The organism is Streptomyces sp. NPDC059037 (genome assembly GCF_042740015.1).
Classification (GTDB): Bacteria; Actinomycetota; Actinomycetes; order Streptomycetales; family Streptomycetaceae; genus Streptomyces.
The window spans coordinates 3,905-61,229 of sequence record NZ_JBHYIG010000001.1 but is presented as its reverse complement, the minus strand read 5'-3'; the positions used below and the strand labels follow the sequence as shown (position 1 = coordinate 61,229).

The 57,325-nt window shown below is 71.2% G+C and carries 51 protein-coding genes, 1 tRNA gene and 1 pseudogene (1 of these 53 only partly in view); 35 read left to right on the top strand and 18 right to left on the bottom strand.

The window, feature by feature from the left end; genetic code table 11:
* From ACFWY6_RS00295 to ACFWY6_RS00280, 4 genes are all read right to left on the bottom strand, one after another.
* On the bottom strand, positions 1-2,136 hold the 5' portion of the coding sequence (locus ACFWY6_RS00295; protein ID WP_384684308.1) for a right-handed parallel beta-helix repeat-containing protein. 279 nt of this gene lie to the left of the window's left edge; the window shows 2,136 of its 2,415 coding nt (coding positions 1-2,136); it begins with the start codon at positions 2,134-2,136; its stop codon lies beyond the left edge, outside the window.
* A 153-nt stretch (positions 2,137-2,289) separates the two neighbouring features.
* On the bottom strand, positions 2,290-2,895 hold the full coding sequence (locus ACFWY6_RS00290; RefSeq protein WP_384684305.1) for a hypothetical protein: 606 nt from the start codon (positions 2,893-2,895) through the stop codon (positions 2,290-2,292).
* A 142-nt stretch (positions 2,896-3,037) separates the two neighbouring features.
* Complete coding sequence (locus ACFWY6_RS00285; RefSeq protein ID WP_384684302.1) at positions 3,038-3,862, bottom strand: MOSC domain-containing protein; 825 nt, start codon at positions 3,860-3,862, stop codon at positions 3,038-3,040.
* A 46-nt stretch (positions 3,863-3,908) separates the two neighbouring features.
* On the bottom strand, positions 3,909-4,340 hold the full coding sequence (locus ACFWY6_RS00280; protein ID WP_384684299.1) for a DUF6643 family protein: 432 nt from the start codon (positions 4,338-4,340) through the stop codon (positions 3,909-3,911).
* Positions 4,341-4,633: 293 nt separating this feature from the next.
* Here ACFWY6_RS00280 and ACFWY6_RS00275 point away from each other — a divergent pair, with 293 nt between their 5' ends.
* On the top strand, positions 4,634-5,929 hold the full coding sequence (locus ACFWY6_RS00275; RefSeq protein WP_384684296.1) for a TerD family protein: 1,296 nt from the start codon (positions 4,634-4,636) through the stop codon (positions 5,927-5,929).
* 3 nt (positions 5,930-5,932) lie between these two features.
* Here the strand turns inward: ACFWY6_RS00275 and ACFWY6_RS00270 are convergent, their stop codons facing one another.
* Positions 5,933-7,108: a glycosyltransferase gene (locus tag ACFWY6_RS00270; RefSeq protein ID WP_384684293.1), complete on the bottom strand. Its 1,176-nt coding sequence runs from the start codon at positions 7,106-7,108 to the stop codon at positions 5,933-5,935.
* A gap of 58 nt (positions 7,109-7,166) precedes the next feature.
* Here ACFWY6_RS00270 and ACFWY6_RS00265 point away from each other — a divergent pair, with 58 nt between their 5' ends.
* Positions 7,167-7,952 (top strand): glutamate racemase, encoded by a 786-nt coding sequence (locus tag ACFWY6_RS00265; protein ID WP_384684290.1) that lies wholly within the window; start codon positions 7,167-7,169, stop codon positions 7,950-7,952.
* Positions 7,953-8,040: 88 nt separating this feature from the next.
* Entirely contained in the window at positions 8,041-8,595 is a 555-nt protein-coding gene (locus ACFWY6_RS00260; protein WP_384684288.1) for a hypothetical protein, read from the top strand.
* Here ACFWY6_RS00260 and ACFWY6_RS00255 read toward each other — a convergent pair.
* Entirely contained in the window at positions 8,552-9,619 is a 1,068-nt protein-coding gene (locus ACFWY6_RS00255) for an O-antigen ligase family protein (RefSeq protein ID WP_384684285.1), read from the bottom strand. The two genes, ACFWY6_RS00260 and ACFWY6_RS00255, sit on opposite strands and share 44 nt — an antisense overlap.
* Before the next feature lie 242 nt (positions 9,620-9,861).
* Here ACFWY6_RS00255 and lnt point away from each other — a divergent pair, with 242 nt between their 5' ends.
* Together lnt and ACFWY6_RS00245 are read left to right on the top strand one after the other, a co-directional pair.
* Positions 9,862-11,469 carry an apolipoprotein N-acyltransferase gene (gene lnt, locus ACFWY6_RS00250; protein ID WP_384684282.1) on the top strand — a complete coding sequence of 536 codons (1,608 nt, stop codon included), beginning with the start codon at positions 9,862-9,864 and terminating at the stop codon, positions 11,467-11,469.
* Between the two features lie 10 nt (positions 11,470-11,479).
* Entirely contained in the window at positions 11,480-11,953 is a 474-nt protein-coding gene (locus ACFWY6_RS00245; protein WP_266869501.1) for an NUDIX domain-containing protein, read from the top strand.
* Positions 11,954-12,005: 52 nt separating this feature from the next.
* On the opposite strand, the gene ACFWY6_RS00240 is transcribed toward ACFWY6_RS00245, so the two are convergent.
* Genes ACFWY6_RS00240 through ACFWY6_RS00230 form a run of 3 tightly spaced genes read right to left on the bottom strand, consistent with a single transcriptional unit; the run spans position 12,006 to position 16,643 of the window.
* On the bottom strand, positions 12,006-13,568 hold the full coding sequence (locus ACFWY6_RS00240) for a GMC family oxidoreductase (RefSeq protein ID WP_384684277.1): 1,563 nt from the start codon (positions 13,566-13,568) through the stop codon (positions 12,006-12,008).
* Between the two features lie 22 nt (positions 13,569-13,590).
* Positions 13,591-15,177, bottom strand: coding sequence for an APC family permease (locus ACFWY6_RS00235; RefSeq protein WP_384684275.1), 1,587 nt, complete (start codon positions 15,175-15,177; stop codon positions 13,591-13,593).
* Positions 15,174-16,643, bottom strand: a complete 1,470-nt coding sequence (locus ACFWY6_RS00230; RefSeq protein ID WP_384684272.1) for an aldehyde dehydrogenase family protein — start codon at positions 16,641-16,643, stop codon at positions 15,174-15,176. Before ACFWY6_RS00230 ends, ACFWY6_RS00235 begins: the two co-directional genes overlap by 4 nt.
* A 278-nt stretch (positions 16,644-16,921) precedes the next feature.
* On the opposite strand from ACFWY6_RS00230, the gene ACFWY6_RS00225 reads away from it, so the two are divergent.
* Both ACFWY6_RS00225 and ACFWY6_RS00220 read left to right on the top strand, forming a co-directional pair.
* Complete coding sequence (locus ACFWY6_RS00225) at positions 16,922-18,115, top strand: methyltransferase (RefSeq protein ID WP_384684269.1); 1,194 nt, start codon at positions 16,922-16,924, stop codon at positions 18,113-18,115.
* Entirely contained in the window at positions 18,112-18,765 is a 654-nt protein-coding gene (locus tag ACFWY6_RS00220; protein ID WP_384684266.1) for an alpha-ketoglutarate-dependent dioxygenase AlkB family protein, read from the top strand. Before ACFWY6_RS00225 ends, ACFWY6_RS00220 begins: the two co-directional genes overlap by 4 nt.
* 51 nt (positions 18,766-18,816) lie before the next feature.
* On the opposite strand, the pseudogene ACFWY6_RS00215 reads toward ACFWY6_RS00220, so the two are convergent.
* Positions 18,817-19,020: pseudogene (locus ACFWY6_RS00215) on the bottom strand (hypothetical protein); the annotation flags it as partial.
* Between the two features lie 229 nt (positions 19,021-19,249).
* Here ACFWY6_RS00215 and ACFWY6_RS00210 point away from each other — a divergent pair.
* Positions 19,250-20,572 (top strand): MFS transporter, encoded by a 1,323-nt coding sequence (locus tag ACFWY6_RS00210; RefSeq protein ID WP_384684262.1) that lies wholly within the window; start codon positions 19,250-19,252, stop codon positions 20,570-20,572.
* Between the two features lie 31 nt (positions 20,573-20,603).
* On the top strand, positions 20,604-21,659 hold the full coding sequence (locus tag ACFWY6_RS00205) for a family 43 glycosylhydrolase (RefSeq protein WP_384684259.1): 1,056 nt from the start codon (positions 20,604-20,606) through the stop codon (positions 21,657-21,659).
* Between the two features lie 6 nt (positions 21,660-21,665).
* Here ACFWY6_RS00205 and ACFWY6_RS00200 read toward each other — a convergent pair whose 3' ends face one another.
* From ACFWY6_RS00200 to ACFWY6_RS00190, 3 genes are all read right to left on the bottom strand, one after another.
* Positions 21,666-22,871, bottom strand: coding sequence for a pyridoxal phosphate-dependent aminotransferase (locus ACFWY6_RS00200; RefSeq protein WP_384684256.1), 1,206 nt, complete (start codon positions 22,869-22,871; stop codon positions 21,666-21,668).
* A 172-nt stretch (positions 22,872-23,043) separates the two neighbouring features.
* A complete protein-coding gene (locus tag ACFWY6_RS00195) occupies positions 23,044-23,541 on the bottom strand; it encodes a peptidylprolyl isomerase (RefSeq protein WP_384684254.1) in 498 nt (165 codons plus the stop codon).
* Between the two features lie 58 nt (positions 23,542-23,599).
* Positions 23,600-26,116: an alpha-L-arabinofuranosidase C-terminal domain-containing protein gene (locus ACFWY6_RS00190; protein WP_384684251.1), complete on the bottom strand. Its 2,517-nt coding sequence runs from the start codon at positions 26,114-26,116 to the stop codon at positions 23,600-23,602.
* A gap of 243 nt (positions 26,117-26,359) precedes the next feature.
* Between ACFWY6_RS00190 and ACFWY6_RS00185 the strand changes: the two genes are divergently transcribed.
* From ACFWY6_RS00185 to ACFWY6_RS00175, 3 genes are all read left to right on the top strand, one after another.
* Complete coding sequence (locus ACFWY6_RS00185) at positions 26,360-27,367, top strand: LacI family DNA-binding transcriptional regulator (protein WP_384684248.1); 1,008 nt, start codon at positions 26,360-26,362, stop codon at positions 27,365-27,367.
* Positions 27,368-27,459: 92 nt separating this feature from the next.
* Complete coding sequence (locus ACFWY6_RS00180; protein ID WP_384684245.1) at positions 27,460-27,993, top strand: SigE family RNA polymerase sigma factor; 534 nt, start codon at positions 27,460-27,462, stop codon at positions 27,991-27,993.
* A complete protein-coding gene (locus ACFWY6_RS00175) occupies positions 27,993-28,703 on the top strand; it encodes a hypothetical protein (protein WP_384684242.1) in 711 nt (236 codons plus the stop codon). Before ACFWY6_RS00180 ends, ACFWY6_RS00175 begins: the two co-directional genes overlap by 1 nt.
* Positions 28,704-28,743: 40 nt before the next feature.
* Here the strand turns inward: ACFWY6_RS00175 and ACFWY6_RS00170 are convergent, their stop codons facing one another.
* Positions 28,744-29,436, bottom strand: coding sequence for a TetR/AcrR family transcriptional regulator (locus ACFWY6_RS00170; protein ID WP_384684239.1), 693 nt, complete (start codon positions 29,434-29,436; stop codon positions 28,744-28,746).
* A 239-nt stretch (positions 29,437-29,675) separates the two neighbouring features.
* Here ACFWY6_RS00170 and ACFWY6_RS00165 point away from each other — a divergent pair, with 239 nt between their 5' ends.
* Genes ACFWY6_RS00165 through ACFWY6_RS00155 form a run of 3 tightly spaced genes read left to right on the top strand, consistent with a single transcriptional unit; the run spans position 29,676 to position 34,569 of the window.
* Positions 29,676-31,073 carry an MFS transporter gene (locus tag ACFWY6_RS00165; RefSeq protein ID WP_384684236.1) on the top strand — a complete coding sequence of 466 codons (1,398 nt, stop codon included), beginning with the start codon at positions 29,676-29,678 and terminating at the stop codon, positions 31,071-31,073.
* Complete coding sequence (locus ACFWY6_RS00160; RefSeq protein ID WP_384684234.1) at positions 31,070-32,857, top strand: ABC transporter ATP-binding protein; 1,788 nt, start codon at positions 31,070-31,072, stop codon at positions 32,855-32,857. The genes ACFWY6_RS00165 and ACFWY6_RS00160 overlap by 4 nt, the downstream gene beginning before the upstream one ends.
* Complete coding sequence (locus ACFWY6_RS00155) at positions 32,854-34,569, top strand: ABC transporter ATP-binding protein (protein ID WP_384684231.1); 1,716 nt, start codon at positions 32,854-32,856, stop codon at positions 34,567-34,569. The genes ACFWY6_RS00160 and ACFWY6_RS00155 overlap by 4 nt, the downstream gene beginning before the upstream one ends.
* A 13-nt stretch (positions 34,570-34,582) precedes the next feature.
* Here the strand turns inward: ACFWY6_RS00155 and ACFWY6_RS00150 are convergent, their stop codons facing one another.
* The 3 genes from ACFWY6_RS00150 to ACFWY6_RS00140 all read right to left on the bottom strand — a co-directional run bounded on the left by ACFWY6_RS00150 (position 34,583) and on the right by ACFWY6_RS00140 (position 37,670).
* The gene (locus ACFWY6_RS00150; protein WP_384684228.1) at positions 34,583-35,968 is read right to left on the bottom strand and encodes an ABC transporter substrate-binding protein; all 1,386 of its coding nucleotides are present in this window, start codon (positions 35,966-35,968) and stop codon (positions 34,583-34,585) included.
* A gap of 27 nt (positions 35,969-35,995) precedes the next feature.
* A complete protein-coding gene (locus ACFWY6_RS00145; RefSeq protein WP_384684225.1) occupies positions 35,996-37,612 on the bottom strand; it encodes a family 43 glycosylhydrolase in 1,617 nt (538 codons plus the stop codon).
* Positions 37,586-37,670 (bottom strand) — tRNA-Leu (locus ACFWY6_RS00140). The genes ACFWY6_RS00145 and ACFWY6_RS00140 overlap by 27 nt, the downstream gene beginning before the upstream one ends.
* Positions 37,671-37,810: 140 nt before the next feature.
* Between ACFWY6_RS00140 and ACFWY6_RS00135 the strand changes: the two genes are divergently transcribed.
* A complete protein-coding gene (locus ACFWY6_RS00135) occupies positions 37,811-39,145 on the top strand; it encodes a DUF2254 domain-containing protein (protein ID WP_384684222.1) in 1,335 nt (444 codons plus the stop codon).
* Between the two features lie 66 nt (positions 39,146-39,211).
* On the opposite strand, the gene ACFWY6_RS00130 is transcribed toward ACFWY6_RS00135, so the two are convergent.
* Positions 39,212-40,765 (bottom strand): aldehyde dehydrogenase family protein, encoded by a 1,554-nt coding sequence (locus ACFWY6_RS00130; protein WP_384684219.1) that lies wholly within the window; start codon positions 40,763-40,765, stop codon positions 39,212-39,214.
* A 345-nt stretch (positions 40,766-41,110) separates the two neighbouring features.
* Here ACFWY6_RS00130 and ACFWY6_RS00125 point away from each other — a divergent pair, with 345 nt between their 5' ends.
* The 19 genes from ACFWY6_RS00125 (at position 41,111) to ACFWY6_RS00035 (ending at position 57,185) form a co-directional block, all read left to right on the top strand.
* Positions 41,111-42,583: an SCO6880 family protein gene (locus ACFWY6_RS00125; RefSeq protein WP_384684216.1), complete on the top strand. Its 1,473-nt coding sequence runs from the start codon at positions 41,111-41,113 to the stop codon at positions 42,581-42,583.
* Between the two features lie 65 nt (positions 42,584-42,648).
* Positions 42,649-43,122, top strand: a complete 474-nt coding sequence (locus tag ACFWY6_RS00120) for a DUF6238 family protein (protein WP_384684213.1) — start codon at positions 42,649-42,651, stop codon at positions 43,120-43,122.
* A gap of 26 nt (positions 43,123-43,148) precedes the next feature.
* Complete coding sequence (locus ACFWY6_RS00115) at positions 43,149-43,691, top strand: hypothetical protein (RefSeq protein WP_384684210.1); 543 nt, start codon at positions 43,149-43,151, stop codon at positions 43,689-43,691.
* Between the two features lie 43 nt (positions 43,692-43,734).
* A complete protein-coding gene (locus ACFWY6_RS00110) occupies positions 43,735-45,249 on the top strand; it encodes an ATP-binding protein (RefSeq protein ID WP_384684208.1) in 1,515 nt (504 codons plus the stop codon).
* Positions 45,250-45,309: 60 nt separating this feature from the next.
* Entirely contained in the window at positions 45,310-45,771 is a 462-nt protein-coding gene (locus tag ACFWY6_RS00105; protein ID WP_384684205.1) for a hypothetical protein, read from the top strand.
* Between the two features lie 25 nt (positions 45,772-45,796).
* Complete coding sequence (locus tag ACFWY6_RS00100) at positions 45,797-46,576, top strand: hypothetical protein (RefSeq protein WP_384684202.1); 780 nt, start codon at positions 45,797-45,799, stop codon at positions 46,574-46,576.
* Positions 46,577-46,697: 121 nt separating this feature from the next.
* Entirely contained in the window at positions 46,698-47,069 is a 372-nt protein-coding gene (locus ACFWY6_RS00095) for a hypothetical protein (protein ID WP_384684200.1), read from the top strand.
* Positions 47,066-47,680: a hypothetical protein gene (locus tag ACFWY6_RS00090; protein WP_384684197.1), complete on the top strand. Its 615-nt coding sequence runs from the start codon at positions 47,066-47,068 to the stop codon at positions 47,678-47,680. Before ACFWY6_RS00095 ends, ACFWY6_RS00090 begins: the two co-directional genes overlap by 4 nt.
* A 213-nt stretch (positions 47,681-47,893) precedes the next feature.
* The gene (locus tag ACFWY6_RS00085) at positions 47,894-48,913 is read left to right on the top strand and encodes a hypothetical protein (RefSeq protein WP_384684194.1); all 1,020 of its coding nucleotides are present in this window, start codon (positions 47,894-47,896) and stop codon (positions 48,911-48,913) included.
* 35 nt (positions 48,914-48,948) lie between these two features.
* Positions 48,949-49,494: a hypothetical protein gene (locus ACFWY6_RS00080; protein WP_384684191.1), complete on the top strand. Its 546-nt coding sequence runs from the start codon at positions 48,949-48,951 to the stop codon at positions 49,492-49,494.
* Positions 49,495-49,663: 169 nt separating this feature from the next.
* Complete coding sequence (locus tag ACFWY6_RS00075) at positions 49,664-50,587, top strand: glycosyltransferase family 2 protein (RefSeq protein WP_384684188.1); 924 nt, start codon at positions 49,664-49,666, stop codon at positions 50,585-50,587.
* Positions 50,587-51,126, top strand: a complete 540-nt coding sequence (locus tag ACFWY6_RS00070) for a hypothetical protein (protein ID WP_384684186.1) — start codon at positions 50,587-50,589, stop codon at positions 51,124-51,126. The genes ACFWY6_RS00075 and ACFWY6_RS00070 overlap by 1 nt, the downstream gene beginning before the upstream one ends.
* A 13-nt stretch (positions 51,127-51,139) precedes the next feature.
* On the top strand, positions 51,140-52,309 hold the full coding sequence (locus ACFWY6_RS00065; protein ID WP_384684183.1) for a hypothetical protein: 1,170 nt from the start codon (positions 51,140-51,142) through the stop codon (positions 52,307-52,309).
* 242 nt (positions 52,310-52,551) lie between these two features.
* Positions 52,552-52,770 (top strand): hypothetical protein, encoded by a 219-nt coding sequence (locus ACFWY6_RS00060; RefSeq protein WP_384684180.1) that lies wholly within the window; start codon positions 52,552-52,554, stop codon positions 52,768-52,770.
* 2 nt (positions 52,771-52,772) lie between these two features.
* Positions 52,773-53,123, top strand: a complete 351-nt coding sequence (locus ACFWY6_RS00055; RefSeq protein WP_384684177.1) for a hypothetical protein — start codon at positions 52,773-52,775, stop codon at positions 53,121-53,123.
* Positions 53,124-53,144: 21 nt separating this feature from the next.
* Complete coding sequence (locus tag ACFWY6_RS00050; protein WP_384684174.1) at positions 53,145-54,158, top strand: hypothetical protein; 1,014 nt, start codon at positions 53,145-53,147, stop codon at positions 54,156-54,158.
* Between the two features lie 265 nt (positions 54,159-54,423).
* Positions 54,424-55,377, top strand: coding sequence for a hypothetical protein (locus ACFWY6_RS00045; RefSeq protein ID WP_384684171.1), 954 nt, complete (start codon positions 54,424-54,426; stop codon positions 55,375-55,377).
* Between the two features lie 39 nt (positions 55,378-55,416).
* Positions 55,417-56,658, top strand: coding sequence for an MFS transporter (locus ACFWY6_RS00040; protein ID WP_384684169.1), 1,242 nt, complete (start codon positions 55,417-55,419; stop codon positions 56,656-56,658).
* A 29-nt stretch (positions 56,659-56,687) separates the two neighbouring features.
* Positions 56,688-57,185: a hypothetical protein gene (locus tag ACFWY6_RS00035; RefSeq protein WP_384684166.1), complete on the top strand. Its 498-nt coding sequence runs from the start codon at positions 56,688-56,690 to the stop codon at positions 57,183-57,185.
* Positions 57,186-57,325: the final 140 nt, after the last annotated feature.

Below are 57,325 nucleotides of genomic sequence, written 5' to 3'. Positions count from 1 at the left end.
CCGTGAGAAGCGGGACGCCACACCGGGGTTGACGGAAAGAAAACGCTTCATCTCCGCCGTGTAGCCCGCGACGATCACCACCACCGCCTCCCGGTGGTCCTCCATCAGCTTCACCAGGGTGTCGATGGCCTCGCGGCCGAAGTCGCGCCCGGAGTCCTCGGGCGAGAGCGCGTACGCCTCGTCGATGAACAGCACGCCCCCGCGCGCCCGGTCGAAGGCCTCCTGGGTGCGGATCGCCGTCGACCCGATGTGCTCACCGACCAGGTCGACCCGCGACACCTCGACGAGATGCCCGCTCTGCAGGACGCCGAGCGAGGCCAGGATCTCGCCGTACAGCCGCGCCACCGTCGTCTTGCCGGTGCCGGGGGAGCCGGTGAAGACCAGGTGGCGGCGGACGGACGCGGCCTTGAGCCCCGCCTGCTGCCGGCGCCGCCCGACCTCGATCATGTCCGTGAGGGCGCGGACCTCGCGCTTGACGCTGTCGAGGCCCACCAGCGCGTCCAGTTCACCGAGCACGGCCTTGGAGGTGCGGGACGGCTGCTCGGGGACGGCGCTCTTCTCGGGCTCCTGCTCCGTGGTGTGCTGCCCGGGGATCGCACCGAGCAGGCCCACCGACTGCGTGGCCGTCTGGACGGCCGGCGCGGAATCCCGCGCGGCGGTCCGCGGGCCGCCGCTCTCGTCGCTGGTGCAGTCCTCGACGAGCGGCCCGTCCTCGGCGAACTCGAAGCCGCCGCGTCCGCACCGCTCCGTACGGCACTTCTTCAGTGTCGTACGGCAGCCGTCGATCACATGGAAGCCGTAGCCACCGCTGTCGGTGACCCGGCAGCCGTAGAGGCTGCCGCGGGCGCCCGCCGATACGTAGAAGCCAGCCTCGGCGGGCGAAGTGACCGTGCAGCGCTCGATGGTGGGGTCGGCGCCCTTGGTGACGATGACGCCCGTCTGGACGCCGTCGACGGTGCAGTTGGCCAGCGTGCCGCCGCTGCCGTGGTCGCGGAACCACGCGCCGGTGGCGGCCTCGCGGATGCGGCAGTCGTCCAGCTGCGCGGTGGCGCCGTCGCTCACCGACACGGCGGTGTTGCGTACTTGGGAGAGATCGCTGTCGACGACGTCGGCGCGCGAGCCGCGGTCCAGGACGAACAGCGCGTCCGGCACGTCGTGCACCCGGCAGGACTCCAGGACGGCGGTCGCGCCGTCGCTGACCCACACCGCCGGATAGTCGCCCGTACTGTCGTGGATCTCGCACTGGTTGGCGTCCACGCGCGTGCCCGGGTCCCACACCGAGAGGCCGTTGCGCCCGAACCGCCGCACCGTGGACCGCGTCAGGGTCAGCACCGAGCGGGAGCGCAGATCGATCGCGTTCTCGGGGATGTCGTGGATCCGGCAGTCGGCGAGCGTCAGGACGGCGTCCGTGTCGAGCGTGACGCCGTCCGACGTCGTGCGGTGCACATCGCAGTCCGTGAGGTGCGCCGTGGCCCGGCCGGTGATCTGCACACCGGCGCCCTTGACCTCGTACACCTCGCAGCCGATCGCCTCAAGTCCGGTGTGCTCGCCGGTCGCCGAGAGACCGGCGCCCGATGCGTGATGCACCCGGCAGCGCTCCAGACGGGGGTGCGCGCCGCCGCGCACGGCGATGCCCGACTGGCCGGCCGATACGACCTCGCACTCCTCGAAGACACCGCCTCCGCCGTCGAGTACGGCTATGCCGATGCCGCCGGGGTTGTCGACCGTGCAGCGGCGCACCGTCGGGCGCGCGCCGCCGCGCACCTCTATCCCGGAGGCCGAGCGCGTCACCACGCGTACGTCGACGAGTTCGGGCGCTCCGTCCTCGACCAGCAGCGCGGGCGCCGCCGAGTCCTGGCCCTCGATGTGCAGGTCCTGCACCACGGCGGACGAACGGATCGTGAGCGGCACGCCGTCGGAGGGTGCGATGCGGACGGATCCCGGGGAGTTCTCGGGGCCGCGGAGCGTCACTGCGCGCTGGACGACGAGGTTCTCGCGGTAGGTGCCGGGTGCGACGGTGAGGACGTCCCCGTCGGTCGCGGCCTCCAAGGCGGCGGCGAGCGATGCGTACTCGCCCGTGCGGCGCCGCCACCGCGACGTGCCGGTGTGCGTCACCTGGACCGTGCCCTGTGCCATGGAGTTGCTCTGCCCCCACCTCGTCGTACGCGGGACCTCACGACCTCGCGCAAGGAGCCGAAGAGTTCGGCCGGTCCACCGTAGCGCGCGCGGCGGGGGCGAGTTGACCCGATGGCCAGGCTCTCACCTGGTCATCGCCGGTCTCTCACCGGCTCAGGAGCCGGCGCCGGTGCGTCCCCAGTCCGGGCCCGCCTTGTCCCAGGCCTGGTCCCAGCGGTCGTAACGCCGCCGCACCATCCGCCAGACGACGATCCGCCGGGCGCCCTCGACGATGCCGGCGACCGCCGCGGCGGCACCGAATCCGGCCAACGCGGCGTGCGTGGCCGCGGTCGCGCCGTCCAACGGTCGGCCGACGACCTGGCCGTGCTCGTCCGTCCAGATCCGGAACCGGTCGCCGGGGTCCGGGGATTCGAGGGCGGCGACCACGGTGCCGGAGCGCGCGGTGCCGTCGGGAGCCGTCCAGTCGGCGAGCACGCGGCTGTGTCTGTCGCGGGCGGACGAGGTCTCGGGATCGGGGTCGACCGGGGGTCTGGAGACCTTCTCGACCACGGTGGCGGAGATCGCGTGCCGGGCCTCGCGCTGTTCCCGGACCGACTGCAGCAGGGCTTCGCGCGTGAGGCCGCCGACGACGGTGCCGGTCACCGGCGCGGCCACGGCGATGAGCAGGAGGGCGGCGAGGGCCACCCACGCCTCCACGAGGTCGGTCTTCCGGCGCAGCGGATTGCGCCGCCAGCGCCAGAGTCCGACGAGTGCTCGCACAGTCCTGCACCCCCTTCCGCGTCCGTCTTAACCGCGAACGGCACGGCCCACGCGTCGGTGGGGAGAAGAGAGAGCGAAATCACCCTTCTCATCGACGCTCAACGTCCGCGCCTCGCCTCCGAGTTCCCCTCACCGGGGACGTTCACCCAAGGACCGTGAAAGAGTCGCCGATCCGGACGGTACCGGTGGACTCGGGCACCAGATTCTGTCCGAATACCAACTGGTCGCCGAAGCGGCGGTGCTTGGCGAGGGTGCGCAGCGGCTCCTTGCCGCGCTCCGAGGTCCGCTGGTCGGTGGTGGTCACGACGCAGCGCCCGCACTTCTTGGCGACCCGGAAGGTGACATCGCCGATCGCGACGCGCGACCAGTCGTCCTCGGCCCAGGGTGCGGTCCCGTCCACGACCACATTCGGCCGGAAGCGGTTCATGGGAAGCGGCCCCTCGTCGGAGTGATCGCCCTGGGCGATCAGCGAGTTCAGGGCGTCGAGCGAGGAGAGCGTGGTCAGGAGCAGCGGATAGCCGTCGGCGAACGTGACGGTCTCGCCCTCCTTGGCGTACTCCGGATCGATGGGGCGCCGCGTCGCGGGGTCGTCGAGATGGACGAGCCGCACGTCCACGTCCAGATAGGCGCTGAACCAGGCGTGCGCCGCCGCGTCGGCGGGAACTCCCTCGACCTTGTCGCGCCAGATCTCCACCGTGACGGTCGCGCCGGCCGGCGGCACGGCCACCGTCAACGGCTCCTGGCCGGGCGCGGACATGCGTATGCCGCCGCCGGGCCGGAGCTCGGCGGCGGCCAACGCCAGGCGCGGATGCGGCCGTTGCGTGACGATCCGTCCGTCGCTGTCCACCAGGACCCACCGCCGGTCACCCGCGAGCCCCCAGGGCTCGACGACGGCCTCACGCGGAGCGTGTCCCCCGACCGCCTTGAGCGGGTAGAAGTGGATCGAGTGCAGCGCTGGATTCGGCATGCGGCCATCCTGCCAGCAGCCACTGACAGGGACGCATGCGGGCGATTCAGTAGCCGCGGTAGGGGCGGTTGTACGGATCCTCGTACGTCGCGGGCGCGGGGCGGGGCGCCGCCGGGCGCATCGCCTCGTAGCCCGTCCCGGCCGGGGGGCGCTGGTGTTGCTGGGGTCCCGGGTAGCCGCGCGGCGCCGAAGGCTGCTGCGGGATGTACGGGGCGGGGGCCTGCTGCAGCGGAGCGGGCTGCGGGGCCGACGCGTAGCCGTACGCGGGGTTGTGATGGGAAGGGGCGGCCGGCAGCGCGGGCAGCGGGGCGGCCGGAAGCGCGGGCAGGTAACTGCCCGTGTCGTACGCAGGGGAAACCCGGATCGGGGCGATCTGCGGAGTGCCCCGCTCGGCGACAAGCGAGTCGTAGATCGGAGTGTCCGGGAAGGACGGCGCGGAGTAGTAACCGCCGCCATAGGTGGAGCGGGGGGAGGTCATGAGACATAAGTTAAGCCCTTGATGTGCTGGTTGGGGAGACCGATAAGAGGGTTGTTTTACGTGTCGGTAGTGACTGGGCATCCCCAATGCGAGCGAACTTAGGAAAAATCGGTCGCGCAGCGCCGTAGGGATCGTGTAAAAGCCAAGCTCCGAACGGGTTACCGACGGTTGACGCCTGGTTGACGGAAGGGCCGCGGGAAGGGGTATCCGCGGCGGACATGGGCCTCTTCGAGGTCCGGGTAATAGGTTGGTCATGACCGAATCGGCGGCCCGGCCGGATGTGGCGACTTGCGATGGGGGCGGACATGACAATGCCAAAAGGATCGAATGTTCCGGTGCCGGCACCTGCCGTGCGGATCGAGTTGGGGTGGTCCTCGGGGCCGGGGGTGCCGGACGCCGACGCGTCGGCGCTGTTGCTGGCCTCTTCGGGAAAGGTCCGCTCGGACGACGACTTCATCTTTTACAACCAGGCGGTCCACTCCTCCGGGGCGGTGCGCCACGAGGGCAAGAAGACCGAGGGCGGCCGGGTGACCGACGCGCTCGCCGTCGACCTCGCGCGCGTGGAGCCCGCGATCGAGACCGTGGTGCTGGCCGCTTCGACGGACGGCGGAACGTTCGGGCAGGTCCCCGGACTCTTCATCCGCGTCGTCGACGCGGCGAACGGCGTCGAGATCGCGCGCTACGACAGCGAGGACGCGACCGTCGAGACGGCGTTCGTCCTCGGCGAGCTCTACCGCCGCCAGGGCGCGTGGAAGTTCCGTGCCGTCGGACAGGGTTACGGCAGCGGCCTCGAGGGCCTGGCCACGGACTACGGCATCTCGGTGGACGAGCCCCAGCAGGCGGCCCCGCCCGTCGCCGCCCCGGCCCCTGTGCGGCCTCCGGCTCCCGCCGCCCCGGTCCAGGCCCCGCCGCCGCCCGCCCAGGCGCCCGCCGCGCCCGCTGCCCAGCCCGTACGCCTGTCGAAGGTCACGCTCACCAAGGACGCGCCGTCCGTCTCGCTGAAGAAGCAGGGCGGCACATCCGGCGCGATGCGCGTGAACCTCAACTGGGAGGTGCGCAAGCAGTTCAAGGGCTGGGGCGCCAAGCTCGGCCGGGCCGTGGCGATGCACGCCGACCTCGACCTGGACCTGTGCGCCCTGTACGAACTGGCCGACGGCCGCAAGGGAGTCGTCCAGGCGCTCGGCAACGCCTTCGGTGCCCTTGACCAGCCCCCGTACCTGCTGCTCGACGGCGACGACCGCACCGGAGCGGTCGCCACCGGTGAGAATCTCACCGTCAACCTCGACCACATCAACGACTTCAAGCGCATCGTCATCTTCGTGACGATCTACGAAGGCGCGCGCAGCTTCGCCGACCTGAACGCCACCGTGACGCTGCAGCCGCAGCACGGCGCCTCCATCGACTTCTCGCTCGACGAGTGCACGGTGCCCTCCACGGTGTGCGCGCTCGCGCTGATCACGAACAACAACGGCGACCTCTTCGTGAAGCGCGAGGCCCGCTACCTGGTCCCCGAGCGCGGCGTGAGCCCCCAGCGCACCATCGACTACGCCTACGGGTGGGGCATGAACTGGACGCCCGGCAGGAAGTGACCCTCAGCGCTGCTCGGGAGTGGGATCGGGGCGGGCGTACGTCCGCCCCTTCCACGCCGCACCGCGCCCCCTGTAGTGCTGCACCGCCGAGTCGACCGTCATCAGGAGGTAGAGGAAGGCGGTGAACGGCAGCAGGGGAGCGAGCCACGGCGGCTGCCGGTAGTAGCGCAGCATCGGGAGGTACGTGGCCGTCATCAGGAGCCACGCGAGCCCGCCGGACACGGCCGTGGCCGCGTTCCCGGCCGCCAGGCCTGCCAACAGCGCGACGGGCGGCACCAGATAGACCAGGGCGAGCCCCAGGACCGTGCCGAGCAGCACCAGCGGGTTGTGCCGCAACTGGGCGTAGGCGCTGCGCGAGACCATCCGCCACAGGTCCCCGAGCCGGGGATAGGGCCGCACGCTGTCGACGCGCTCCGCGAGCCCCAGCCAGATGTGGCCGCCCGTGCGCTTCACCGCCCGCGCCAGCGACACGTCGTCGATCACCGCGTGCCGGATGGAGTCGGGAATCCCCGCGCGCTCGGCGGCCGCCGTGCTCAACAGGACGCACCCGCCCGCCGCGGCGGCCGTGCGCGAGCCCTTCCGCGCGATCCAGCGGAACGGGTACAGCTGCGCGAAGAAGTACACGAAGGCCGGGACGACGAGCCGCTCCCACACGCTCACGACCCGCAGCCGCGCCATCTGCGACACGAGGTCGAAGCCGCCCGTCTCCGCCGCCGCCACCAACTGCCGCAGGCTGTCCGGCTCATGGGCGATGTCCGCGTCGGTGAGCAGCAGATAACGGGGTGCACGCGCGCGTGCCAGGGCGATTCCATGACGTACGGCCCAGAGCTTGCCCGTCCAGCCGGGCGGCGGCTCACCGGGCGAGCCGACGGTCAGCGGCAGGCCGCCGTGCCGGTCCGCGAGCGCACGGGCGAGCTCGCCGGTGCCGTCCGAACTCCCGTCGTCGACAAGGAAGACCTCGGCCCGCCCTGGATAATCCTGGGCCAGGAGCGAGGGCAGGCTCTCGGGCAGCACCTCGGCCTCGTCGCGTGCGGGGACGACGACGCAGACCGACGGCCAGGCGTCCGGGTCGCGACGTGGCGGCAGCCGAAGGTCCGTACGCCAGAAGAAGCCCTGCCCCAACAGCAGCCACAGCCAAGCGGCAAGCGATCCGGCGGCGGTCCACACAACGGCGCTCATTCGCCGCAGTCTGCCCCACGGCACCGGGCCGGTGAGGCCGATCGACTATGGTGACCGGGTGAAGATCGCGCTCATGGACTCCGGTATCGGACTGCTCGCCGCCGCGGCCGCGGTACGCCGCCTGCGGCCGGACGCCGATCTCGTCCTCTCATCGGACCCCGACGGACTTCCCTGGGGGCCGCGCACCACCGAGGACATCGTCCAGCGCTCGCTCGCGGTCGCCGAAGCCGCCGCCGAGCACCAACCCGACGCACTGATCGTGGCGTGCAACACCTCCACCGTGCACGCCCTGCCCGCCCTGCGGGCCCGGTTCGAACCCGGCCTGCCCGTCATCGGGACCGTGCCGGCGATCAAGCCCGCGACGGCGAGCGGTGGTTCGGTCGCCATCTGGGCCACGCCCGCCACCACGGGAAGCCCCTACCAGCGTGGCCTCATCGAGGAATTCGCGGGCGGCGCCCGCGTCACCGAGGTCCCCTGCCCCGGTCTCGCGGACGCCGTGCAGTACGCGGACGAGGCGGCCATCGACCGGGCGATCGCAGCCGCGGCAGCACTCACTCCGCGCGATGTAAGCACCGTCGTCCTGGGCTGCACCCATTACGAGCTGGTTGCGGAGCGTATCCGTGCGGCCGTGCAGCAGCCGCAGCTGCCGCCCCTGGTCCTGCACGGCTCCGCCGGTGCGGTCGCCGGCCAGGCGCTGCGCAGGATCGGCATGCTTCCCGGCCCCGGCACCGGTACGGACGGCGGACTGACGGTGATCCTGAGTGGCCGTGTCTCCGAGCTGCCCGCAGCCGCCCGCACCTATGCGGAAGGCCGGCTGCTCGCGGCGGTCAGCCAGGCGAGCTGAGGCCCGCCGGGCTCGCCGAGGCCTGCACGGAGCAGTAACGCTCCGCGACGCGGTGCCTTCGGGGCGGAACCTGAGTAGTCTCATTCGCATGAGGGACCACACCCACGGTGAGTCGGACGGCGCGGCCGACGCCCCGCCGGAAGTCTGGACCGGCAGCGCGACCAATCGTTTCCAGTGGCTGCTGGCGCTGGTAGGTGCCGCCTGCCTCGCGCTCGGCATCGAGCTGGCCGTCGACAGCATGTGGACGTCCGGGATCGCGGCCCTCGCCATGTCCGTCGTGGGGTGCATCGCGGCCGGGCTCCTGATTCTGTTCGGCACCCTCGCCTTCGTCCATGTGGCCGTGAAGGTCGACAAGGAGTGCCTCGAAGTGCGCTGCGGCCACATCGGCCTGCCGCGCCGCCGCATCCCCCTCTCCCATGTGGTGGGCGCCGACTTCGCGCAGGCCGTCAGCCCCCGGCAGTGGGGCGGCTGGGGCTACCGCTCGCGGCCCGACATCGGCACGGCGGTCGTGGTCCGGCGCGGCGAGGGCCTGGTGCTCAAGCTGGGGGACGGCCGTACGTTCACGGTCACCGTCGACAACGCCGAGGCCGCCGTCCGGATCATCCGGGACCGGCTGCCCATGGCGGGGAGCCCGGCGGCCTGACCTGCGACAGTTCGTCGCTCAGCGGCCGCGCGGTCGCGATGCCCGCCAGATAGCCCGCGCCCGTGGTCACCGCCGTGACGCTCAGCGCGTTGCCGACCGAGGCCACGGCGGCGAGCGCCGTCAGGGCGGCCCCCGCCGAAAGGACGACCTGGGTCGAGCGCGGCGAGCGGTACAGCGCGTACAGAAGCCAGCAGAACACCGCCGCCAGCAGCGCCACGCCCGCGAAGCCCTGCTCGGCCGCCTGCTGCAGCGGCGCCGAGTGCGGCTTGCCGTCGATGAGGAGATTCTCGGCCACCGTCGGGCTGACGTCCCCGAACCGTCCCGGGCCCACGCCGAGCGCAGGCTCCCGGCCCGCCAGGTCGAGGGCGTCCTGCCACAGCCGTACGCGGTGCCCGTCGAGCTGGCCCTCCAGGGAAGCGGAGAGCCCGTCCGGGAGTACGTCGTCCGCGATCGCCCAGGTCAGGCCGGTGACCACCACGGTGGCCAGGGCCAGGCCGAGCAGACCGAGGGCCCGGCGCCGCATCAGGGCGGCCGCCAGCGAGCAGAGCAGGATCCCGGTGCACGCGGCGACCCCGGCCATCGAACCGAGCGCCGCGGCGGCGACCACCGTGCCCGCGGCCAGCAGCCGCAGCACAAGGCGCAGCGCCGGCTTCCGGGCGGCCCAGGCAGCGCAGCAGGCCGCGCCCGATGCCAGGATCAGGAGCGCGGCGGTGGCGCCGGTGTGGCCGAGCGGCGCCGTGCTCACGGGCCCCGGCGAGAGCCGCGGTGCGGCGGCCGCCAGGCCGATTCCGGCCAGCGCCCCGGCGCAGGGCGCGGCCACCGGCAGCAGCGTCCCGCAGATCCGGCCGCCCGCGTATCCCGCGGCCACGGCGAGGACCGCGAGCAGGACGCCCTCTGGCTGACCGCCGTGCACCCCCGCGGTGATCAAGGTCCAGGCGGCGCAGACACCGAGCAGGGCGATGCCCGTCGCGTCGGACGCGCTGCGTCGCTCGTACGCCCCTGGTGGACCGGCCGTCGCGGCCATCCCCGTTGCCCCCACCCCGTCGCCCCCCGATGCGTGACGGGCCCCGATCGCGGTGGCTGGATCTGGCCGCACGTCGGGGACTCGGGCACACGTTAGTCGCTGCAACCCCGCATTGGGGATGCCTTGTGCAGGAACGATCCGGCAAGCGGGTGCCGGCACCGCCCGCCACCAGCGCATCCCGCGAGAGCGGCCGATGCCGGCCGAGCTGTCCGTGGGCAAGTCAGGCGCCGTAGACTCCCCGAGTGACCGCCACCACCACCCCCGTAGACGAGTCGGAGCAGCTCGGGCCGCAGTCCGCGCCCGCCTCGCGCAAGGCCCGCGTCCTGCGCGCGCTCGTCCCGGCCGCCGCGGCCGCGCTCTCCGGAGTGCTGCTCTACGTCAGCTTTCCGCCCCGCACCCTGTGGTGGCTGGCCCTGCCGGCCTTCGCGGTGTTCGCCTGGTGCCTGCACGGCCGGACCTGGAAGGCGGGCCTCGGGCTCGGCTACCTCTTCGGGCTCGGTTTCCTGCTGCCGCTCCTGGTGTGGACCGGGGTGGAGGTCGGCCCGGGACCCTGGCTCGCGCTCGCCGCCATCGAGGCGATGTTCGTGGCCCTGGTGGGAGCGGGCATCGCCGTCGTCTCACGGCTGCCGGGCTACCCGCTGTGGGCGGCGGCCCTCTGGATCGCCGGTGAGGCGGCACGCGCGCGCGTGCCCTTCAGCGGATTCCCCTGGGGCAAGATCGCCTTCGGGCAGGCGGACGGCGTCTTCCTGCCGCTGGCCGCGCTCGGCGGGACCCCGGTCCTCGGGTTCGCGGTGGTCCTGTGCGGCTTCGGCCTGTACGAGATCGTCCGCCAGGTGCGCGACGCACGCGGCACGAGCGGGGTGCGCCGTGGTGCCGCCGCCGCGGCCGTCCTGAGCGTGCTCGTCCCGGTGGTCGGCGCCTTCGCCGCGAAGCCGCTGGTCAGCGACGATGCCGAGGACGGCACCGCGACCGTCGCGGCCATCCAGGGCAACGTCCCGCAGGCCGGGCTCGACTTCAACGCCCAGCGCCGTGCCGTACTCGACCACCACGTACGCGAGACGGAGCGGCTCGCCGACCGGGTCGAGGCGGGCAAGGCGAAGCAGCCGGACTTCGTGCTGTGGCCGGAGAACTCCTCCGACATCGACCCGTTCACCAACCCCGACGCGCGCGAGGCGATCGAGCGCGCCGTCAAGGCGATCAAGGCCCCCATCTCGGTGGGCGGCGTCGTCGAGACCAAGGACGGCAAGCTCTTCAACGAGCAGATCCTGTGGGACCCGAAGAAGGGACCCACGGACACCTACGACAAGCGGCAGATCCAGCCGTTCGGCGAGTACATCCCGCTGCGCTCCGTCGTCGGCTTCTTCAGCAGCGACGTCGGCATGGTGCGCCAGGACTTCAGCCGCGGCACCGAGCCCGGCGTCTTCACCATGGCGGGCACCAAGGTCGGCCTCGCCACCTGTTACGAAGCCGCCTTCGACTGGGCCGTGCGGGACACCGTGACACACGGCGCCCAGCTGATCTCCGTACCCAGCAACAACGCGACGTTCGACCGCAGCGAGATGACCTACCAGCAGCTGGCCATGTCGCGGATCCGCGCCGTCGAGCACAGCCGCACCGTCACCGTCCCGGTCACCAGCGGCGTCAGCGCGATCATCCTGCCCGACGGCGAGGTCTCCCAGAAGACCACGTGGTTCACCGCCGACTCGCTCGTCCAGGAGGTGCCGCTGCGCTCCTCACAGACCCCGGCCACCCGGTACGGCATCCTGCCCGAAGGCATCCTGGTGCTGATCGCGGCGGGCGGCATCGGCTGGGCGGTCACGGTGGCCGTTCGGGCCAAGCGCGCCCGTTAGGGTCGACGGCATGGCTACTCCTGACTTCATCCGTACGATCCGGGCCGACGCCGGCCAGCAGCTGTTGTGGCTTCCCGGGGTCACCGCCATCGTCTTCGACGACGAGGGCAGAGTGCTCCTCGGGCGGCGCTCCGACAACGGCAAGTGGTCGGTCATCGGCGGGATTCCGGACCCGGGGGAGCAGCCCGCCGAGTGCGCCGTGCGCGAGGTGTTCGAGGAGACCGCGGTGCACTGCGTGGCCGAGCGGGTGGTGCTTGTCGAGGCGCTTGAGCCGGTGACGTACCCGAACGGCGACACCTGCCAGTTCATGGACATCACGTTGCGCTGCCGGGCCGTCGGCGGCGAGGCACGGGTCAACGACGACGAGTCCCTCGAAGTGGGCTGGTTCGCCACGGACGCGCTGCCCGACCTGCATGAGTTCGGGGTCTTCCGGATCAAGCAGGCGATGGCGGAGGAACAGCCCACCTGGTTCGACCGCTCCTGAGAGCACCGCAACAGCGGATGCCGGTCAGTTCCCCTTGGTCATGTCCACTCGGTCATGTCCCCTTGATCATGTCCGCGCACTTCTCGCCGATCATCATCGTGGTGATGCACGGGTTGACCGCGGGCAGGAACGGCATCACCGACGCGTCGGCCACCCGAAGCCCGGTGACGCCCTTGACGCGCAGCTCGGGGTCGAGCGGTGAGTCCGCGTCGTCCACCGCGCCCATCCGTACGGTGCCCGCCGGGTGGTAGACGGTGTTGTGGGTCTCGCGGATGTACGCGAACAGATCGTCGTCGGTGGTGACTTCGGGGCCCGGCGCGAGTTCGGCGCCCGTCCAGTCCGCCATCGCGGGCCGCGCGGCGATCTCCCGGGCGAGCCGGATGCCGTACGTCATCACGCGGATGTCGTGCTCGTCGGTGAAGTAGCGCGGGTCGACCTTCGGCTTGTCCCGGAAGTCGCGGGTGTGCAGCCGCACCGTGCCCAGGGAGCGGGCTCGCGTGACGTTCGGGGTGAGGCAGAAGGCGTTGTCGGTGGTCGGGTAGCCGCGCCGGTAGGTGTTCATGTCGAAGGGCACCGAGCCGTAGTGGAACATCAGGTCGGGGCGGTCGAGCCCCGGCTCGGTGTCCGCGAAGATGCCGATCTCCCACCACTGGGTGGACGAGGTGACCATGGGCTGCTTCGCTTCCCACATGATCACGCCCTCGGGGTGGTCCTGGAGGTGGGAGCCGACCCCGGGGGAGTCCACCCTGACCTCCACGCCGACCTCCCGCAGCTCCGCGGCCGGGCCGATCCCCGAGAGCATCAGGAGCTTCGGCGAGTCGATGGCCCCGCAGGAGACGATGACCTCGCGGCGCGCGTGGACCGTACCGGAGTGGATGGTGTCCGGCTCCAGGTACTCCACGCCCGTGCAGCGCTGGTTCTCGTCGAACAGGAGCCGCTTGGCCTGCAGGCCCGTGCGTACTTCGAGGTTCGGCCGCTTGCCCAGGATGGGGTGCAGATACGAGACCGAAGCGGACGAACGGGTGCCGTCCGGACGGGAGTTGATCTGGAACCAGTGGGCGCCGCGCACCACCGTCTTGCCGGTGTTGAACGGAGTGGTGGGGATGCCCGCCTCGGCGCACGCGGACAGCAGGGCCGCGCCGCAGGGGTCCTTGGGCGGGACGGAGAGGATGTTCACCGGGCCCGAGCGGCCGTGGTGGTCGCCCGGCGCGTCGTTGGTCTCCAGGCGCCGGTAGAGCGGGAAGCAGTCCGCGGAGCTCCAGCCGGTGCAGCCGAGTGTGCCCCATTCGTCGAGGTCCTCGGCGGGTGCCCAGAAGGCGATGCAGGAGTTGTGCGAGGAGCAGCCGCCGAGCACCTTGGCGCGGGCGTGCCGCATGAAGCTGTTGCCGTTCTCCTGCGGCTCGACCGGGTAGTCCCAGTCGTAGCCGGACTCCAACAGGGCCATCCACTTGTCCAGTTGGAGGATGTTGTCGTCGCCGACGTCGGAGGGTCCCGCCTCCAGCACGCAGACGCGGACGTCCGGGTCCTCGGTCAGCCGGGCGGCGACGACGGCGCCTGCCGTACCGCCGCCGACCACCACGTAGTCGTACTCGGACAAGGGGCTCTCTGCGGGCATCACGTCTCCAGGATCTGCGGAGTCAGGGGGCGGCGGCCGGGGGCGGCGGTGTGGGAGTGGCGGACTGGACGCGGTGCTCTTCGAGCACGCCCGTCTTGTGCCGCTGCACGAACCAGTAGTAGGCGAAGCCGCCGAGCGCGACGATGCCGATGAAGACGAAGGCGCCCCAGCGCAGGTACCAGTGCTGCGGGCCCGTCGCGTTGTACACCTCGGCGCGCGGCCAGGCGAGGTTGAGCGACATGGCGGCGCCCCACAGCACCGCGACGACGTTGATCGGCAGCCCCCACCGGCCGAGCGAGAACTTCCCCTCGATCGGCGTCCATTGACCGCGCAGCCGCTTGATCAGCATCGGTACGGTGACCAGCAGATAGGCCACGTAGATCATGATGATCGCGATGCTGGTGATCACCGAGAAGATCTGCGGCTGGTTGATGTTGATCACCAGGATGACGACACCCACCACACCGATCAGGACGGCGGGCACCACGGGCGTCTGGAACCGCGGGCTGACCCGGGCCAGCGCCGAGCCCGCGGGCAGGTTGTTGTCCCGCGCCATGGCGAACATCAGCCGGATGCCGGCGGCCTGCACGGCCAGCACGCAGACGGTGATGGCGATGACCACGCACCACAGGAAGATCTCGCCGATGGTCGAACCGAGCGTCTCGAGGACCACGTACTGCAGCCCGCCCGTCGACAGTTCCTCGGCGTGCAGGTCCGGCACCGCCATCAGGGCGAAGAGCAGGATGAGACCGCCGATGATGAAGGACGCGATGAGCGCCCGCAGGATGGCGCGCGGCGCGTTGCGGCCCGGGTTGTGCGACTCCTCGCCGAGCGACGACGCCGTGTCGAAGCCGTACATCACATACGCCGACGCCAGGGACGCGGTCAGGAACGCACCGAAGTACCCGAGGTTCTGGCCGCTGCCGAGTCCGTACGTCTCGGTCAGGACGCTGCTGGGGCCGCGGGTGATGTGCGCCGCGAGGAAGACGATCAGGGCGACGGCGGCGATCAGCTCGATGAAGACGCCGGCGGAGTTGATCCGGGCCATCAGCTGTACGCCGAAGGCGTTGACCACGGTGGAGAAGAGGATGAGCACGGTGCCCAGGAGCACGGCGTTGGCGGCCGCGTCGTTCTTGCCCGTGCCGTCACCCACGAACTGGAACCAGCTGTCGATCTGCGGCAGCGTGATCTGATAGGCGAGCGCCACGGCGGACAGGGTCACCATCGTGGCTGTCATCATCATCCAGCCGCCGAGCCAGCCCACGTGCGGGCCGCCCATCGTCTTGGCCCAGTTGTAGATCGAACCGGCGACCGGATAGTGGGCGGCGAGCTCGCAGAAGCACAGCGCCACCATCAGCTGTCCGGCGAAGACCATCGGCCACGACCACCAGTAGGCGGGACCGCCGAAGCTGACGCCGAAGTAGAAGAGCTGGAAGGTGCCGGTGAGGATCGAGATGTAGCTGATGCCGGCCGCGAAGGTGTGGAAGTTGCCCAGGGTCCGCTTGAGTTCCGGCCGGTAGCCGAGCTCGCCGAGCGCGTCGTCGTCGTGCTCGCCCTGGGTCTTCTCCGGGACGGCGGGACCGGGGCCCGCTCCGGGTTCCGTACTCATTCGAACCACCTCTGCGGGGTCGCTGCGAGATTGCGCCAGATGTGCTTGGCCTCCTGGTACTCGGCGAGTCCCGCCGGTCCCAGCTCGCGGCCGAAGCCGGACTGCTTCATTCCGCCCCACTCCGCCTGCGGCACATACGGATGGAAGTCGTTGATCCATACGGTTCCGGCGCGCAGCCGGGACGCCACGCGCTGGGCCTTGCCGGTGTCCTGCGACCAGACGGCCCCCGCCAGGCCGTAGACCGTGTCGTTGGCCAGCGCGAGCGCCTCCTCCTCGTCCCGGAACCGCTCGACGGTGAGCACCGGGCCGAAGGACTCGTCGGCGACCACGGACATGCCGGGCGTGCACTCGTCGAGGACGGTCGGCAGGTAGTAGTAGCCGTCCCGCAGCGCCGGGTCGTCCGGGCGGGCGCCGCCGCAGCGAAGCACCGCACCCTCGGCGATGCCGGCCGCCACGTACGCCTCGACCTTGGCGCGGTGCGCGGCGGAGATCAGCGGGCCCGTGCGGGCGTTGTCGTCGAAGGGGCCGCCGAGCGGGATCCGCCGGGCACGCGCGACCACCTCGTCGACGAACGCGTCGTGCAGTTCGTCCTGGACGAGGAGCCGCGCCCCGGCCGAGCAGACCTGCCCCGAGTGCAGGAAGATCGCCATCAGGGCGTAGTCGACGGCCGCCTCGAAGTCGGCGTCGGCGAAGACGATGTTGGGGTTCTTGCCGCCGAGTTCCAGGGCGACCTTCTTCACCGTGGGCGCCGCGGCGGCCATGATCCGGCGCCCGGTCACGAGCCCCCCGGTGAACGACACCAGGTCGACGCGAGGGTCCTCGCTGAGCGGTGCGCCCGCGGTGGGGCCCGCGCCGAGGATCAGGTTGGCGGCCCCGTCCGGAAGGCCGGCTTCGGCGAGCAGCCGCATCAGGATGATGGCGGTGTGCGGGGTCAGCTCGCTGGGCTTGAGGACGAAGGTGTTGCCCGCGCCGATCGCCGGGGCGACCTTCCACGCGGTCTGCAGCAGCGGATAGTTCCACGGAGTGATCAGGGCGCACACCCCGACCGGCTCGTACACCACCCGGCTGTCCACCTCCGGATTCCCGGCGTCGACGATCCGGTCGGTGCCGCCCGCCGCCGTCAGGTTGCCGAAGTAGCGGAAGCAGTTGGCGATGTCGTCCATGTCGTACTCGCTCTCCACGAGCCGCTTCCCGGTGTCCAGGGATTCGGCGCGGGCGAGTGCGTCCTTGTCGCGTTCCAGCAGGTCGGCGACGCGCAGCAGCAGGCGGCCGCGTTCGGCGGCCGGGGTGTGCGGCCACGGGCCGGAGTCGAAGGCCTCGCGCGCGGCGGCGATCGCCGCGGCGGCGTCCTTCGGCCCGGCCTCGTCGACGGCCGCGATATGGGTGTTGTCGGCGGGGCAGCGGATCTCCCGAACCTGCCCGTCCACGGCGGCGGTCCACTTACCGCCGATGAACAGCTCCGGCATGACGGCTCCTCCGGTCGGATACGCGGAGACGACCCGACCGAGACCCGGCCGGTCACGCTCCGTCACCCTCGATCGGCGGAACGTGCTCCACCCCTAGACGGTAAGGAGCACACGCCGTACGCGCACTACGGGCGCCGCTGTCCGGCGGGCGCCGGCGGTGAGCGCGGCCGTCTGTCACCCGCCGGGCGGGCCCTCTGCGTACAGGCCCTCTGCGTACCGGCCCCCCTGCGTACCGGCCGAAGATCGCACGGTCGTCACTCCGTTAGCCTGAAGGCACGATGAACCGGCTGACCACGTCATGGGGCGCGTACGACCTCACACGATTTCCCGAGGACCCTCGCGACCAGTTGCGGGCCTGGTCCGCGGCCGACGCCTATCTGCTGCGGCATCTCGCGGGCGAGACGGAGGAGGGGGCGCAGCCCGTCGACATCTCCGGCACGGTGGCCGTCGTCGGCGACCGCTGGGGTGCGCTGACCACCGCGCTCGCCGGGCGCGGGCACACGCCCACGCTGATCACCGACTCGTTCCTCGCGCACGAGGCGACGCGGGCCAACGTGGCGCGCGCCGGTCTCGCGCCGGACGCGGTGCGGCTCTCGACGACCCGGGACACCCCGCCCGGCCGCGTCGACGTCCTCCTGGTCCGCGTGCCGAAGAGCCTCGCGCTACTCGAGGACCAGTTGCACCGGCTCGCCCCCGCCCTGCACGCGGGCACGGTCGTCGTCGGCGCGGGCATGGTGACCGAGATCCACACCTCCACCCTGGAGCTGTTCGAGCGGATCATCGGCCCCACGCGGACCTCCCTCGCCCGGCAGAAGGCGCGTCTCATCTTCTGTACGCCCCAGCAGCGGACCGGCGCCGGCTCCAGCCCCTGGCCGCGCAGTTATGTGCTGGACGGCGACTCCGGGGCGGGCTCGGGACTCACCGTGGTCAATCACGCGGGCGTCTTCTGCGCCGAACGCCTCGACATCGGCACCCGCTTCTTCCTGCGCCATCTGCCGACCGGCAGGGGCGGCGCGCACATCGTGGACCTGGGCTGCGGCAACGGCGTGCTCGGCACGGCCGCCGCCGTCGCCGACCCTGAGGCCACGGTCACCTTCATCGACGAGTCCTACCAGGCCGTCGCGTCGGCGGAGGCCACCTTCCGGGCCAACGCCGAGGAATCCACCAAGGCGGAGTTCGTCGCGGGCGACGCGCTGGCCGCCGTACCCGCCGGGTCGGTGGACCTCGTCCTCAACAACCCGCCCTTCCACAGCCACCAGGCGACCACCGGCGCGACCGCCTGGCGGATGTTCAGCGGGGCGCGCGCCGCGCTGCGCCCCGGCGGCGAACTGTGGGTCGTCGGCAACCGCCACCTCGGGTACCACGTGAAGCTGCGCAAGCTCTTCGGCAACTCCCAAGTCGTCGCCAGTGACCCGAAGTTCGTGGTCCTGCGCGCCGTGAAGGGGAGCGTGAAGGGGAACTCGTCGCGATGAGCGGCGAGTTGTTTCCCCGGACGCGGTCGGAGATCGCGCCTGGTGCCGTGCACGTGCCGGACTGGCTGTCGCTCGACGAGCAGCGGAACCTGGTCGCGTCGTGCCGGGAGTGGGCACGGCCACCGGCCGGTCTCAGGACGGTGAAGACACCGGGCGGCGGCATGATGACGGCCCGTCAGGTGGGGCTCGGGTGGCACTGGTTTCCGTACGGGTACGCGCGTACCGCGGTGGACGGCGACGGTGCCCCGGTGAAGCCGATGCCGCCGTGGGTCGCGGCCTTGGGGCGTGCGGCCGTCGATGCCGCGTACGGGGTTGCCCTCGGCAGCGGCGAGGAATACGACATCGCGCTCATCAACTTCTATGACGCCGAGGCCCGCATGGGCATGCACCGGGACGCCGACGAGAAGTCAACTTCCCCGGTGGTCTCGCTCTCCCTCGGCGACTCCTGCGTCTTCCGCTTCGGCAACACGGAGACGCGGACGAAGCCGTACACGGACATCGAGCTGCGCAGCGGCGACCTGGTCGTCTTCGGAGGGCCTTCGCGGCTCGCCTATCACGGTGTGCCGCGGGTGTACGCGGGAACCGCCCCGCCGGACCTCGGTCTGACGGGGCGGCTGAACATCACGCTGCGGGTGAGCGGCCTGGAATGACTCAGGCGTCGAAGGCCGTCGCCCGTGTCACCGGCTCCCACGCGGCGCCGTCTCGGCGTAGTCCGGTATCTCGACGGCGGCTGCGCTGGTGTTGCCGAACAGGCTGGTGCGGAACGCACCGGGCTCCACGATCAGGACCTTGATGCCCAGCGGCCCCACTTCCTGCGCCAGCGCCTCGGAGATCCCCTCCAGGGCGCCGACACGGCTGCGGCCCGCGTTGTTCACCAGGACGTCGATCCGTCCGTGGCGGTCGACGTACACAGCAGGATCCTCCGGTACTTCTCCGCGGTGGCGCAGGAGTCGCACTTCACGCGGGCCGCGGACCTGTTCGTGCGGGACCGGCTGCGGAGCTGAAGTCTCCCGCTGATTTCCCCTTTCCTCGTCAGCACCGTTGACCCCGCCGTAACACGCCCTTACCGTTTCCGCGTTCGAGATTACAGATGACGTACGAAATATCGAACGTCGCGTGTGGGGAGGCCCGTTGATGGAGAGCAGGGTGCTGCGCAAGGCGGCATGGCGGCTGTTGCCGTTTCTCGGCCTGCTGTATGTGATCGCCTACATCGACCGCTCGAACGTGGGCTTCGCGAAACTGGAGCTCCAGGCCGAACTGGGCGTCAGTGCCACCGCGTTCACCCTCGGGCAGGTCTTCTTCTTCACCGCGTACGCCCTGTTCGAGGTGCCCAGCAATCTGCTGCTCCACCGGGTCGGCGCGCACCGCTGGATCGCGCGGATCCTGCTGACCTGGGGCCTGGTCACGATCGCCACGACCCTCGTGCACAGCACCTGGCAGTTCTATCTCGCCCGGTTCGCGCTCGGTGCCGCCGAGGCCGGGTTCTTCCCCGGAGTGCTCTACTACCTCTCCCGCTGGTTCCCCGGCAGTCATCGCGGCCGCGCCATCGGCGCGTTCATGCTCGCCGCGCCGGTCTCGTTCATCGTCGGCAATCCGCTGATGGGCGTCCTCATGGACCTCGACGGGACGTGGGGTCTGACCGGCTGGCAGTGGGTGTTCCTCGCCACCGGCATCCCGGCCGTGCTCGTCGCCCCCGTCGTCCTGCTGCGCCTTCCCGCCGGACCCGAGGACGCGGGCTGGCTGGCGCCGGACGAGCGGCGGTGGCTCACCGACGCCCTGGCCGCCGAGCGGGCCGACGCGGGCGAGCAGCCGCGGCACGCCCTCGGGGTCCTGCGCGACCGCCGCGTCCTGACCGCGGCCGTCTTCTTCCTGGCCTTCCCGCTCTCCACCTACGGTCTGTCCTTCTGGCTGCCCACGATCATCGACGGCTTCGGCGACCTGACGAGCACCGAGGTCGGCTTCGTCTCCGCGATTCCGTACGTGTGCGTCGCCGCGGGCCTGGTGATCGTGCCGCGCCTGGTGGCCCGCCGGGACACCCCCTACCTCTGGACCGCGGCGATGCTCGCCCTGACCGTCGCGGGGTTCACCGTCACCGCGCTCTTCGGCTCGCCCGTCGTGCAGATGCTCGGCCTGTGCGCGGCCGCCGTCGGCGGATACGCGGCACAGCCCGCCTTCTGGGCGCTGATCCCGCGCTTCCTCACCGGAGCCGCGGCGGCCGCCGGCATCGCAGCCGTCAACGCGGTCGGCAACCTCGGCGGCGGCTTCGGGCCGCTCGGCATCGCCGCGGTCGTCGACTCCACCGGCAGCGCCCTGACCGGCCTGCTCTTCCTCCTCGCGGTGGCGGTGCTCGGCCTGCTCGCCGTGCCGCTGCTGCGACGCGCCCTGAGCACTGGCACGCCGCCGCCCGCCACGGCCTCGGTGGGGCTGCCGACGGCCGCCGAGAAGCTCACCTCGTAGCCCGAATCCGTTCCCGTACCGAAGGAGTCGCATGAGCCGCAGTGATCTGCCCAGCCGCAGGGGTGTGCTGCGAGGGACCCTCGCCACCGGCGCCGCCATCGCCGCGCAGGGCCTCGCCCAGGGCCCGGCCCACGCCGCGTCGGGGCCGCGCGCCTACCGCAATCCGCTCGTCGAACAGCGCGCCGACCCGCACATCCACCGGCACACCGACGGCCACTACTACTTCACGGCCACCGCACCCGAGTACGACCGCATCGTGCTGCGCCGCTCGCGCACCCTGCGGGGCCTCACGCAGGCCGGCGAGTCCGTCATCTGGCGGCGGCACACCAGCGGCGACATGGCCGCGCACATCTGGGCCCCGGAGCTCCACCGCGTCGACGGCGCCTGGTACGTCTATTTCGCCGCGGCCCCCGCCGACGACGTGTGGAAGATCCGCATCTGGGTCCTGGAGAACACCAACGCCGATCCGTTCAAGGGCAGTTGGACCGAGAAGGGGCAGATCGCCACCGCCTGGGACACCTTCTCCCTGGACGCCACCACCTTCACACACCGGGGCGGCCGCTACCTCGCCTGGGCGCAGCACGAGCCCGGACAGGACAACAACACCGGTGTCTTCCTGTCCCGGATGGCCAACCCCTGGACCTTGACGGGACCTCAGATCCGGCTGACCACACCGGAGTACGACTGGGAGTGCGTCGGCTTCAAGGTGAATGAGGGGCCCTACGTCCTCCAGCGCAACGGCCGGGTCTTCCTCACCTACTCGGCCTCCGCCACCGACTTCAACTACTGCGTCGGTCTGCTCACCGCCGACGACACGAGCGACCTCATGGACCCCGCATCCTGGTCCAAGTCGCCCGCCCCGGTCTTCACCAGCAACGACACGACCGGCCAGTACGGTCCCGGCCACAACTGCTTCACCGTCGCCGAGGACGGCCGCACCGACGTCCTCGTCTACCACGCACGCCAGTACAAGGAGATCGAGGGCGACCCCCTGAACGACCCCAACCGCCACACCCGCATCCAGCAGCTCGGCTGGAAGGCCGACGGCACGCCGGACTTCGGGGTCCCCGTGCCCGACGCCCGGTAGGGGAACTCAGGCCCGCATCACAAGGCGGTCCACGGCGGCGGTCCCGGAGGTGTAAGTCCCGGAGGTGTAGGGGACGGGCAGTCCGCCCCCCGCACCCGACGGCAGCGTCTGTTCGAGAGCGCCGAGCAGCCGCTGCACATCGGCCGACGGGCGGACCACCAGACGCAGAAAGCGACTTGAGCTGCCGATCTTGTTGCCGCACTCGCGGATCAGGATGCCGTGCTCCTCCAGGAGCCGGTCCCGCAGTTCGGCCCCGTCGACGCCGTCGGGGAGCCGGACGTACACGAAATTGCCGTGCGAGGGATAGGTGACGAGGCCGGGCAGGCGGGCCAGGTGCCAGATCATCTCCTGGCGGTCCCGGCGCACCTGACGCAGGCTCAGGTCGTAGGCGTGGCGGTGCTGCTTCAGCATGAACACCACGGTCTCCGCGAAGGAGTTGAGGTTCCACTTCGGCAGCGCGGCGCGCACCTTGGCGGCCAGGCCCGGGTTGGCGACGAGATAGCCGAAGCGCACGCCGTGCAGCCCGAAGTTCTTGCCGAGGCTGCGCAGCACGATCACATTGGGGCGAAGCACCGCCTCGTCCACCACGGTCGGCTGCGGTTCGGCGTCGGCGAACTCCAGGAACGACTCGTCCACGACCACCAGGTCCAGGTCCTGCAGCGCGTCGAGCAGCGCGAGCACCGAGTGGCGCGGCAGCAGGCCGCCGTCCGGGTTGTTGGGGTTGCAGATGACGGCCGTGCGGGAGCCGCGGGCGCGTACGAAGTCGACGAAGGCCGCCGGGTCCAGGGCGAATCCGGCGGTCTGCGGCAGCGGGAACATGTCGACCCGCTTGCCGGTCTCCATCGGCTGATCGGTCCACCGGCCGAACGTCGGCACCGGCACGGCCAGCGCGTCACGGACCAGCAAGTGGTCGATCCAGGTGATGAGTTCGGTGGATCCGTTGCCCATCGCGACGGTCTGCGGATTGAGCCCGAGCACCGCGCTCAGCTCGGCGGTCACGGTGTCCGCGCTGCTCGGGTAATAGGTGAGGATGTCCCGGAGGCGGCCGCCGAGCTCGTCGAACATCTCGGGCGTGGGGAAGTACGGATTGCACGGGATGCAGAAGTCGATGAGCGGCCGCCCGCCCTCCGCCGCCCGGCTCAGCGTGGAGTACGAGGGGCTGTGCGCGGTGGACGCGCGGAAGAGGGCGGTGACGGTGCCCGCGTCTGCCATGGAGGTTGCCTTCGGGTGCGCCGGATGCTCCGGATGGGGGGGAAGTGCTGTCTCCCCTACATACGGACACGGGCCGGGGCTTGCTCAACCGGTGGGGCTTGAGGGGCGCGGTCGCCGCCTGGTGGACATGGGTGAGCCCCCGCCTCGCGAGGCGGGGGCTCATGCCAGGTGCTTAGAGGGCGCCGGCGGCCGAGATGGTGATCTTGGCCTTGGTGGCGCCGGACTGCGAGCCGAGGGCCTCGATCTTCTTGACGAGGGCCATGCTCTCCTCGTCGGCGACCTCGCCGAACACCACGTGCTTGTTGTCCAGCCAGCTCGTGACGATCGTGGTGATGAAGAACTGCGAGCCGTTGGTGTTCGGGCCCGCGTTGGCCATCGAGAGCTGACCCGGCTTGGTGTGCTTGAGCGTGAAGTTCTCGTCGGGGAACTTCTCGCCGTAGATGCTCTTGCCGCCCGTGCCGTTCCCGGCGGTGAAGTCGCCGCCCTGGAGCATGAACTCCGGGATGACGCGGTGGAAGCTCGAGCCGGCGTAGCCGAAGCCCTTCTCGCCGGTGCAGAGCGCGCGGAAGTTCTCCGCGGTCTTCGGCACGACGTCGTCGAACAGGTTGAACGTGATCCGGCCCTCGGGCTGGTCATTGATGGTGATGTCGAAATAAGCCTGGATGGTCATGCGCCTCATCCTGTCATTGCCCTGTCCCCACCCGCCAACCGAACCCCCCGAAGAGCCCTCAGCGACCCCGGTGACCAGGCATGATGTCGTCGATCTTGATCCTCATGAAGGTGATCGAGTTCGCCGGGAAGGTGTACGAGAAGGCGTCGGACACCCCTTCGAACGTCGATTCCACCGGTCGCACGGGGGTCGCGTCCTTGGTGTTCTCGGCGGCCGGGTCGGCGGCGAGGGTCGTCACCTTCGCACTCGGTGCGACCCGTGCGCCCGAGCCGAGATCGATCTTGGTGCGGGCATCTGAACCCTGAGCATTGACGACCTTGAGGATGACGTCACCCCTGGCCTTGTCGCGGGTGACGACCTGGCGGAACGGCTCGGCGGGCTTGTCGTCGGTGAAGGAGCCCCACTTCTTGCCGTCGAGGTAGAGCGTCACCTGGCGGCCGCGCACCTCCACGCGGAGGTCGTAGCTGCGGCCCGTCTCGATGGTCGTGGTGTCCTGGACCATGGTCTGCTTCGCGCCGTCGACGGTCTTCTCGACGGCCGACCGCGTGTTGTTCCAGCCGCCCAGGTTCCACCAGTAGTGGTTGCCGGTGTCCTTGACGCCGAAGGCGACCATGAAGCCCTCCTTGCCGGACTTCTTGGTGGCCTTCACGTTCAGGTCGTAGTTCTGCCAGCCCTTGTCGCCCGCCGTGACCAGGGTGTTCTCGACGTCCTCGGCGGACTGGACGTACGCACCGTCCCGGACCGCCCAGCTGCCCTTGTCCGCGGCCCTGGTCCACCGGCCGTCACCGGCGGAGAAGTCGTCGGAGAGGAGCGTGCCGCCGTCCTCGCCGGTGACCAGCACATCGTCGTACGCCGCGCTGGTCGCCCAGGTGGACAGGCCGACGGCGCCGGTGATGGGCCCCGACGTGGCGGGGGTCGCGGAGGCCTTGGACGGTACGACCTCGTCGCCGGCGTTGCGCATGAAGAGCTTCTGCGTCTCGTAGTTGGCCGAGCCCCAAGACTGGTCGTTGTCGAACCAGATCATGTTCGGCTTCCACTGCACGTAGTCCTCGTTGGCGAGCAGCGGGGCGTACGAGGCGAGCTCGACGATGTCGGCATTGCGTTCAAGGCCGGTCATGTACGCCGCTTCGGACAGGGCGTTGGAGAATTTGTTGCCCTGCGACGCGTACTCGCCGAGGAACACCTTCGGGCCCTGGCGGTCGTAGGAGTCGTAGCGGTCGTTGTTCTCCAGGAACCACTGCGGGCTGTTGTAGTAGTGCTCGTCGACCATCGCGACGTCCGCGTCACGGTTGAGCTGCCAGGCCTTGTCGAAGGTCGAACCGCTGTCGTCGGGGCCGGAGTTGGAGATGACCGTGACGTCCGGGTACTTCGCCTCGATGGCCGCGCGGAACTCCTTGAAGCGGGCGAAGAACTCCTCCGGGAGGTTCTCCTCGTTGCCGACTTCGAGGTGGGTCAGGCGGAAGGGCTTCGGGTGGCCCATCGCCGCCCGCTGCTTGCCCCACTCGCTGGTCGCCGGGCCGTTGGCGAACTCGATGAGGTCCAGGGTGTCCTGGATGTGCCGTTTGAGCAGCGCCGGGTCGTCGGTGGCCTTGTTCTGGCCGCAGCCGGTCACCAGGGCGGGCACCACGGGCAGCGGCATGGCGCCGGTGTCCTCGGCGAACTGGAAGTACTCGTAGTAGCCGAGGCCGTAACTCTGGTTGTAGCCCCAGAAGTTGGCGTTCGTGGCGCGCCGCTCGACCGGGCCGATGGTGTCCTTCCACTGGTAGGAGCGCTTGCGCTGCCAGCCGGACCGCTCGTCGTACGCCTCATGGGAGCCGGTGTTGACCAGGCAGCCGCCGGGGAAGCGCAGGAAGCCGGGGTTCAGGTCGGCGATCTTCTGGGCGAGCTCCTTGCGCAGGCCGTTCGGGCGGCCCTTGTAGGTGTCGCGCGGGAAGAGGGAGATCTCGTCGAGGGCGACGGGTGCGCCCGATGCGACGGTGAGGCGCCCGGTGGCGGAGGTGCGGCCGGCGGTGAACACGGCCTCGTACTTCGCCCAGCCGCCGCGCGCGGTGACCCGGCGGGCCGGGGCGAGGTCGCCGGAGGCGTCGCGCAGGGTGAGGGCGAGCGGCGCGCTGTCCGTCCCGCCGGTGCGGGCCCAGACGGAGAAGTCGTAGCGCTTGCCCTTGGTGACCGCGATGCCGGTGTTGTAGCCGGAGTTGGTGACGGACGAACCGCCGTCCAGGGAGAGGTAGTTGCGGTTGCGGGCGTTGAGGCGGCCGTCGTCGTTCACCACCTCGGCGGAGCCGGAACCGGATGTGTCCCACGAAGTGAGCGGCTTGTAGGACGCGTTGTCGGCGGTGCTGTACTCGAAGGAGCGGTTCTGGATCAGCTCGGCGTAGAGGCCGCCGTCCGCCGCGCGGTTGATGTCCTCGTAGAAGACGCCGTACATCGAGTCGTCGATCTTCGCGCCGGTGCGGGTCGGGTCGACGTCGATCGTGTAGTCGGTGGGTTCGGCCGCGGTGGTGGGTCCCGCGGCGAGCGTTCCGGCGAGCAGGGCTCCCAGGGTGAGCCCGATCCTCCATCGTCTGCGTGCCATGCGTACCCCAGTCTCTGTGCGATATCTCGAACGTCGATCAGTAGGCCGAACGGAAACTTAGGCAGCGAGGAGCGGTGCGTCAACGCATTGCGCAAGAAGTGGCCGATGTGTGCCCCGGGGTTCGTGATGCCGAACAACTTCCGGGAGATTGAGGGGACTTCGCCGCCGGTCTCCCTCTAGGGTCGGAGCGACCCCGCGTCGAAGCGCTTCGCCAACCCCCCCGCCAACGCCCAGGAGAGCCGAATGGTCAACCTCGCCGAGGTCGCCCAGCATGCCGGAGTCTCGGCCAGCACGGTGAGCTACGTACTCAGCGGCAAGCGGCCCATATCCGCCCCCACCAAGGCCCGCGTCGAACGGTCCATCCGGGAGCTCGGCTACCACCCGAACGCCGGCGCCCGCGCCCTGGCCAGCAGCAGGACCAACATCATCGCGCTGATGGTGCCGCTGCGCACCGACATGTACGTACCGGTGATGATGGAGATCGCCGTCGCCGTCGCCACCACCGCGCGCACCCACGGGTACGACGTGCTGCTCCTGACCGGCGAGGAGGGGCCCGGTGCGGTCCGCCGCATCGAGGCCAGCGCGCTCGCCGACGCGATGATCCTCATGGACGTGGAGCTGCACGACGAGCGCCTTCCGCTGATCCGCGAGGCCGACCGGCCCGCCGTGCTCATCGGCGTGCCCGCCGACCCCACCGGCCTGACCTGCGTCGACCTCGACTTCGTGGCGACCGGCGCGCAGTGCGTGGAGCACCTCGCCGGGCTCGGACACCGGGAGATCGCCGTGATCGGCGAGGCGCCCGCGGTGTACGAGCGGCACACCGGCTTCGCCGAGCGGACCCTGGACGGGCTGCGCGCGCGGGCCCGGGAGCTCGGCGTGCGGGTGCTGCACCGGCCCTGCGACGGGACGTACGACGCACTGGCCGCGACCCTCGCCAGGATCTTCGACGAACGCCCCGGCACCACGGGCTTCGTCGTGCAGAACGAGCCGGCGGTGGAACCCCTCCTGAGCCTGCTGCGCCGGCAGGGCCGCGCCATCCCCGAAGACGTCTCCGTCATCGCTGTCTGCCCTGACCAGGTCGCCACCCAGGCCTCGGTGCGCCTCACCTCCGTCGGTATCCCGGCTCAGGAGATGGGGCGCGAGGCGGTGGAGCGTGTCGTCGCCAAACTGCGGGGCCAGGCCGTCGACGAAGTCTCCCTGCTCACCCCGGAGTTGACGGTCCGCGCGAGCTCGGGCCCCGCAAAGGGCTGAGGAGTCTGACTGGGATTACGGACGTTGTTCGACCTCTCGTACAGGCGTTGCTATGCTCGCGCACCGCGCGCAAGGACAGAGAGAGGTCACCCGTGGGGACAGCCGTCGACGACGCAGCCGCCGCGGAGTTCCATGACTTCTTCGAGCGGCACTACGCCGAACTCGCCCGCCTCGCCCACCTGTTGACCGGCGAGAAGGACGCCGCGGACGATCTGGCGGCGGACGCCCTGGTCGCGCTCTGGCACCGCTGGGACCGGGTGCGGGCCGCCGACCACCCGGCCGCGTACGCCCGCGGTGTCGTCGCCAACATGGCGCGCAGCCGCATCCGCAGCGCCGTCCGGGAGCGCCGCAGAGTGGCTCTCTTCTGGGGGCAGCGCTCGGAGGGCGTGGACGACCCCGACGTACCGGCGGTCGTCGATGTCCAGGAGGCGCTGCGTACGCTGCCGTTCCGCAAGCGGGCCTGTGTGGTCCTGCGGCACGCCTTCGACCTGTCGGAGAAGGACACCGCCCGCACCCTCGGCATATCGGTCGGTACGGTGAAGAGCCAGACGTCCAAGGGAATGGCGGAGCTGCAACGGCTCCTGGGCGACCGCGCCGCGGCAGAGCTCGTGGGAGGGAGGCAGTGATGGACGACGTACGCAAACAGCTGCGCGATGCCGCGGCCGAGCACCGCCCCGACCGGGAGCGGATGCTCGCCCGGGTCGAGCGCGGCATGGAACGCGACGCAGCCCCGGGCGCCTCGTCCCGCGGCAGGCCCCTGCGCCCCGCTCCCTGGCTGCGCATCGCGGGCGCGACGGCCGCCGTGGCAGGAGTCCTCGCGCTCGGCGGTTACGCCGTCGCCTCCGTGGTCCATGGCGATGAGCCGCCCCGCACCGTCGGCACACCTGCCGCCGCCGAACCCCCGGCCGCCACACAGCCGTTGGCCCCCGACGCCAAGGGCGTCGAGGACGGCTTCCTGTGGAGCGACGGCTCCATCGACCCGAAGAGCAACGACTTCTGGGCGCAGAGCACCCTGACCTTCAAGACCGGGAATCCGCTCACCGCGCTCACCGTCGAACTGCGCGTCGCGCAGACCGGCGGCGTCGCCGACACGGGCAATTGGCGCTCCCTGCCCGCCGGCGACTTCACCGTCTCCGTACGCGAGGCGGGCGGTGATCTTGTCTACCGCTGGACGCTGAAGGCGGGCCGGACGGTCCCGGCGGGGAAGCATGTCTTCGCGGGGCAGTACAACCACGCCGAGGGCGGCAGGGACGCGGGCGACGACACCTACGCGGCGGAGGCGACCGCGTCGGGCCGGAAGGCCGCGGTGCGGGGCGACTTCGCCCGCACCTCCTAGGCCACGTGGGCCGCGGCGGACCTTCCGCGCACGGCCGCTGTCACGCCGTCGGCGTGACCTCCGCGAGCAGCCCGTCGACGAACGCGCGGAGCCCCTGGGGGTAGATGTCCCGTGCGGCAAGCGCGGCCCATCGCACGCCGATGGCGGCCAGGCGGGGCACCTGGGACGGGTCCAGGTCGTCGCGGTAGGCGAAGGGATGGCCGGCGGCATGCCGGCGGGCGGAGTGGGCGCGGACGAGGACCTCGCCGACGGTGTAGTACCAGAGGCTGCGGAAGACGTCGACGCTCTGCTCGGGCGTGCATCCGTGGTCCTCGGCCCCGGCCACGATGGCTTCGACCATCCACATCGCCGATTCGTCGAGCAGGCCGACGAAACCGTCGGCCGACAGGACCTCCGCGGCCCATGGCCAGGCGGCGAGCGCGTCGTGCAGCGCGGTGGCGGCCACGACGATGCGCTCCCGTGGGTCGCCGGGCAGTTGGGGGCGCTCGATCCGGGCGACGTGGTGATTGAGCAGCAGGAGCAGGAGATCGTCCTTGCTCTGGATGTGGTGGTACAGGGTCGTCGCCCCGATGCCCAGCTCGGCGGCGAGCCGGCGGATGGTCAGCTTCTCCCAGCCGTCCCGGTCGATCAGCTCCCGGGCTGCCGTCAGGATCTGCGGACGGGACGTCAAGGGCGGGCGGCCGGTGCGGCCCTGTGGTGCGGGAGAGCGCGGCGATAGGGGCGATGCGGGCATGGCCCCATCATGCCGTCCCGCCGCCTTCCGTCGCGCGGCCGGTGCGGGTCCCACCGCTTTCAAGCCCTTTCAAGCCCTTTCAAGGTCGACAGAGGGCACCCTCGATGCTACTTTCGGAACGCGTTCGGAAAGTCGGAGAGCAGTGCCGACAGCAGTGTCGAGAAACGGGGTCCTTGATGACGAACAGAGCGAGAACGACAGGGAGTTCAGGTTCCGGACCAGGGCTGACGCTCGCCGCCGTGGCCGTCGTGCAGTTCATGGTGTCCCTCGACCTGTCGGTCGTGAACCTGGGACTCCCGCAGATCGCCGCAGGCCTCGGCTTCAGTGCGACGGGCCTGACCTGGGTGATCCACGCCTACGCCCTCACCTTCGGCGGGCTGCTCCTGCTGGGCGGCAAGGCCGCCGACCGGTACGGCAACAAGCGGGTCCTGCTGCTCGGTCTTGGCCTCTTCGGCCTCGCCTCGCTCGCCGGGGGCTTCGCGCAGGAGCCCGGCCAGCTCGTCGCCGCCCGGGCCGCGCAGGGCATCGGGGCCGCCGCGCTGGCTCCGGCCGCGCTGTCCCTGCTGACCTCGACGTTCCCCGCGGGCCGGGCCCGCATCCGGGCCTTCGGGGTATGGAGTGCGATGAACGCCGCCGGGGCCGCCCTCGGTGTCCTGATCGGCGGCCTGCTCACCGAGTACGCCGACTGGCGCTGGGTCATGTTCGTGAACGTACCGATGGCCGCGGGCGCGCTGGCCGTGGCCTGGCGGGGCGTCGCCGCGGGAGAGCCGGCCGCGCGCGGAGGGCGTCCGGACGTGCTCGGCGGCGTCCTGGTCACGGCGGGCATGACGCTCCTTGTGTTCGGCGTCGTCCGCACCGATCGGTACGCGTGGACCTCGTCGGTCACCCTGACCACGCTGGCGGCCGCCGCCGCACTGCTCGCCGCGTTCCTCCACGTCGAGCGGACCACCACCCGCGAACCGCTCGTCCGGCTCGGCCTGTTCGCCAACCGCTCGGTCGCCGGCGCGAACGCCTGCACCCTGCTGATCGGCGCGGCCATGGCCTCGTCCTTCTACTTCTTGTCCCTCTACGTCCAGCAAGTCCTCGGCAGGGGCCCGGCGGCGACCGGCGTCATGTTCCTGCCGCTGGCCCTCGGAGTGATCGCCGGATCCGTGCTCGCCGTGAAACTCGGCTACCGTCTCGCTCCCCGCACCCTGCTCGTCGTCGGCGGTCTGCTGACCGCGAGCGGGCTCGCCTGGTTCGGGCTGATCAGCCCTGACGGTGCCTTCCTCACTGATGTCCTGGGGCCCTCGATCGTCTCCGGCGTGGGCTTCGGGCTCTGCCTCGGACCGGCCGTCTCCCTCGCCACCGCCGGTGTCGCGCCCCACGAGGCCGGAACCGCGTCGGGGCTGCTCAACAGCGCACGCCAGATCGGCGCTTCGCTCGGGCTCGCCGCCCTCGGCGCCGCGGCGCACGACCGCACCGGCGCGACCACCACACCCCAGACGCTCAACGACGGATACGCGCTCGGCCTGACCCTCGGCGCCGCGCTCCTGGCCGGAGTCGTGCTCATGGCCCTGACCGTCCTGCCCCGCACCGTCCCACCGGCACGCGTCGCCGAGACCGATGACCGCCTGATCAAGACAGGAGGACGATGAGCACCGTCGGAGAGGGACAGAACCTGTCGGGGCTCCTTCGCCCGCACGCCCGGAGTTTCGCCGCCGTGGTGATCCTCCAGGTCATCGGCGCCGTCGCGGGCCTGGCGCCGCTCCTCGCGGTCGTCGAACTGGGGCGCACCTTGTTGTCGCAAGGGCCGGTCGACCGCGGTCATGTCTGGACCGTCGTCATCGCGGGCGCGGCCGGTCTGTTCGTCCGGCTGGTGTTCACAGCCGCGTCGTCCGGGATCGGGCATGTCGTCGACGGCCAGGTGCAACTGACGTTCCGCCGCCAACTGGCCGCGCGCCTGGGACGCGTACCGATCGGCTGGTTCTCGCGGCGCCGCACCGGCGAGCTCGCCAAGGTGGTCGGCGAGGACGTCAGCGCCGTGCACCCGTTCATCGCCCACACACCCGGCGAGCTCGTCTCCGCGTTCGTGGTGCCGCTGGTGTCGCTGGTCTATCTGTTCACCGTCGACTGGCGGCTCACCCTGATCACGCTGATACCGGTGGTGCTCGCCGTGGCGCTGGTTCCCCTGATGATGACGCCGAGGCGGCTGCGCGAGCAGGAGGAGTTCGACGCGGCCATGGGCCGGATCTCCAGCTCCGTCGTCGAGTTCGTCCGGGGCATCTCGGTGGTCAAGGCGTTCGGCGGATCGGGGCGCGCCCACCGCACGTTCCGCACGGCCACGGACGATTTCGTCGGTACGTTCAACCGCTGGGTGCACGGCATCTCGCGGATCGCCGCGGGGATGCAGCTGGTGCTCTCGCCGCCGTTCGTCCTGCTCGTCGTCCTGATCGGCGGCGCGACGCTGATCACCGACGGGGACCTTCCCCCGGCCGACCTGCTGCCCTTCCTGCTGCTCGGCCTCGGCCTGACCGCCCCGGTGGCGGCCCTCGGCCACGGCTTCGACGAGATCCAGGCCGCCCGGCGCGCCGTGGGCCGGATCAGGGACGTCCTCGCGGTGCCTTCACTGCCGGAGCCCGCGCGGCCGGTCGCACCGCGGGGACACCGTGTGGAACTGCGTGACGTCCGATTCGGCTACGAAGCCGACCGCGAGGTGCTGCGCGGGATCGACCTGGTGCTTGAACCCGGGACGGTCACCGCGGTCGTCGGCCCGTCGGGCAGCGGCAAGTCCACGCTGGTCCAGCTGCTGCCGCGGTTCTTCGACCCGACCCACGGCTCGGTCGCCGTCGGCGGCGTCGATCTGCGCGAGCTCGGCAGCCGGGAGCTCTACCGGACGGTCTCCTTCGTCTTCCAGGACGTACGCCTGCTGCGCGCGTCGATCGCCGACAACATCGCCCTCGCCGTACCGCACGCCGACCACGAGGACGTGGTGCGCGCCGCCCGCCTCGCCAACATCCACGACAGGATTCTCGAACTGCCCCGCGGATACGAGTCGGTGATCGGCGAGGACGCCGGCCTTTCGGGCGGCGAGGCACAGCGGATCTCGCTCGCACGTGCCCTGCTCGCCTACACGCCCGTTCTCGTGCTGGACGAGGCGACCGCCTTCGCCGACCCGCAGACCGAACGCGCGATGCGCCAGGCCCTGGCGGCGCTTGAGGGCGAGCGGACCATCCTGGTCATCGCCCACCGCCTGGAGACCATCAGGGACGCCGACACCGTCGTGATGCTGGCCGACGGGGAGATCGTCGAGCGCGGCAGGCCCGCCGAACTACTGGCGTGCGGCGGGCAGTTCGCCGACTTCTGGCAGACCCACCGATCGGCCGTCGCCGACGGGACCGAAGCCCTCGCCGGCGTACCGCAAGGAGACGAACCCCGATGATCCGCATGCTCCTGCGCGTCCTGGGACGCGAGTACGCCCGGCCGGTCCGCCGCACCGTGGCCCTGATGACCGCGACCGCCGTCGCCGAGGGCCTGTCGTACGCACTCCTGGTCCCCGTGCTGCGCGCCCTGTTCGGCAGCACGCCCGACGACGCCTGGCCCTGGCTGACCGCGTTCGGGGTCGCGATCGCCCTCTACGGCGTGCTGCGCTACCTCAGCGATCTGTCCGGTTTCCACGTCGGGACCACGCTGCTGCGCGGCATGTACCACCGGCTCGGCGACCATCTGGCCCGACTTCCCATCGGCTGGTACGGCGCGGGCCGCCTCGGGGAGGTGTCGGTCCTGGCCAGTCGCGGCGTCCTGCAGGCGATGGCCGTGATCGCGCATCTGCTCGCACCGTTCATCTCCGCGAGCGTGACCCCCCTGACGATCGTCGTCGTGATGCTGGCCTTCAACTGGCAGATGGGCCTTGCCGCGTTGGCCGCCGTACCGGTCGTGGCGGCGATCCAGCTCTGGACGGGACGCTCGACGGCCGCGGGCGACGTCGAGCGCGCCGAACGCGACGAGGAGGCCACCGGGCGGGTCATCGAGTATCTCCAGGTCCAGCCGGTGCTGCGGGCCGGGGGCCGCACGGCCGAACGCTTCCGTCTCCTCGACGACTCCCTCCAGGACGTCGAGCGCGCATCGCGCCGCTCCACACTGGCGGCGCTGCCCGGCGCGGTGGGCCTGACGCTCACGGTGCAGGCGATGTTCACCGGCCTGCTGGTCCTCGCCGCCTACCTCGCGCTCGACGGGGACACCGGCGTGCCCGAAATCCTGACGATCCTGGTCCTCGCCGCCCGCTGCGCGGATCCCCTCCTCTCCCTGACGGACATCGGCGGCAAACTCCGCGGCGCGCGTTCCGTACTGGTGAAACTCGACACGGTCTTCGGAACCGAGCCGCTGCCGGAGCCCGCCGAACCGGTCCAACCGGCGGGCCACAGCCTGGAGTTCGTGACCGTCAGCTTCCGGCACGGCGAGCGCACGGTCTTCGACGGGGCGTCGCTGACCGTGCCCCAGGGACAGCGACTTGCCGTGGTCGGACCCTCGGGCGCGGGCAAGAGCACCCTGCTGCACCTGCTCGCGCGGTTCTACGACGTGGACGCGGGCGCGGTGCGCGTGGGAGGCGCGGACGTGCGCACCATCGACACGGAGGTACTGATGGCGCAGTTCGCCGTCGTCTTCCAGGACGTCTATCTCTTCGACGGCACGATCGAGGAGAACGTACGCCTGGGACGGCCCGACGCCGACGAGGCCGACGTCCGGGCCGCCGCCACCGCGGCACGCCTCGACGAGGTGATCGACCGCCTGCCCGGCGGCTGGGCGGCGAACGTCGGCGAGGGCGGCGCACTCCTGTCGGGCGGTGAACGCCAGCGTGTCTCGATCGCCCGAGCACTGCTGAAGAACGCGCCCATCGTGCTCCTCGACGAGGTGACCTCCGCACTGGACCCGGTCAACGAAGCGGCCGTCCACGACGGCATCGAACGCCTGATGGCGGGCCGCACGGTGGTGATGGTCGCGCACCGGATGCGGACCGTCCAACGCGCCGACCGTGTCGTCTTCCTGGACGACGGGCGCGTCGTGGAGGAAGGCACCCACGACGAACTGCTCGGCCGCGGCGGCCGCTACGCCGACTTCTGGAACATCTCCCTGGCGCCGGCGGCGATGGAATGAGCCGGGCGCGCCGTCACTTGTTCTGTTCGTTCCACTCGGCCTGAGCCTCGTTGAGCTGCTCGGCGAGGGTGTCGAGGAAGTCCTTCGCGGACATCTTGCCGAGCAGGACCTTCTGGTAGTTCGGCTCGTTGTCCGCCTTGCTGATGGTGTTCCAGTCCGGCAGATGGTAGGGCAGCTGCACGATCTTCAGGGAGCCGTCGTTGAGCGCGGCCGCGGCCAGCTTCGTGGGCTCGGCCTCGTTCACCCAGGCGTCCTTGGAGGCCGCGGTGTTGGCGGGGATGGCGCCCGCCGACCTGTTCCACTTGCTGTTGGCCTCGTGCGAGGCCGCGAACTCGATGAACTTCCAGGCGGCCGCCTTCTTCTTGCTGGACCTGAACAGGCCGAGCCCGTCGACCGGGTTGGACACCTGGACGCGTATGCCCTGGTCGGTCGTCGGGTTGGGCAGTCCGCGGAACTTGCCCTCGCCGAGCGCTTTCACATGGTCCGTGTAGGAGCCGAGGTTGTGGCTGAGCATGCCGATCCGGCCCGTGTCCCACTGGGCGTTCATCTTCTTGAAGTCGTTGTTGACGTCGGCCGCGGGGGTGTTGTTCTTGTAGAGCGCGACGTACTTCTTCAACGCCGCCACGTTCTCGGGGTCGTTGACGGTGGTCTTGTCGCCGTCCCAGAACGAGCCGATGCCGGACTGGCCGTAGGCCGCGTCGAGCGCCTGCGCGATGGAACCCTCACCGCCGCGCATGGTGTACCCGAACCTGTTCTCGCCCTTGGCGGTGAGCTTCTCGGCCGCCTCGTAGAACTTGCCCCAGGTGGTGGGGGCTTCCAGACCTGCCGCCTTGAAGAGGTCGGTGCGGTAGTACAGCACGCCGTTGCTCGCCGACGTCGGCACCGTGAAGAGCCGTTTGCCGCCGCCCGCCGCGCGGACGCTGTCGACCATGCCCGGGTTCAGCCTGCCGTCCAGGGAACTGCCGCTGAGCCGCTCGTCCAGCGGCTCCAGGGCGTTCTGCGCGGAGATCCCGGCGAGCATCGCGGCACCGACGCCGCCGACGTCGGGCAGGCCGCCGCCCTGGATGGCGGTGTCGTACTTGGACTGGACGCTCTCGGCGGGGATCGGCACGTACTTGACGTGGATGTCCGGGTTCTTGGCCTCGAAGTCCTTGATGATCTCCTTCCAGATGTCGGTGCGGACACCGCCGTTGTTGTCCCAGAAGGTGATCTCGCCCTTCCCCGAGCCTTCTTGGCCCTTGTCACCGCCGGCTCCGCCGCCGTCGTCACCGCAGGCGGTGGCGGTCAGCGTGAGCGCGGCGGTGAGGGCGACGGCGGCGACGGCGCGACGGCTTCTGCTTCTGCGGCTTCTATTGCTGTTGCTGTTGCTGTTTCTGTTGCTGGGGATGCTGATGTCCATGTCGGCTCTCTTCACTGTCGGCTCTCGTCATTGAGGTGAGGTGATCCGGAAGCGGGTGAACAAGGCGGTCCCGGCCCCGCCGCGGCCGGCCGGGGCCGTGGCGAACAGGCCGAGCAGTGCGCCGACCCACCGCCACGGCGTCGCGGCGAAGATCTGGCCCGAAAGGCGGAAGCCGTCGCCGGTGTCGGCGGAGAAGCGGCAGCGTGCGCCGTCAGCGATGGAGATGCGCAGCCGCGCGGTGCCGTCGGGGGCAGGGCGCGGACGCTCGGCGTCGCGCTCCCGCTCGGCGACGGACTCGGCGAACCGGTGGACGAGACGGACCGCCCCGGCACCGTCGCGTTCGAGGCCGATCCAGCTGAACGCGTCGCCGAGGACGGCAAGACCGGCCCTGGCGTCGGCCGCCGTGCCGTCGAGCCGCAGCCCGACCTCGACGGTGCACGGCGCGAGCGGAATGCGCTGCGTCAGGACGTGGGGCAGGCGGCGCAGGTCGTGGGCGTCCGCGGACCGTACGCAGGCCAGCCGCAGACCGTCCGCGGCATGCGAAGTCGCCCAGCCGTCAACGGGGTTGGCCGACCACTGCCACTGGCGGCCGTGGCGTCCGCCGGGGAAGTCGTCGTCGATGACGGGCGCGGACACCGGCTGCGGGGGCAGGTCGGGCTTCTTGTGTACGTCGACGGGGGCGCCGTCGGTCCCGATCACCGGCCAGCCGTCCGCGCCCCATCGCAGCGGCTGCAGGTGGACGACCCGGCCGTACGCACCGCGCTGCTGGAAGTGCAGAAACCAGTCGTCGCCGGACGGCGTGCTCACCCAGCCGCCCTGGTGGGGGCCGTTGACGGGGGTGTCGCCCTGCTCCAGGACGATCCGCTCTTCGTAGGGGCCGTGGAAGGTCCGGGAGCGGAAGGCGCCCTGCCAGCCGGTCGCCACCCCGCCGGCCGGGGCGAGGATCCAGAACCAGCCGTCGTGGCGGTACAGCTTGGGCCCCTCCAGCGTGAACCAGCCGGGGATGTGGTCCGCGTCGACCAACACCCGCCCCTCGTCGAGGAGTTCGCGGCCGTCGGGGCTCATGCGGTGACCGGTGAGGCGATTCTTGATGCCGGAGCGCGACTTGGCCCAGGCGTGCACGAGATACGCCTCTCCGCGCTCCTCGTCCCAGAGCGGGCAGGCGTCGATGAGTCCCTTGCCCGCCTTGACGAGATGCGGGGTGCTCCAAGGGCCGCGTATATCAGGGGAGTTGACCTGGAACACGCCGTGGTCGGGGTCTCCCCAGAAGATCCAGAACCGCCCGTCGTGGTGCCGGATCGACGGCGCCCACACCCCGCGGTCGTGCCGCGGCGCGGCGAACGCCTCCGCCGGTTCAAGGCGCTCGAGGGCGTGCCCGATCAGGCTCCAGTTCACCAGGTCGCGGGAGTGCAGGAGAGGCAGCCCCGGGGCGCGTCCGAAGCTGGACGCGGTGAGGTAGAAGTCGTCGCGGGGCCGGGCGCCCGGCCGGGGGGGCGCGGCGGCGGGGGCGGGCCGACATCCCGGCCGCCGCCCCGGGCCGCGGCCCGGCGACGGCTGCCGCCAACGACAAACGGTGCCGGCCGAGAGTCGGCCAGCACCGGATGCTGTACTGCTGTGTGTCCGAGGGGGGACTTGAACCCCCACGCCCGATAAAGGGCACTAGCACCTCAAGCTAGCGCGTCTGCCATTCCGCCACCCGGACTAGGTGTTTGCCGTTCGCGGGGTGTTCCCCGCGGCGACATGGACAACAATACCAAGCTTTCGGAGTGCCTTTCACCTGCGTATCCGCCGGTCGGCGGGCGGATGCCCGGCGCCCCGTTCCGCCGCATCTACAGTCTCACCATGAGTGACGGGATGATTACTGGCGTGCTGGGTGACGTGAAGGTTCGGCGGCCCCGGCTGCTGTCCCCGTTGCGCGAGCATCTGCGGGACACCATGTGGTTCGCGCCGACCGCCGGCCTGGTGGGCGCCATGGTGCTGTGGTGGGTCGCGGCTGAGCTGGACACCCACATCGTGACGGCGGCGAAGGACGCCGAGGACTACGAAACCGTCGAGTCCCTGATGTCGATCGCCGAGGACGCGAAGGCGGTGATCAGCACCATCGGCTCGGCGATGATGACGTTCATCGGTGTCGTCTTCAGCATCTCGCTGGTGGCCGTGCAGATGGCGAGCGGGCAGTTCAGCCCGCGCGTGGTGCGGCTTTACGTCAGGTCGCGGATCACCAAGATCACGCTGACCGTCTTCCTGGCGACGTTCCTGTTCTCCCTGATGACGCTGACGTCGTTCGACAGCGAGACCGATCCACGGAAGCTGACGACCGTCCCGCTGATCGAGTCCGTCCTGGCGATGGTGATGGTGCTGCTGAGCCTTCTGCTGTTCATCGCCTACGTGAACGGGACGCTCCGCATGATGCGGATCAGCTTCGTGATCGACCGGATCGCCCGGGAGTCGTTCCGGGTGGCGGTGAAGCATCCGACCGAGGGCGCGGTGGACAACGAACGCCTCGGCCCGGAGACCGCGCGGATCACCCACCGCGGGCGGGCCGGGGTGCTGCGGGACGTGAACATCGCCCGGGTCGTGCGGGCGGCGCGACGGCAGGGCGTCGTGCTGCGGCTCGTCCCGCGCATCGGCGACTTCATGGTGCCGGGGACCCCGGTGTTCACGGTCCACGGCGGGGCGGCGCCCTCCCCGCGTGCGCTGCGGTACACCGTCTCGGTGGGCGTGGAGCGCACCTTCCACCAGGACCTCGGCTTCGGGCTTCGCCAGCTCGCCGACATCGCGCTGCGGGCACTGTCGCCCGCGGTGAACGATCCGACCACCGCCGTGCAGGCCCTCGACCGCATCATCCAGTTCCTCGCGTCGGTGGCCCGGTACCCGCTGGGCGCCCTGCGCCACCGTGACCGGCGCGGGGCGGTGCGCCTTGTCCAGCCGGTGCCGGACTGGACCGCTCTGGTGGACCTCGGGTTCGCCGAGATCCGTGGCTGCGCGATCGGCAATCCGCAGGTCACCCGGCGCATGCTGGCCGGCCTCGACGATCTTCTGCGCCTTGCGCCCCAGGAGCGCCGCGAGCCGCTCCTTCGCCACCGCGAGCTGCTCACGCAGGCCGTGGACCGCACGGTCCCGGAGTCGGCGGACCGCGCGTTCGCCCTGCTCCCCGACCGGCAGGGAATCGGCTAGCCGACCGACTCCCCGCCGGTGATGCCTCAGAACTCAGAGCTCAGGGTGAGGGCTCAGGGTGAGGCCTCAGGCCATGAGGTGATAGCTGGGGAAGTTCCCCGGCGGTCGTTCCATCGCCGGGCCATGGGTGACCGCCCGCACCAGGAGTTCGCCTCCGACGAACGCGCCGCGCCACGACGCGCCGAACCCGCCGAACAGCTCCTCCCGGTCACCGCGCGAACGAGGCTTCCCGCGGCCCGTCTTGAACGCCCGTATCTGCGGCGCGAGCCGTTCGTAGGTCTCCGGCTCGTCGGTCGACAGGGTGGCGACCAACGCTCCGTTCGACGCGTTCATGGCAGCGAGCAGCTCCGCTTCGGTGTCGACCAGGACGATGGTGTCGACCGGGCCGAACGGCTCCGCGTGGTGCAGCGGCGAGGACGGCGGCGGGTTGAGGAGCGTGACGGGGTGCAGGTACGCGTCCGTGTCCTGCCCCGGCAGGAAGCGGTCCGCCGCCGGCGCGCCGCGGTACAGCGGCACGGCACCCCGGTCGATGGCCTCCGCCACCTGGTCGGAGAGTTCCTTGGCCTTGGCGGCGTTGATGAGCGGCCCGAAGTCCAGCTGCGGGAAAGGGTCTTCGGCCTGCTCGACCGCCAGCGGGTGGCCGACGCGGACGGTGCGGACGGCCGGGAGGTAGGCGGCGAGGAACTGGTCGAAGAGGCCGCGTTGGACGACGAAGCGCGGATACGCCGTGCAGCGCTGCTTGCCGTAGTCGAAGAGCTTGGGGACGACGGCGCTGAGCGCGTCCCAGTCGCTGTAGTTCCAGATGCCCCAGGTGTTGAGTCCTTCCTGTTCGAGGATGTGCCGCTTGCCGAGGTCGGCGACGGCCGTGGCGACCGCCGCGCCTGTGTCCCGCCCGCCGACGAAGGAGACACAGCCGATTTCCGGTGCGCGCACCATCGCTTCGGACAGCTCTCCCCCGCTGCCGCTCACGAGGGTGACGGGAATCCCTTCGCGGGCGGCGAGCGCGCAGGCCAGGGTGAGACAGGCGACGCCGCCATCGGTCGGGGTCTTGGCGATGGCCGCGTTGCCCGCGAGTGCCTGTACCAACACTGCATGAACGAGCACGCTCATCGGGTAGTTCCAGCTCGCGATGTTGGAAACCGGACCGTCCAGCGGGGTCCGGCCCTCGATCATCGGCTCTATGCCGTCGACGTACCAACGCACGCCGTCGATGGCCCGGTCCACATCGGCCTGCGCGAGGCGCCAGGGTTTGCCGATCTCCCAGACGAGGAGGAGGGCGAGCAGTTCGCGGTGCTGGGTGAGGGCGTCGAGGGTGGCGGCGACGCGGGCGCGGCGCTCGTCCAACGGGACGTGGCGCCAGGCCCGGTGCTGGTCGAGCGAGGCGCGTACGGCCTGGTGGGCGGTGGCGGCGTCGAGGCGTGGCGGGCCCGCGATGGGGCTGCCGTCGACGGGGCTCGTGGCGGGCAGGGCGCGGCCGTCCGCCTGCCAGCTGCCGTTCCACAGGTTCAGGACGTGGTCGTCGCGGAAGGCCTCGGGTGCGACGGCGAGGCAGCGCTGCCAGGCGTCGGCCCAGGATGTACCGGCCTTGAGGACGAGCGGGGTGGTGAGGGTGGGTGCCATTCGGGGTTCTCCGCTCACGGTGCACAAGTCGGGGCGGGAGGTGCATGGCTCGTACGGGGTCGCACAGTTCGCGGTCCACGTGCGTTTGGTGGGGGACGGTAGTGGAGTGAGGGCCCGTCACCTATGAGTGACGTCACTCCCCGAGTCGGTTGAGTGACGTCACGCCCCCCATCGGTGGCGAAATAGGGGGGGGGGGTGCCGGGGGGTGGGGCCGCCGCCCCCCCCCGCGCCGCCTCCGCCGCCTCCGCCCACCGGCATCTGACCTCGCCCCTCACGCCGGAGCGGCACGCACCACGCCCCCGTGTGTGCCGCTCCGGCTCCGCCCGCGCACCACCGGAACGGCCCTTGTCTGAACTCTCGATCACTCCCCTTACGGTCAAATTCCCCCACAGGTCGAAGCGCGGCATCCTGCTCGGCCTAACCCTTCCCCAACTGGCCTTGGTTTCCTTGGCGTTGGCGCTGCTGCTGGTCACGGTCGTCAGCACCGGGCTGCTCGGCGCGATCGTGCTCGCCCCGCTGTGGGCCGCGGTCGCCGCCCTGGTCGCCATCCGCCGCGACGGCCGGTCCCTGATCGACTGGGCGCCGATCGTCGTCCGCTTCGCGAAGCGCCGGCGCAGCGGGCAGACCCTGTGGCTCGCCCGGCCGGTCACCCGCCCCCACCACGACGGCACCCTGCACCTGCCCGGCACTGCCGCCTCCCTGCGCGTCGTCACACCCTCGGACTCGGCCAACGGCGCCGCCGCCGTTCACGACCCGCACGGCCAGACCCTGACTGCCGTCGCCCGCGTCTCCTCCCGCGCCTTCGCCCTGCTCGACCCCGCCACCCAGAACCACAACGTGTCCGGCTGGGGACGGGCACTGGCGGGCATCGCGCGCACCGGGCACGTCGCCTCCGTACAGGTCCTGGAGCGCACCGTGCCCGACAGCGGCGACACCCTCGCCCGCCACTGGGCCCAGCAGGGCCGCCCCGAAAGCCCGGTCGCCGGGCAGGTGTACTCCGACCTCGTCGCCTCCGCAGGACCTGCCGCCGCCCCGCACGAGGCGTACTTGGCGATCAGCATCGATCTCAAGGCCGCCAAGCGCTTGATCAGTCAGGCCGGCGGCGGCTTCCCCGGGGCATTCACGGTGATGGAGCAGACCACCAGCGCTATCGCCCAGGCCGCCCGCAGCGCGGGGCTGATGGTGACCGGTTGGCTGACCGCCCGCGAGATCGCCGCCGTCATCCGTACCGCGTACGACCCCAAGGCACTCTCCGGTCTACAGCAGTGGTCCGAGAACGGACGGGCCGAGGCCGACCCGGCCGCCGCCGGACCGGTGGTGCAGGTCGAGGAGTACGACCGGGTGGCCACCGACTCCGCGCGGCACGCCACGTACTGGGTCGAGGACTGGCCGCGGACGGAGACCGGCGCCGGATTCCTGCACGGGGTGATGTTCACCGCCGGTGTGCGGCGCAGCCTGTCCCTTATATACGTGCCCCAGCAGCTCGAGTCCGCGATGCGGGACGTTCAGCGCAAGAAGGCCGCGATCATCTCGGATGCCGCCGAGCGCTCGCGGCGCGGGCAGGTCGACTCCGAGGCCGACAGCGTCGAGTACGCCGACGTGAAAACCCGCGAGCGGCAGCTGATCGCCGGACACGCGGACGTCGCCCTGACCGGCCTGCTCACCGTCTCCGCCGAGACCGACGCCCTCCTCGATGCCGCATGCGCGCAGATCGAGACCGCCGCCGTCACCGCCCAGGTCGACCTGCGCCGCCTCTTCTACCAGCAGCCCGACGCCTTCACCCTCGGCGCGCTGCCCCTGGCCCGCACCGCCCTGTAATCCACCTCGGCCCCACCCAATTGGGGCCCGTGCCCTGCCGCATCGGCAGGAAGGATCTTCCCCCTTTGACCTCAGCCACCCCCGTCGGCGACGCGCACCCCTACCTCCGGGCCGCTAGTGCCGGAGTGCGCCACCACACCCGCGCCCTCACCTCCCAAGCGGCCACCACCCCGGCGCCCGCTGACCGCACCCACCTCGACGTCCTGCACGCGCACCTGATCGCCCTGCACCGCCTCCTCGACCAGCTCCAGGCGCCAACCCGGTCCCCACACCCCACCGCAGGCCGCCACCTGGCCACCGCACGCACCCGGCTGTGGCAGTCCGCCGCCGCCGTGCACGACGCCTTCCACCTCCTGCCCGCCGTCCACGACGCATCCGCAGACGAGGAGGAGTGCCACCCCGAACGGCTCCCAGAAGGCCCGCCCGTGCTGACCATCTGCCAGCGCCACCTCGCCGCCGGCCATCTCGTCCGCCGCACCACCACCCCCACCGACCTCAACAGCCCCGTGCCTGGCCACACCACCGCCTGCGTCCAGTAACTCCCCTCCCTCGAAAGGCCCTTGCATTGCGCACGCTCAAGCCCTCTACCTCCACCGCCGTCATCCTCGCGGCACTCGCCGGCACCGCCGCGCTCGCCACCGCCACCCCGGCGTCCGCCGCCAGCTACCACTGCAAGACCAGCACGAAGTCCGTCGACGACGCCGCCTACGACGGCTTTTGGGCCGACAACTGGGACTTCACCGTCAAGGTGTGCTCCAAGCAGTCCAGCGACTACCTCTACAGCTACGCGTCCGTCTCCTGGGACGGCCCGGTATACGGCCAGGTCGACGACTCCTCGATCTTCGACGGCGCGTACTTCAAGGTGCAGGCCAAGAAGTCGGTCTCTGGCACCGACCCGGTCCTCAAGTCGGCCAACTACTACGGCATCGAATCGCGGCTGGAGAACAGCGACTCCAACGCCAACTACAACAACCACTACACGACGCCGGTGATGAAGACGAAGGTCGGCGCGGCCCGCGTGCTCATCGACGGCGAGCTGTACCTGGACTGGAACAACGACGGCAACGGCTACGGGCGCCACCAGTTCACCGCCTCACCGGTCGTGTGATCGCCCGCCTCCCCGACCGCCGTCATCTGAAAGCCACTTCGTCATGAGCCACCGGCCCTCCCGGCGCGCCCGCCGCGCCTCGGCCTCTCCTCTGTTCACCCCGCACGGCACCGACCGCGCCAGCCGCAAAGCCGCGCGCCGCCAGCTCGCCGAGGCCGCCGCCAAGGCCCGCGCCGAAGCCACTCTGCACCTGGCCGGCACCGAACCGGCCGAGCAGGAGGTACCACTCCCCCTCTTCCCGCCCGCCGGTCGCCCCGGCCCCGCCTCCGCCCGCGGCGGCAAGCTGAAACTGCCCGCGCACCGCATGACCACCGCCACCGTCGCGGGCGCCTACCCCTTCCTCGCCGAAGGCGGGCTCGGCGCCGAGGGCATCTACATCGGCCGCGACGTGCACGCCGAAGCCAGTTTCGGCTTCGACCCGTTCGCCCTGTACGGCAAGATCGAAGGCTTCACCAACCCGAACGTGCTGCTGGCCGGTGTGATCGGCCAGGGCAAGAGCGCCCTGGCGAAGTCCTTCGCCCTGCGCTCCGTGGCCTTCGGGTACCGCGTGTACGTGCCGTGTGACCCCAAGGGGGAATGGACCCCAGTGGCCGCCGCGCTCGGCGGCACCTCGATCGCTCTCGGTCCTGGGCTGCCGGGCAAGCTCAATCCTCTGGACGCGGCCCCTCGCCCGCCGTCGGTCTCCGAGACGGACTGGGCGAGCGAGATCCGCAAGAGGCGCCTGCTGCTGCTCGGTTCCCTGGCCCGCACCGTGCTCGGGCGGGACCTGCTGCCGATGGAGCACACAGGACTCGACGTCGCCCTGGACGCCGTGGTCACCCGCGCCGCCGCCACCGGACGCACCCCGCTGCTCGGCGACATCGCCGCCATGCTCAACAGCCCCGACGAACTCGACACCGCCGGCGGCTTGATGTCCGGACGCCTAGGTGACGCCTCCCGCGACCTGGCCCACGCCATGCGCCGTCTCGTCCACGGTGACCTGGCCGGCATGTTCGACGCGCCGAGCACCGTGGCGTTCGATCCCAGCTCGCCGATGCTCACCATCGACCTGTCCCGTCTAGGCGGCTCCGGCGAAGACACCGCACTTGTCCTCGCCATGACCTGCGCCTCGGCCTGGATGGAGTCCGCGCTCTCCGACCCGAACGGCGGTCGGCGCTGGATCGTCTACGACGAGGCATGGCGCCTGATGCGCCACCCCGGCCTGCTCCAGCGCATGCAATCCCAGTGGAAGCTCAGCCGCGGCCTGGGTATCGCCAACTTGATGGTGATCCACCGGCTGTCCGACCTGCTCACCGCGGGCGACGCCGGATCCCGCGGACGAGCGCTCGCCGAGGGTCTGCTCGCCGACTGCTCCACCCGCATCATCTACCGCCAGGAGACCGACCAACTCCACGCAGCCGCAGCCCTGTTGGGCCTCACTGCAGTGGAGAGCGACGCCATCTCCCACCTCAACCGCGGACGGGGCCTGTGGAAGGTCGCCGGACGATCTTTCATCGTCCAACATCTCCTCCATCCGCACGAATTGGCCCTATTCGATACAGATGCCCGAATGCATTGATCGCGAGTCGAGGCCAGGCCCGTCCACCATCACCCTCAACCTTCCGGATCCCACGCCCTGATGGAAACCCCTTCCAGCGCTCCGCCCTCCTCTGCCGTCGGCTCCCGGATGGTGAGTGAGGCGCTCGGCGCCTCGCTGCGGCAGCTCGACCGGCTCCACACCGCCAACAGCCCCGAGGACGTCCTCTCCCAGCTCGTGTACATGGCCGCACGCCACCTGGACCACCTGCACGAACAATTCATCGACGCTGCCCAGTACGCGGCCTCCACTCTGACGCGCGTCGCCACGGGGAAGACATCGATCAACTCGCTCGGCGTCCTGCAGAACAACGCCACGCAGATCGACATCCTGGCGGCACGCCGCGCCGATGCCGTCGAGCACCTCAAGGCAGTTATCCACGCTTACCGGCAGGTTGCGACGGCCGACCACACCGCCCCGCACCCGGCACACCGTCCGGCTTTCGCCCCGATCCGCCCGGAGGCAGCCGGCACGACGCCCGTCCGCGCGACGCGCAGCCGGTAGCCCTGCCCTCACCTCCAAGGAGCCCATGCCCGCCTCCCGCGCCGACCTCGCCTCCTTCGCCGAGGCGCTCGCCGCCCGCCTGCCCGGCGACTGGCACAGCACGTACCGCCAACACGAGGCGTACAGCGACCAGTTCCCCCTCGACGACGAAGTCTGGGACAACGGCCACGTCCACTGGGCCGTCGGCGGATTCGTCCTCGGTCACGACGCCCAGCTGGCCGGACCCGACGGTCAGCGACTGTGCGTCATCGACCGTCCGCTGCATCCCGACCAGTTCCTCGTGGTCCCCCTCTCCCCGGACGAGGGCCTCAAGTCCCACCATTTCCATGGCGTCGACGAGCCCAACGGCATCAAGGTCAGCAACGACCCGCTGCGCGCCGCCGTCGCGGTCAGCCGCCGCGTCCTGCCCCGCTACCAACACGCCCTGGCCGCCGTACACCACAACGCTCAGGCACAGCCCGAGCCCCCGCTGCGCCCCGCGCCGCCCGAGGTCGACCAGGTCCTCACCCTGACCCGGTACGCCGACGGCGCGTTCGGCACGCCATACGCGATGGTGCCCGCAGAGGCCCGCAGCACGCTCTACGCGCACGGCTTCCAGTACCACCCGCACCAAGGCGCCTTCCTGCTGCCCGCCGCGTACGGCCACATCGCCCAGGCTCGGCGCGTCCTAAGCGTGGTCCAGCAGCTCGCCGCCCACGGCATCGGCGTCAACCTCCGGCACAACCCGCCGCCTACCGCCGTGCCGCCTGCGCTGCACACCCGCGCCCCGCTGCCGGGCTCGACACCCGTCGCCCATCACCGCTAGCCCCCGCCGGGCATCGCAGCCCGCCCCTGCTTTCAGGAGATCCCACCTGTCCACGTCTTCCGCCACACCCGCGGTCCCCGCTGCGGGCGTCACCACCCCCACTGATCCCGACGGCCGTTACGTGTACGGCCGCCAGGTCCTCGCGCTCACCGACCAGCTCAATGGCACGACGTCCTACGAGCACGCGGCTGCCCTGGCCGAGCAGGTCCTGGAACCGACCGACGGCCTGCTGGAGCGGCTTGCCGAGTTCTTCGAAGCGGCGGCCGAGAAGGCCAAAGAGGCCGACCACGACGACGGGTTCGACCTCCACTACGACCTGGAGGACGCCGCGTCCACCTTGCGCGGGCTCGGTGAAGACCTGCACGTCGCCGTCGACCGCATGCGCGCCCTGGCCCCGCGCTCCCCTGCACGCCAGACCACCAAGGCGACCGTCTCGGGCTCGAGCATCGGGCTGCCGACGGCGGTGCTGCCCACGCCTGGTCGCATTCGGTGACAGCGCAAGAGCCGCCCGGTCCGCTCGCCGGTCTGGAGCAGGCGGCGCACCTGCACTCGCTGGCCGAGCGCATCCACCATGCCGCCGACGATCTGCCAGCTCCGGAGTCCACTCACTCGCTCGCCGGCATCAGCGAGGAAGTCGAGGACCAAGTCCGCGTCATCGCGGGCGTCTTCGCCTCTCTCGCGCATGAAGCCGCCATCCACGGCCGGGCGGCGAAGCAGCATCCCGGCGCGGCGGATGCCCTGGCCCATCGCAAAGTCGCCCTGATGACGCGGGCGGCCGATCCTCTCGGCTGGGCGCTGGCCAAGCTGGGCGAGGCCGTCGCCCAGATCGGCCGCCTCCATGAGATCAGCGCCAGCCCACGCACCCCCGAACGAGTCCAGGCCATCGACACCGCACGCGCGGCCCTGGACGACCGGCTGTTCAGTGCCCACCGGCACCTGACCGACGCGGCCGGCAACCTGCACCGGGACGCCGACCTGCTCGTCGCGGCTGCATCCGGCTCACGGCGTCCACCAGCTGCCCCGCCCGCTCACCGCAACCGGACACCTGCCGCACGGCCCGTGTCCACTCCCGTGTCGCCGACCGCCTCTAGAACCCTTCGCTGACCTGGGCCGACGCCGCGCGATACCCCACTCCGGGGCAGCTTCGCGCCCGCGTGACCGCTCGGGTGAAGGCGGCAACATAGCCGACAATCCCCGGTTAGCGAAACCGGGGATTGTCCGGACTCTAGAGGCGGATCACCCACCACCCCCTTTCTTGAGGAGCACCTCATCCGCCGCCCCCTCCACCGTTTCCCCCTGGCCATCGCCACCGCCTGCGTGGCCCTGGCCGCGACCGCCTGCAACAGCGGCAGCGACAGCCCCGAAGCCAAGAACCCCGCCCCGTCCGCCAGCGCCGACAAGGAGCGGGAGCTGCCGCCCGCGCTGACCAAGCAGCAGGCCCTCGCCGAAATCGGCCGGTACGCGACGGTCAACAACAAGGCCAACGCCGACCGCGACCGCGCCCTGCTCGACACCATCGAGGACGGACCCCTGTATGCCATGTCGGTCTCCGAGTACAAGGAGACCGAGGGCCTGACCAAGTCCGAACGCAAGGCGTACAAGCCGTGGGCGTACGACACACAGAACGCCAAGCTGTACATCCCGCGGATCGCCCCCGGCCAGCCGCGCTGGTTCGCCGCCGCGCTCTCCGGCACCAAGGGCAAGGCCCCCAACCGGCTCGCCGTCTTTGCCGAACAGCCGCAGCACAAGCGGTGGGAGATGGTCTCCGTCGCCGATCTGTACGGCACGGACCTGCCCAAGGTCGCCCTGGACGCCGACGGATACGCCACCGCCGTCGCCGCCAACAGCAACAAGGACTTGGCCGCGGGAGCCGACCTGCTCCGCAGCGGCGTCCTGGACAACTTCGCCACCGGCGGCCAGAACTCCGGGAAGAAGGTCTTCACCGAGAGCAAGGCGAGCAGCCAGCAGATCAAGGTCCACGACAAGACCGTCAAGCAGTACGGCAGCCAGGGCACCAGCACCTTCGCCGGCGCCACCAACCGCTACCGCGACGCGTACGCGCTCAAGACCACCGACGGCGGCGCGCTGGTCTTCTTCTCCCACACCCACACCCAGACCGACGCGGTCGCCCGCTCCGGACTGCAGCTCAACCCCGGCAAGGACGACCGGGCCTGGCTGCACGACATCCCGCGCACGAGCATCCGCTACGAGTTCGTCTGCAACGACGCCGCCACCGTCCCCGCGAAGGCCGCGCCCTCCACGCTCCTGGCCTACACCTGCGCCCGCACCGACGCGTCCGGCCCGCCCGTGAACTCCGCCGCCCTGCCCCGCGTGTAGCGCGGCCTTCCACCGCACCTCACCTGGAACAGCCCTTGCCCGACCCCGACTTCGAGCTGTACCACAACGTCGGCCGCGACGCCGACCAGATCACCGCCGCCCGCTACGGCATCGCCACCGACCGCGACCTGCTCCGCTGGGCGAAACGGGATGCCGAACCCTTCCTGGGCGAACACCCGCTGCCGGACACGCCCCTGCCGGGCCCGGACCTCGCCCCGTATCACGACGCACTCGCCGCCGCCGAGACACCAGCGCAGGCCAGCGCCGTCACCCAGCACCTCCTGGACGCTGCCGAACCCGTGCTCCAAGCGGTCAGCGACTACCTTCTGTCCGCCGCCCGATGGCGCGGCCAGAACCGCGGAGCGGAGCCAGAGTCCCCGCCCAAGATGCTGATGGCAGCAGCCAGCCGCAGCCTTGACGTGCTGGCTCTCGCGCACACAGCCGACCTGGCCATCCTGCGCGCCGCCTACAACCCCGCGCCGGCACCGAAGGCGCGGGCCAACGACCCGGCCAGCACGCCGCCCGCTCTGCCTCCGCCTCCGCCGCACGCCCCTCCCACCGCGCCTGCCCCCAGCCGGTAACCCGCACCAGCGCGAGGTCATCACCGAGGCCAACTCCGGCTCTCTGTACTGGGATTACGTCCTGCGCCCCGCCGGGGATCGACGTCATCAGCCTGTACGCGGCAGACCGCGGACCGACCGTCGACTGGAACACCGACCCGCGCACACGGTTCAGCGACCACGCCTACCTGTGGCTTCCCGGACAACCGGTGCCCGCCACACGGCCGCCACGCACCGCACCGGCCCGCGCCACGCCGGCACCCACTTCAACAGCCGCACGGCCCGCCACCCACCGCTGACTTCGCCCCTTTCGTCTCTGGAGAAAAACGTCCTGTCCTCGCACTCCCGTCCCGACATCACGGTCGTCATTGCCACCCGGCTGCGGCCCGAACGCCTGGGCTACCTCGCCGAACTGCACGCCAGCCTGATGCGGCAGACCGTGCCGTGGGAGGCCGTCCTCGTCCTCGACGGGGCCGACCGCGCGCTCCTGCCCGAACCGCTGGCGGCCGATGCCCGTATCCGCGTCGTCGAACTGCCCCGCCCGGTCGGCGCTGCCGCCGCCCGCAACCTGGGACTGCGCACCGTCCGCACCACCCTGGTGTGCTACCTAGACGACGACGATCTCTTGCCGGACGACAGCCTCGCCATCCGGCACCAGAGGATCACCGAGACCGGTCTGGGCTGGGTGGCGGGCTGGAGCGCCGACCTTCACGCGGACGGCTCCACCACGATCTGGCGCTGCCCGACGCCGCCAGGCGTGCACCAGCCCGGTGACGTGACCGGTTACTGGGCCAGCCCCGAGGCCCAGATCCCGCTCGGCCAGACCATGCTCCTGGCCCAGACCGACCTCGTCCTCGCCGCTGGCGGACACGGTGGGCTCCCCTCCGGGGAAGACTTCTTGATGGTCAACGGCGTGACCAACCTCGCCGCAGGCGAACTGCTCCCGCACGTCGTCTATTTCTACCGGCAGCATCCCGCCCAGATGACCGCCGGCGGCGCCGGCGCCTACCGCGATCTCCGGGGCCCTTCGCGCGATTTCGCCTTCCGGCACGGCCGTGCACTGCGCTCCGCGCTGCGGCACGGGCAAACACGCGGGCAGGAGCTGGTGTCCTGATGACCTCCGGCGTCACCCAGGCGACCTTGGACTACCTCGCCCGGAGGCTCAACGACGTCGCCGGCCAGCTGCCTATCACCCACGCGGAGGTGGACCCGGCGGCGCTCACCGACGACATCGCCCTGCTCGCCCACCACCTCACCTACGCCGGTGAACGCGCGCAGGAACGCTTCACCGCCCCGGAGACAGTCCACCTCCCCGAGCGCCTCACTCTGATGCGGCTCGCCGAGGCAATGACCGCCGTCACCGGCGCCATGGGCCACCTGACCGAGGCCCTGGACTGTGTGTCCACCGGCTTCTACCGCGAAGCCATCCCCGGGGTGGAGACCTCGCACCTACGGGGCGACCCCAAGACACTGCGGATCATCGCGGCCGAGAAGTGCAGCACCGCCCGGAACCAACTGATCGCCACCGCCGCACAGCTCCACACCGAGAGCGGCGGCAGAGCCGAGCGGCTCCGCCTGGCCATGGCCCCGGTGACGCCTCCGCCCGCTCAACGTCCTTCCCCCGCGGTCCCCGTGTCGCGGACTGCGCGCTGACCACCTGGACCCCATGTCGCCCACACCCTCCACTCAGATCATCCTCAGCACCAGTCGCGCCAACGGGCTCGTCGCCATCCCTTACGGCGAGGAGCACCGCTTGGCCGCCCGCGCCCTGGAAGAGGTCGGATTCCACCGGATCCCCGGCGGCGCCTTCGCCGCGCCGCTGGCCGACTGGCCGGCCGACCGCCAGATGGCCCGTGCCCTGGTGCACCGCGCCTACGAGCACGGCGCGACCATCACCGCCAGCCCCCGGCCCTACCTCGGGGACTTCGGCGACGACATCGCCGCCCGGCTGCCCGGCACCTGGAGCGCGCAGTTGGAGCTCTACTGCAACCCTCTCGTGCAGGAGGACCTCATCGGCCCGCTGTGGGACAGCGGAGACCTCCTCCAGGCTCTGCTCCACGACCCCGTGCCCGGCGCGGTCGTCCTCAAGAACGGGATGGGGACCGAACTGCTGCTGATCGAACGCCCCGGGCACAGCAGCGGATACCTCCTGGGCGCCTTCGCCACCGAGGAGTACGACGACAACTGGGAGGAGCCGAATGCACCGCGCAGCATCGCGCTGCCCGCCGAACCGGGCCTCGCCGCACACGCCGTCACCACCACGTTCCTGCCCGAGTACAGCCGAGCCCTGCACCAGCGCCGGCTCGGCACGGTCCTGAGCGCACTGGAGCGCATCCGGGCCGAGCACGAGACCCTGCAGGCCATCAAGGCGTCCGGCCGCTACAGCGACGGTGTACCGCTCGCCGACGCTCGGATGATTCCCGAGATGGAGCGCACGTTCGCCGACTTCGCCTGGCTCTCCTTCCGCGACGTCCTTGAGCACGCTCCCGTCCTGCTCAGCCGGTGCCGCCCTGCCATGACCCCCTGGCCCCAGGACGCCACCGCGCTGGAGCGTCTGCGCACGGCACTCGCCGACAGCCAGGACACGCGGGACGAGGACAAGGCCCTGAGCGGCGTCCTGTTCTCCGTCGACGGGTGGAAACAGGCCCGCAGCCGCTTCGGGCTCGCCGCCCTGCCCGCGATCGAGACCTGGCTCGCCGAGAGCGCGGCGTTCGAGCGCCAGGCCCGTGCCGCTGTTCCGGGCGGAGCGGTGGCGCTGGCCGCGCCGAGCCCGCGCTTGCTCACCGCCCGCCCGGCACCCCCTGCCGTGACCCGGTCTTCCGCGGCGCACCGCTGACCCCCGCAGAAAGGATCCGCCTTCTGTCCGACCACTTCCACTTCGCTGTCCACCCCGAACACGGCTTCGTCGCCGCCCCCACCGCCGCGGTCACCCCGCACCTGGCCGAGTGGTTCCTCACCCGCGAGCAGTTCGAGCCCGTCCCCGACCTGCCGGGCCTGTACCGGCTCACCCAGCCGGAACAGGACGGCCAGCGTCGCGCCCGCCAGGCCGTACAGGACCTGCGTACCCACGGGTTTGCCGTGCAGGCCGACTACTCGCTCGACCCCGCGCTCACGCCCGCCCCGTACGTGCGCAACGGGCTGCTGGAGCGCCGCCAGCGCATCGCCCAGGCCGCCGCGGCCACCTCTCCACAGCGCGCCCCCGCGCTGTCCACCGCCCCAGCGCAGCCCTCGGCGCAACCGGCCGCGGTCCCCGTCGCCGGACGCGCCCACGGCGCCGGGCCGGGACGGGGCCGGTGAGCATGAGCACCGAGCCCATCCGCATCGCCCGCAAACGCGGCGGAGAAGTCGAAGTCGAAGGCCCCGTCGACGAGTTCGCCGCCCAGCTCCTCGACCGCGCGGGGTTCATCTTCCGCCCGACCCTGCGCGGCGTATGGATCCGGCTGCACTTCGACACCGGCCAGGAGCGCGAGAACCAGAAGGCCACCTACGCCGCCCAGATGCTCAGCGCAGCGGGCTACCAGGTCGACCTCGATCCGAACCTGCTCCCCGCCGCCGGGCACCGCGCGCCGGTGAACTGGTGGCCGCCACGCACCGGAGCCGCGATGACGTCACAGCCCGCGCCCAACTCCACGCAGCGGCCCCGACGCTGACTCCTCACGACACAAGGCACCATGACCCCATCCGCCAAGATCACGCTGTACCTCAGCGCCCGCGACAAGATCATCGCCCTACCGGGCGGGACCGGCCGCAGGTGGGCCGAGACCGCCCTCGACCTGGCCGGCTTCACCCAGAACCACAACCAGATCCACACCCTGACGCTGGATGACCAGGCCCAGGCACGCCAAGCCCTCACGCATCTCCACCAAGCCGCCCGCGACTGCCAGGTGACCGTGACCACTCACACCCGCCCCTACCTCGGCGACATCGCCGAGGCGATCATGGCGGCGCTGCCCGGCCACTGGATGGCAGACGTCGAACCCCTGCGAGAGCAGCAGGACCAGCACTACCTGCGGGACTACTTGTGGGAGACCGGCACGCTCCACGGCCTCCTGGAGACGAACAGCCTGGGCTTCGCGGCGATCCTCCGTGACGGCGGCGGCACCGAACTGCTGCTGGCCGAACGGCCCTCCGACGGCTCGTACATCGTCGGCGCCCTGACCCCGAGCCCCGATTACGTCCGCGTGACAGCCCCGGCTCCGCGCAGCGTCATCGCGTCCGACGCCCGCCTCGCCGCCCGGTTCATCCAGACCCGCCTGCTGCCCGACTACGAGCGGGCCATCTATCTCTCGCGCCTGGACGAAGCGGAGGAGGACCTGCGCTGGGCGCAGGAGAGCGAGCCCGGGACGTACGACACCGTGGACCTGGAGGCGGCGCTGTACCGGTTCCGCACCCACGCCACCGCGTTCATCGCCACCCTGCGCGAGAACACGCCGCTCCCGACCGAGCAGGCCGTCTTCCTCGATCGCATGGAGGACGGCCTGAATCTCGGCGAACTGGACGACCCGGATCCAGAGGCCCTCGCCGATGCGGGGGCGGTGTGGCTCATCGACGGCGAGGAACTGATCGAAATGGCCCACGCCGCCACACCCCCGGCATCCCTCACCCCGGCAAAGCCCAAGGCACTGCCCACAGCCGCGCTGCCCCCGCCGGCAGTAGCCGCAGCGGCCCCCGGCCCGCGCCGCTGAACCCCGCACGCAGCCATCGCGCCGCACCCCTGTCCCGGAGCACCTCATCACCGACACTCCCGCCGAAGACCTCGGCACCGCCCTCGACGAACTGCACACCTTCCAGACACAGTTCGCACTGATCCACGGGCGTTACGAGCGCGCCTGGCCCCAGGCGGCCGATGCCGCAGATGCCTCGCACGCCGCAGCAGTCATTGCGCGCGGCAGGCGTCAAGAAGGCGCCGAGGCGTTCGAGCGCCACGTACTGCCGCACACGAACACCCTGTTGGCCGCCGCGCGGAGCGCCGTGGACGCCATGCCGCCGGCCCGGCACCATGCCGCCTGGCGCGAGCTGGTCGACGACATGGCCCACGCCGCCGACCAGATCCACCGCATCCGGTCCGCGCCCGTCGGCCAAGACGAGCCCGATGCTTCGCGAGTCCGTCACCTCCAGCTGTGGCCCTACGTGCTGGCCTGGGCCGAGAGGTCTTTCATCATCGGTGACCTCGCCGGACAGCACCGCCCCGTCGCCCCACCCCTGAGCGGTGAAGAACTTCGGCTCTGGCAGGACCGTGCGCAAGCAGCGTGGGAGCGCGGCGACTTGGACACGACCGATGTCTGGTACAGCGCCAGCAACGAGCTGATCACTCTGGCGTATCTCGTCGATCAGGGCGAGCAGACGGTGGTGGTCCTGGCGGGCGAGCTCGGCAGCGAGCAGATGCGGGTCCTGGGCCACTACGACTCCGTACACAAGGCAGTCGAAGTGGCCCCGCCCGCGGTACCCGCAGGGGTCCTGCACCCGGACATCGCTCCCTTCGCGCCCCAGGCTCCCGCAGCGGAGGCCCCGGTTGCGAAGCTGGTCCGGCAGGTCGACGAGGCGCGGCACACCGGGGACGTCTACATGGCCCTGCTCGGCGCCGTCGACGACTCCGGTTTCTCCCGCGGTCCGCTGCCCCGCCTGGCCGAACTCCTGGACCGGGCCGCGAAGTTCGCCGACGCGCTGGAGACGAAGCAGGGCCAGCACTCCGCCGCCCGTCTTTCCGTGCTAGCGCGGCAACTGGGCGCGCTGACGGGGGAAATCGAGTCCGCCGCCGAGAGCCTTGGGGCCGGCGTCCTGCCGCCCCACCGCACTCCACGCCCCGTGTTCCACATCATCCCACCGTCCTCGGCACCGCCGACCACACCGCCCGCCGGACCGGCAGCACCCCCCCCCGCCCCCGGCGCTGCCCGCCGCCGCTAGCACCCCGGGCCCGGGGTGCCTCACCCCAGAAAGCACGCGTTGACCTCCACCACCGGCTCCGGCCCGCTGCTCGCGCAACGCCACGTCGCCCGCCTGCTGTTCGGCACGCTGATCGGACGCCTGCCTAACGGCATGGCGCCCGTCGCGATCCTCCTCCTCGTCGCCGACCAGGGCGGATCGCTGAAGACGGGCGGCCTGCTGTGTGCGCTGTACGGACTGGCCTCCGCCGTCGGGCAGCCGGTCCTGGGCCGGATGGTCGACCGTCGCGGCCAGACCCTGGTCACCGCGACGGCGGTCCTGCTCACCACCGTCTGCCTGCTGGCCCTGCCGGTGGTCAAGGTCGCCGCCCGGCCCGGCCTGGCCGCCACTCTTGTCGCGCTCGCCGGGCTGAGCACCCCGCCGCTGGAAGCAGGACTGCGGGCCCTGTGGCCCGTGGTCCTGCCCGACGAGGCGCGGCGCCGGGCCGCACTCGCGCTCGACACCGGCGCCCAGGGGCTGATCTACGTCACCGGTCCGCCGCTGGTCGCCGCGCTGTCCACGACGACCGGACCGCGCACCGCGATGGTGGTGAGCGCCGCGCTCGGGCTGCTCGGCACGGCTGTGGTGCTGAGTGCCGCGCCTTCGCGCCGCTGGCGCCCGGCTCCCGCACCCCAGCGCACTGGGGCGCTCGGGCCCCTCACGCACGCGGGGCTGCGGTGGTTGTTCGTGGCGGTGAGCGGCGTCGGTTTCGCCCTGGGAGCGATGAACGTGTGGGCCGTCGCCCTGGCCGACGACCTCGGGACGGACCTGCTGTCCGGGCTCATCCCCGCCGCGCTGTCCACCGGCAGCCTCGTCGGCGGCTTCCTGTACGGGCGGCGCACCTGGCCCGGCACGCTCACCGCGCAACTCCTGTCGGCAGCCCTCCTGTTCGCCGCCGGATGGCTCCCGCTGATTGCGGTCACCGGCCCCGTCGCGGCCATCGCACTGACAGCAGTGCCGGGCCTGCTGCTCACCGCCGTGATCACCTCGGCATTCCTGACCGTGGACGCCCTCGCCCCGCCCGGCACCACGACCGAGGCGTACGCCTGGCTGATCGCCGCGGTCGGCACCGGCCAGGCCGCCGGGACCGCCCTGTCCGGAACGCTCGCCGAACATGCCCGCCTCGGCGCGGCCCTGCCCGTCGTCGGCGCCACGCTCACCCTCGCCGTCCTGCTCGCCGCGCGCCGCCCCCTCGCCGTCCCCGGCGCCGCCGCCCGCCGCCGGGGACGGCACCGCCGGGCACCGGCTCACGCCGTCCGCTGAACACCCGCTATCTGCAAGGAGATTCACCCATGGCCGTCCGCTCCGAATTTGAAGTTGTCCACGCCTGTGGGCACGCCATAACCCACAACCTGTCCGACCGGCCCGCCGACAAGCGGGCCTCCTTCGCCCGCTGGCTCGCCTCCAAGGACTGCACCGACTGCTGGAAGGCCGCCCGCGACAACGACAGCGCCAGCAAGGAGCAGTGGCTCGCCACCAAGCGCGCTGCCGAACAGCAGGCCGCCGCCGACTGGACCGCCCAGTTCGAGATGCCCCCGCTCGAAGGCCCTGAGAAGGCTCTGGACTGGGGCGAACGCTCCCGCCACCAGCTGGTCACCGCCGCCTACACCGCGCTGGTCACCGAAGGCACCTGGGACGAGGCGGATTGGGCCGCGCTCGAAGAGAAGATCCGCACGATCAGCCGCGCCGGGTGGTGGATCGACCAGCGGGACGCCGAAGGAACCGATCTTCCCGAGCTTCTCGACGCCGCCACCGAGGCCGACCTCGGCACGGAGAACCCGTTCCGCTGAGGGTCTGGGCGAACGCTGCGGGCCGGACCGCGCGACGCGTTATACCCCACGCAAACCCCCGGTCTCAAAACTCGGCGGGAGGCGGCCAATGGCGGGGCCACCCCGCCGCGCGCGTGGGGGGGGTGGCCGCGGAGGGTCAC

Bases quoted from the DNA above. Each gene is read 5' to 3' on its own strand.
- ACFWY6_RS00285 (WP_384684302.1), bottom strand. From the start codon at position 3,862: ATGCCGAATCCAGCGCTGCACTCGATCCACTTCTACCCGCTCAAGGCG.
- ACFWY6_RS00280 (WP_384684299.1), bottom strand. From the start codon at position 4,340: ATGACCTCCCCCCGCTCCACCTATGGCGGCGGTTACTACTCCGCGCCG.
- ACFWY6_RS00275 (WP_384684296.1), top strand. From the start codon at position 4,634: ATGGGGGCGGACATGACAATGCCAAAAGGATCGAATGTTCCGGTGCCG.
- ACFWY6_RS00270 (WP_384684293.1), bottom strand. From the start codon at position 7,108: ATGAGCGCCGTTGTGTGGACCGCCGCCGGATCGCTTGCCGCTTGGCTG.
- ACFWY6_RS00260 (WP_384684288.1), top strand. From the start codon at position 8,041: ATGAGGGACCACACCCACGGTGAGTCGGACGGCGCGGCCGACGCCCCG.
- ACFWY6_RS00255 (WP_384684285.1), bottom strand. From the start codon at position 9,619: ATGGCCGCGACGGCCGGTCCACCAGGGGCGTACGAGCGACGCAGCGCG.
- ACFWY6_RS00245 (WP_266869501.1), top strand. From the start codon at position 11,480: ATGGCTACTCCTGACTTCATCCGTACGATCCGGGCCGACGCCGGCCAG.
- ACFWY6_RS00240 (WP_384684277.1), bottom strand. From the start codon at position 13,568: ATGCCCGCAGAGAGCCCCTTGTCCGAGTACGACTACGTGGTGGTCGGC.
- ACFWY6_RS00235 (WP_384684275.1), bottom strand. From the start codon at position 15,177: ATGAGTACGGAACCCGGAGCGGGCCCCGGTCCCGCCGTCCCGGAGAAG.
- ACFWY6_RS00230 (WP_384684272.1), bottom strand. From the start codon at position 16,643: ATGCCGGAGCTGTTCATCGGCGGTAAGTGGACCGCCGCCGTGGACGGG.
- ACFWY6_RS00225 (WP_384684269.1), top strand. From the start codon at position 16,922: ATGAACCGGCTGACCACGTCATGGGGCGCGTACGACCTCACACGATTT.
- ACFWY6_RS00220 (WP_384684266.1), top strand. From the start codon at position 18,112: ATGAGCGGCGAGTTGTTTCCCCGGACGCGGTCGGAGATCGCGCCTGGT.
- ACFWY6_RS00210 (WP_384684262.1), top strand. From the start codon at position 19,250: ATGGAGAGCAGGGTGCTGCGCAAGGCGGCATGGCGGCTGTTGCCGTTT.
- ACFWY6_RS00205 (WP_384684259.1), top strand. From the start codon at position 20,604: ATGAGCCGCAGTGATCTGCCCAGCCGCAGGGGTGTGCTGCGAGGGACC.
- ACFWY6_RS00200 (WP_384684256.1), bottom strand. From the start codon at position 22,871: ATGGCAGACGCGGGCACCGTCACCGCCCTCTTCCGCGCGTCCACCGCG.
- ACFWY6_RS00195 (WP_384684254.1), bottom strand. From the start codon at position 23,541: ATGACCATCCAGGCTTATTTCGACATCACCATCAATGACCAGCCCGAG.
- ACFWY6_RS00190 (WP_384684251.1), bottom strand. From the start codon at position 26,116: ATGGCACGCAGACGATGGAGGATCGGGCTCACCCTGGGAGCCCTGCTC.
- ACFWY6_RS00185 (WP_384684248.1), top strand. From the start codon at position 26,360: ATGGTCAACCTCGCCGAGGTCGCCCAGCATGCCGGAGTCTCGGCCAGC.
- ACFWY6_RS00175 (WP_384684242.1), top strand. From the start codon at position 27,993: ATGGACGACGTACGCAAACAGCTGCGCGATGCCGCGGCCGAGCACCGC.
- ACFWY6_RS00170 (WP_384684239.1), bottom strand. From the start codon at position 29,436: ATGCCCGCATCGCCCCTATCGCCGCGCTCTCCCGCACCACAGGGCCGC.
- ACFWY6_RS00160 (WP_384684234.1), top strand. From the start codon at position 31,070: ATGAGCACCGTCGGAGAGGGACAGAACCTGTCGGGGCTCCTTCGCCCG.
- ACFWY6_RS00155 (WP_384684231.1), top strand. From the start codon at position 32,854: ATGATCCGCATGCTCCTGCGCGTCCTGGGACGCGAGTACGCCCGGCCG.
- ACFWY6_RS00150 (WP_384684228.1), bottom strand. From the start codon at position 35,968: ATGGACATCAGCATCCCCAGCAACAGAAACAGCAACAGCAACAGCAAT.
- ACFWY6_RS00135 (WP_384684222.1), top strand. From the start codon at position 37,811: ATGAGTGACGGGATGATTACTGGCGTGCTGGGTGACGTGAAGGTTCGG.
- ACFWY6_RS00130 (WP_384684219.1), bottom strand. From the start codon at position 40,765: ATGGCACCCACCCTCACCACCCCGCTCGTCCTCAAGGCCGGTACATCC.
- ACFWY6_RS00110 (WP_384684208.1), top strand. From the start codon at position 43,735: ATGAGCCACCGGCCCTCCCGGCGCGCCCGCCGCGCCTCGGCCTCTCCT.
- ACFWY6_RS00105 (WP_384684205.1), top strand. From the start codon at position 45,310: ATGGAAACCCCTTCCAGCGCTCCGCCCTCCTCTGCCGTCGGCTCCCGG.
- ACFWY6_RS00100 (WP_384684202.1), top strand. From the start codon at position 45,797: ATGCCCGCCTCCCGCGCCGACCTCGCCTCCTTCGCCGAGGCGCTCGCC.
- ACFWY6_RS00070 (WP_384684186.1), top strand. From the start codon at position 50,587: ATGACCTCCGGCGTCACCCAGGCGACCTTGGACTACCTCGCCCGGAGG.
- ACFWY6_RS00065 (WP_384684183.1), top strand. From the start codon at position 51,140: ATGTCGCCCACACCCTCCACTCAGATCATCCTCAGCACCAGTCGCGCC.
- ACFWY6_RS00055 (WP_384684177.1), top strand. From the start codon at position 52,773: ATGAGCACCGAGCCCATCCGCATCGCCCGCAAACGCGGCGGAGAAGTC.
- ACFWY6_RS00050 (WP_384684174.1), top strand. From the start codon at position 53,145: ATGACCCCATCCGCCAAGATCACGCTGTACCTCAGCGCCCGCGACAAG.
- ACFWY6_RS00035 (WP_384684166.1), top strand. From the start codon at position 56,688: ATGGCCGTCCGCTCCGAATTTGAAGTTGTCCACGCCTGTGGGCACGCC.